Annotated in this window: 43 protein-coding genes (1 of these 43 only partly in view); 11 read left to right on the top strand and 32 right to left on the bottom strand. The window is 60.7% G+C overall.

What is annotated here, in order from left to right:
• From BT116_RS07065 to BT116_RS06950, 24 genes are all read right to left on the bottom strand, one after another.
• Positions 1–1,051: the 5' portion of a glycosyltransferase gene (locus BT116_RS07065; RefSeq protein ID WP_072341580.1), read on the bottom strand. Its footprint begins 2,438 nt before the window's first position; 1,051 of the gene's 3,489 nt are visible here — the first part of the coding sequence; its start codon is at positions 1,049–1,051; its stop codon lies beyond the left edge, outside the window.
• A gap of 43 nt (positions 1,052–1,094) precedes the next feature.
• Complete coding sequence (locus BT116_RS07060) at positions 1,095–2,132, bottom strand: NAD-dependent epimerase/dehydratase family protein (RefSeq protein WP_256572579.1); 1,038 nt, start codon at positions 2,130–2,132, stop codon at positions 1,095–1,097.
• Positions 2,133–2,173: 41 nt separating this feature from the next.
• Positions 2,174–3,091, bottom strand: coding sequence for a LicD family protein (locus BT116_RS31220; RefSeq protein ID WP_072341577.1), 918 nt, complete (start codon positions 3,089–3,091; stop codon positions 2,174–2,176).
• Positions 3,092–3,093: 2 nt separating this feature from the next.
• Positions 3,094–3,735 (bottom strand): class I SAM-dependent methyltransferase, encoded by a 642-nt coding sequence (locus tag BT116_RS07050; protein ID WP_072341574.1) that lies wholly within the window; start codon positions 3,733–3,735, stop codon positions 3,094–3,096.
• A gap of 61 nt (positions 3,736–3,796) precedes the next feature.
• Positions 3,797–5,107, bottom strand: coding sequence for an FkbM family methyltransferase (locus BT116_RS07045; RefSeq protein ID WP_072341571.1), 1,311 nt, complete (start codon positions 5,105–5,107; stop codon positions 3,797–3,799).
• Entirely contained in the window at positions 5,100–6,188 is a 1,089-nt protein-coding gene (locus tag BT116_RS07040; protein WP_072341569.1) for an FkbM family methyltransferase, read from the bottom strand. Before BT116_RS07040 ends, BT116_RS07045 begins: the two co-directional genes overlap by 8 nt.
• Entirely contained in the window at positions 6,181–6,942 is a 762-nt protein-coding gene (locus BT116_RS07035) for a TylF/MycF/NovP-related O-methyltransferase (protein WP_072341567.1), read from the bottom strand. The genes BT116_RS07040 and BT116_RS07035 overlap by 8 nt, the downstream gene beginning before the upstream one ends.
• A 1-nt stretch (position 6,943) precedes the next feature.
• On the bottom strand, positions 6,944–8,743 hold the full coding sequence (locus BT116_RS07030; protein ID WP_256572580.1) for a thiamine pyrophosphate-binding protein: 1,800 nt from the start codon (positions 8,741–8,743) through the stop codon (positions 6,944–6,946).
• A 32-nt stretch (positions 8,744–8,775) separates the two neighbouring features.
• Positions 8,776–10,677, bottom strand: coding sequence for an N-acetylneuraminate synthase family protein (locus tag BT116_RS07025; protein WP_072341561.1), 1,902 nt, complete (start codon positions 10,675–10,677; stop codon positions 8,776–8,778).
• Positions 10,674–12,041: a GHMP family kinase ATP-binding protein gene (locus tag BT116_RS07020; protein ID WP_072341559.1), complete on the bottom strand. Its 1,368-nt coding sequence runs from the start codon at positions 12,039–12,041 to the stop codon at positions 10,674–10,676. The genes BT116_RS07025 and BT116_RS07020 overlap by 4 nt, the downstream gene beginning before the upstream one ends.
• Complete coding sequence (locus tag BT116_RS07015; RefSeq protein ID WP_072341556.1) at positions 12,038–12,733, bottom strand: sugar phosphate nucleotidyltransferase; 696 nt, start codon at positions 12,731–12,733, stop codon at positions 12,038–12,040. The genes BT116_RS07020 and BT116_RS07015 overlap by 4 nt, the downstream gene beginning before the upstream one ends.
• Entirely contained in the window at positions 12,733–14,052 is a 1,320-nt protein-coding gene (gene rfbH, locus BT116_RS07010) for a lipopolysaccharide biosynthesis protein RfbH (protein WP_072341553.1), read from the bottom strand. Before rfbH ends, BT116_RS07015 begins: the two co-directional genes overlap by 1 nt.
• Positions 14,045–15,118 carry a CDP-glucose 4,6-dehydratase gene (gene rfbG / locus BT116_RS07005; RefSeq protein WP_072341550.1) on the bottom strand — a complete coding sequence of 358 codons (1,074 nt, stop codon included), beginning with the start codon at positions 15,116–15,118 and terminating at the stop codon, positions 14,045–14,047. Before rfbG ends, rfbH begins: the two co-directional genes overlap by 8 nt.
• Positions 15,100–15,870 carry a glucose-1-phosphate cytidylyltransferase gene (gene rfbF, locus BT116_RS07000; protein WP_072341548.1) on the bottom strand — a complete coding sequence of 257 codons (771 nt, stop codon included), beginning with the start codon at positions 15,868–15,870 and terminating at the stop codon, positions 15,100–15,102. Before rfbF ends, rfbG begins: the two co-directional genes overlap by 19 nt.
• 410 nt (positions 15,871–16,280) lie before the next feature.
• Positions 16,281–19,202, bottom strand: a complete 2,922-nt coding sequence (locus tag BT116_RS06995; protein WP_072341545.1) for a glycosyltransferase family 2 protein — start codon at positions 19,200–19,202, stop codon at positions 16,281–16,283.
• Positions 19,203–19,318: 116 nt separating this feature from the next.
• Positions 19,319–22,897 carry a glycosyltransferase gene (locus BT116_RS06990; RefSeq protein WP_072341695.1) on the bottom strand — a complete coding sequence of 1,193 codons (3,579 nt, stop codon included), beginning with the start codon at positions 22,895–22,897 and terminating at the stop codon, positions 19,319–19,321.
• Positions 22,898–23,005: 108 nt separating this feature from the next.
• The gene (locus tag BT116_RS06985) at positions 23,006–24,571 is read right to left on the bottom strand and encodes a flagellar hook-associated protein 3 (protein WP_072341542.1); all 1,566 of its coding nucleotides are present in this window, start codon (positions 24,569–24,571) and stop codon (positions 23,006–23,008) included.
• 13 nt (positions 24,572–24,584) lie between these two features.
• Positions 24,585–26,651: a flagellar hook-associated protein FlgK gene (gene flgK, locus BT116_RS06980; protein ID WP_072341539.1), complete on the bottom strand. Its 2,067-nt coding sequence runs from the start codon at positions 26,649–26,651 to the stop codon at positions 24,585–24,587.
• Between the two features lie 10 nt (positions 26,652–26,661).
• Positions 26,662–27,966 (bottom strand): flagellar assembly peptidoglycan hydrolase FlgJ, encoded by a 1,305-nt coding sequence (gene flgJ / locus BT116_RS06975; RefSeq protein WP_072341536.1) that lies wholly within the window; start codon positions 27,964–27,966, stop codon positions 26,662–26,664.
• 10 nt (positions 27,967–27,976) lie between these two features.
• The gene (locus tag BT116_RS06970; RefSeq protein ID WP_170845953.1) at positions 27,977–29,047 is read right to left on the bottom strand and encodes a flagellar basal body P-ring protein FlgI; all 1,071 of its coding nucleotides are present in this window, start codon (positions 29,045–29,047) and stop codon (positions 27,977–27,979) included.
• A gap of 45 nt (positions 29,048–29,092) precedes the next feature.
• Positions 29,093–29,788, bottom strand: coding sequence for a flagellar basal body L-ring protein FlgH (flgH, locus tag BT116_RS06965; protein WP_072341533.1), 696 nt, complete (start codon positions 29,786–29,788; stop codon positions 29,093–29,095).
• A gap of 70 nt (positions 29,789–29,858) precedes the next feature.
• On the bottom strand, positions 29,859–30,644 hold the full coding sequence (gene flgG, locus BT116_RS06960; protein ID WP_003199045.1) for a flagellar basal-body rod protein FlgG: 786 nt from the start codon (positions 30,642–30,644) through the stop codon (positions 29,859–29,861).
• Between the two features lie 49 nt (positions 30,645–30,693).
• The gene (locus BT116_RS06955; protein WP_060738660.1) at positions 30,694–31,431 is read right to left on the bottom strand and encodes a flagellar basal body rod protein FlgF; all 738 of its coding nucleotides are present in this window, start codon (positions 31,429–31,431) and stop codon (positions 30,694–30,696) included.
• Between the two features lie 347 nt (positions 31,432–31,778).
• Positions 31,779–33,341: a sigma-54-dependent transcriptional regulator gene (locus BT116_RS06950; RefSeq protein WP_072341529.1), complete on the bottom strand. Its 1,563-nt coding sequence runs from the start codon at positions 33,339–33,341 to the stop codon at positions 31,779–31,781.
• A 324-nt stretch (positions 33,342–33,665) separates the two neighbouring features.
• Between BT116_RS06950 and phhA the strand changes: the two genes are divergently transcribed.
• From phhA to BT116_RS06935, 3 genes are all read left to right on the top strand, one after another.
• Positions 33,666–34,451 carry a phenylalanine 4-monooxygenase gene (gene phhA, locus BT116_RS06945; protein WP_072341526.1) on the top strand — a complete coding sequence of 262 codons (786 nt, stop codon included), beginning with the start codon at positions 33,666–33,668 and terminating at the stop codon, positions 34,449–34,451.
• A gap of 99 nt (positions 34,452–34,550) precedes the next feature.
• A complete protein-coding gene (locus BT116_RS06940) occupies positions 34,551–34,907 on the top strand; it encodes a 4a-hydroxytetrahydrobiopterin dehydratase (protein WP_003184087.1) in 357 nt (118 codons plus the stop codon).
• Positions 34,907–36,100 carry an amino acid aminotransferase gene (locus BT116_RS06935; RefSeq protein WP_072341525.1) on the top strand — a complete coding sequence of 398 codons (1,194 nt, stop codon included), beginning with the start codon at positions 34,907–34,909 and terminating at the stop codon, positions 36,098–36,100. Before BT116_RS06940 ends, BT116_RS06935 begins: the two co-directional genes overlap by 1 nt.
• A gap of 191 nt (positions 36,101–36,291) precedes the next feature.
• Here BT116_RS06935 and BT116_RS06930 read toward each other — a convergent pair whose 3' ends face one another.
• Positions 36,292–36,861 carry an NAD(P)H nitroreductase gene (locus BT116_RS06930; RefSeq protein ID WP_072341524.1) on the bottom strand — a complete coding sequence of 190 codons (570 nt, stop codon included), beginning with the start codon at positions 36,859–36,861 and terminating at the stop codon, positions 36,292–36,294.
• 161 nt (positions 36,862–37,022) lie between these two features.
• Between BT116_RS06930 and BT116_RS06925 the strand changes: the two genes are divergently transcribed.
• Complete coding sequence (locus BT116_RS06925; protein WP_072341517.1) at positions 37,023–38,477, top strand: TrkH family potassium uptake protein; 1,455 nt, start codon at positions 37,023–37,025, stop codon at positions 38,475–38,477.
• Here BT116_RS06925 and BT116_RS06920 read toward each other — a convergent pair.
• Positions 38,434–39,495, bottom strand: a complete 1,062-nt coding sequence (locus tag BT116_RS06920) for an AraC family transcriptional regulator (protein WP_072341513.1) — start codon at positions 39,493–39,495, stop codon at positions 38,434–38,436. The two genes, BT116_RS06925 and BT116_RS06920, sit on opposite strands and share 44 nt — an antisense overlap.
• Before the next feature lie 299 nt (positions 39,496–39,794).
• On the opposite strand from BT116_RS06920, the gene BT116_RS06915 reads away from it, so the two are divergent.
• Both BT116_RS06915 and BT116_RS06910 read left to right on the top strand, forming a co-directional pair.
• Positions 39,795–40,106 carry an Mpo1-like protein gene (locus tag BT116_RS06915; RefSeq protein ID WP_072341510.1) on the top strand — a complete coding sequence of 104 codons (312 nt, stop codon included), beginning with the start codon at positions 39,795–39,797 and terminating at the stop codon, positions 40,104–40,106.
• A gap of 12 nt (positions 40,107–40,118) precedes the next feature.
• A complete protein-coding gene (locus tag BT116_RS06910; protein WP_072341507.1) occupies positions 40,119–40,706 on the top strand; it encodes an HD domain-containing protein in 588 nt (195 codons plus the stop codon).
• 156 nt (positions 40,707–40,862) lie between these two features.
• Here the strand turns inward: BT116_RS06910 and BT116_RS06905 are convergent, their stop codons facing one another.
• A complete protein-coding gene (locus BT116_RS06905; protein ID WP_072341504.1) occupies positions 40,863–41,678 on the bottom strand; it encodes a UDP-2,3-diacylglucosamine diphosphatase in 816 nt (271 codons plus the stop codon).
• Between the two features lie 135 nt (positions 41,679–41,813).
• Between BT116_RS06905 and BT116_RS06900 the strand changes: the two genes are divergently transcribed.
• Together BT116_RS06900 and BT116_RS06895 are read left to right on the top strand one after the other, a co-directional pair.
• On the top strand, positions 41,814–42,563 hold the full coding sequence (locus BT116_RS06900) for a helix-turn-helix transcriptional regulator (RefSeq protein ID WP_072341501.1): 750 nt from the start codon (positions 41,814–41,816) through the stop codon (positions 42,561–42,563).
• 118 nt (positions 42,564–42,681) lie between these two features.
• Complete coding sequence (locus BT116_RS06895; RefSeq protein WP_072341498.1) at positions 42,682–43,572, top strand: DMT family transporter; 891 nt, start codon at positions 42,682–42,684, stop codon at positions 43,570–43,572.
• Here BT116_RS06895 and BT116_RS06890 read toward each other — a convergent pair.
• Entirely contained in the window at positions 43,566–43,853 is a 288-nt protein-coding gene (locus tag BT116_RS06890) for an Rdx family protein (RefSeq protein WP_060738678.1), read from the bottom strand. The genes BT116_RS06895 and BT116_RS06890 overlap by 7 nt on opposite strands.
• A 71-nt stretch (positions 43,854–43,924) precedes the next feature.
• Between BT116_RS06890 and BT116_RS06885 the strand changes: the two genes are divergently transcribed.
• On the top strand, positions 43,925–46,126 hold the full coding sequence (locus tag BT116_RS06885; protein ID WP_072341495.1) for a patatin-like phospholipase family protein: 2,202 nt from the start codon (positions 43,925–43,927) through the stop codon (positions 46,124–46,126).
• 138 nt (positions 46,127–46,264) lie between these two features.
• Here BT116_RS06885 and BT116_RS06880 read toward each other — a convergent pair whose 3' ends face one another.
• The 3 genes from BT116_RS06880 to recQ all read right to left on the bottom strand — a co-directional run bounded on the left by BT116_RS06880 (position 46,265) and on the right by recQ (position 51,028).
• Positions 46,265–48,235 carry a FimV/HubP family polar landmark protein gene (locus BT116_RS06880; protein ID WP_072341492.1) on the bottom strand — a complete coding sequence of 657 codons (1,971 nt, stop codon included), beginning with the start codon at positions 48,233–48,235 and terminating at the stop codon, positions 46,265–46,267.
• 113 nt (positions 48,236–48,348) lie between these two features.
• Positions 48,349–48,783 carry a MarR family transcriptional regulator gene (locus tag BT116_RS06875; protein WP_003199001.1) on the bottom strand — a complete coding sequence of 145 codons (435 nt, stop codon included), beginning with the start codon at positions 48,781–48,783 and terminating at the stop codon, positions 48,349–48,351.
• Between the two features lie 118 nt (positions 48,784–48,901).
• Entirely contained in the window at positions 48,902–51,028 is a 2,127-nt protein-coding gene (gene recQ, locus BT116_RS06870; RefSeq protein ID WP_063322442.1) for a DNA helicase RecQ, read from the bottom strand.
• Between the two features lie 487 nt (positions 51,029–51,515).
• On the opposite strand from recQ, the gene BT116_RS06865 reads away from it, so the two are divergent.
• Both BT116_RS06865 and BT116_RS06860 read left to right on the top strand, forming a co-directional pair.
• Positions 51,516–52,103: a UPF0149 family protein gene (locus BT116_RS06865; RefSeq protein WP_003198997.1), complete on the top strand. Its 588-nt coding sequence runs from the start codon at positions 51,516–51,518 to the stop codon at positions 52,101–52,103.
• 8 nt (positions 52,104–52,111) lie between these two features.
• Positions 52,112–52,507, top strand: coding sequence for a YbaN family protein (locus BT116_RS06860; protein ID WP_072341488.1), 396 nt, complete (start codon positions 52,112–52,114; stop codon positions 52,505–52,507).
• Positions 52,508–52,769: 262 nt separating this feature from the next.
• Here the strand turns inward: BT116_RS06860 and BT116_RS06855 are convergent.
• Positions 52,770–57,671 (bottom strand): beta strand repeat-containing protein (locus BT116_RS06855; protein WP_139209456.1); only part of this gene is annotated, 4,902 nt, incomplete at its 5' end.

Here is a 57,671-nt window from a genome sequence, read left to right as displayed (position 1 = left end):
TTATACTGTCGAGCGTGCGAGCCAAGGCATGCGGCTCTCCCTTGCCATCAAGCACCAACACTTCGAATGTTGGCACGGTTTTGTCGCTCAAATACGCCTCGAGTACGTTTTCTTGGACATCGCTCAGCACTCGCGAAGCCAGCCACCGGCCGCCTTCACCACCCTTGCTTTGCTCTCGCAAGGTACGCACCGCTTGCTGGGTCACATCGACAAAGTGATCCAGCGCAGACCAGAATTTCGCCTGATGCTCAAGTTGAGTCTGACGCAACAAGGGCAAGGTTTGCCGGGCGCGTTCGATGGCCTCGGGAGTATTTCCCCAGGCCGTTCCGTAGTTCTTATTCTCGAACTCGGAAAGCTGCCCTTGTGCATATTTGCCCGGCAACACAATACTGATACACCCACAAAGCGCCGCTTCAGCGGCCAACCCCGAGCGCTCGGCAAGATAAAAATACTCGCACTGCTGGAACAGATCGGCCAGCCCCTCCCAAGAATCTGGAAACTCAGGGGTTATCTCTATTGCATCCGGCGGCAATAGCCCAGGGTCGACTTTCGCCTGCGCGGCCCTCCCTTGGTAGTAACAGACTTTTCCCGGTATCCGTTTGGCAGGATTGGCCGGCGGGCAAAAGATACTCAGGTCAATCGCTGGCAGATGGAGGATATTGTCCTCCGGCATCCCAGGCTGCAGCAGTCCTCGCGAATAGGCGAACAGCAGGTCATCCGGCTCATAGATACCACTGCCCCCCAGATACCCTGGCTGGTTCAGGAGATAACGTACAACGATCCCCGCCCCGAGTGGATTACCGTCGACGATCTCCGGATAAACCGCAATAGGCTCCAGGCCCTGGGACCGGTGCAAGGCGATGACATCATTGCTCAAGTAGGGCGTAATCAGATTCGGATTAAGCACCCGAGAGACGACATAGGCTTCATGGCCGGAACGGTTGAGTGCGTCGCATAGCATGTGCAGTACGCGAATGCCGGCAGAACTGCGGCGATAGTTCGGCGCATAAATGTAGTAAGGCTGTGGTCGCTTGGAAAACAGTTTGCGCATCAACACTTATCTCTCGTCGAATAGGGTGAGGTGTCAAGCCCGGTCAGCGGGCATCAAATGTCGATCCGTAATCCATGTCACGGGCCCAATCCGCCATGCGGTCAATGGTGGCATCCAGGGAAGTCCAGACGTCCAGCCCCAATCCTCTGGCGCGATTGATATCAGGCACATAGAACGAGCGCCCCGCGTCGTCGGGACGTCCCAGTACTTTCACCGGCTTCTCTGGCGCTATCCGGGAAACGACTCGCCGGGCCAGGTCAGCGATGCTGATTGCCTGGTCGGAGCCCACGTTGTAGGCAACACCGGATTCGCCGCGCACAAGCAAGGTCAACAGCCAGGCCGCAAGGTCTGCGCCATACAGATAGCTGCGAATCGCCTGGCCACTGGAGTTGAGAACAATCTCATCGCCATAGAGGGCGTCACGAACGAAGTTACCAATGGCAAAGTGTCCATCCAGGGGCAGTCCTGGCCCCGCGAAAGCAAAGCAGCGAGTCATCACCACCTTGATTCCATGACGTTGCGCATACAACGCCCCCAGCGTTTCCTGCGCCCGCTTGCCTTCCGCGTAAGCGCTGGCCACTGCATTACTTGCACAGGCTCCGCTATATGACTCGCAGACGCCGGTAGAAAAAGGCAGGCTTCCATACTGGGCACCTGAGCCGGTTATCAGCACGCGAGAGGAAGCGCTACGTGCGGCAAGGTCAAATACCCGTCGCGTACCGTCCACGAGTGTATTGAACAGCTCCAATGGATGCGCATTCGCCTCTGCCGATGTATCCGCAGCGGCATGCAGGATCAAATCGGGTGCACGCCCCGGCAAGTCCACGAGATCACGGATGTCCCCGGTAAACCAGCTGATCCAGTCGCACTCGCGATATTCGGGATGAGCCGCCAGGAAGCGCGCGGGGTTACGCGAGGTGATTGTCACCGTGATGGCGGCCCCTCGATTGTTGAGCTCGCCTAGCAATGCCAGTAGCCAGCGACCAAAGAACCCCGTTCCGCCAGTCAACAGAAGATGAGCACCGGACAGTTCATCCTGCAGGCTTAGCCTGGCCAGAATCGGTTGCAGGTAGTCAGGCAACCTGAATGCGGAACCTGACTGGCAAACGTGCATGTTCTTCTTCAGAAAACTGACCTCAAGGTTTCTCGGTAATCAGACTCCTGCATCGGATAGTCAGCCAACGTGACATCCTGCTTGGGGGCCTGCCAATTACCATAAACGTACGTCAGGTAACCGGGTACATCGTGTGGAGTGAAAAACTGTCGCCCCAGGAAGTTCATTGTATCCGCCGAACGAAAATGCACTTCAGGGGCGATAAACTCCGGACCGGATGACTTGGTGACCGATTTCCCATCTTCAAAAATTCGCCGCATGAAACCCAGTTCAAACGGAACGATGACGTCGCAATTAACCAGGTTCTCGAATGTAACAGACACACCGGTGACGAAATCACCGGACTTGAGGATGATGATTTCGATGCAAACGCCCGTTCGATGCGGAAGGAGCGACTTGAGATCGGACAGATGATCCAACAGCAGGGGGAATTTGTCGTCATTGATAGAAAAATCGACATCATCATCCCACGGGATCAAGTCACCATCGCGTGTGGCCCCCAGAAGCGTGCCGAAATCCATCAGAATGGGTATGTTGAACATCTCCGCAAAATCACCGACCCGTTGAATGGCATCCACTGCCAGCGCTTTGGTGAAGTCATGTGAAAACGGTTTGGCGCCATTATTGACCGCCAGCATGCTTTTAGGAGGAAGGACGATTTTCTCTGCCGAAACACCCAATTCCTCCAGTTGAGCGGTAATACTTTCCCACCAACCAGTACTTATAACGACCAGATCGTATTCCAAAGAATGCAAGGTCGAGGGCAGAACGACCGGCACCCGGCCGACGAAGGTTCCCTCCTTGAGCGGATCGTTATCAGCAAACGCAACCACGTTCAACTCGGGAAACCGGGCGAACATCAGCCGTGCCACTCGCCCGGCACCAAACAGCACCAAGCGTTTTTCTTTAAGTTGTTCAGGTACCATGTTCACCCCTTTACAGCAACGCAACGCCCAACTAGAGCATCTTCATCGCGGTACTTTGCAAAACCTCGCCCCTGTATCTGGTAGGCAATTGAAAATCCCGTCCCCTGTAGCGTATCGATCAATGCCTCATGGTCGATATAGCGACGGTAATGCTGACCAAATCGTTTCGCCCCGCTTTCATCTTCCTTGGTCCTGTACTCCAGGAAAACCAGGCTGCCGGGTGCAAGCGTATTTTCCAGCATGTCAAAGAATGCCTTTTCCACCTCGGCGTCGATCGCATGCAAAAAGAAACGCGCATAGACCGCAACGCGACGTTTGCCTTGCAGGAAATCCTGGAGGTGTTCGGTACTGCCCTCGGCGTTACTCAGCAAATACTGGACCTTGGCACTTTTTGTGCGCTGTCGGCATAAAGCGATGGCTTCGCTGGAAGCATCGAATGCCAACACCTGAAAACCGTTGAGCGCAAAAAATTCACTGTCGCGCCCGTTGCCGCAACCAAACTCAACGACCGCGTCCACGCCAATGAACTCGCCAGCAGAGAACACTGAAAACTGAGAAGGCAATTGCGGCACCGATGTATCTTGACGACTATAAAAGCCGTTCCAGTATTCCAAGCGATCAGCCAGGGTGGGATTGAAACTCATTGACGTACATCCCTTAAAATTCTTTTTAATCAATCGTGAAGTTGTCTCACGAGCCGAGGCATTAATAAAAATAGAGCGTGGTGTCGTCGACAATATCCGAATAATGACGAACACCGACTTTGTAATCCGAACGAATGGAAAGAACCGTATCGATCAATTTCCATAAATCATCACTACGGTGATAGGCACACACGCACAACTTCGGTCGTTCACGCTGTATGACTTGGCGAGCGCCACGCAGCGCGCCTTGTTCGGCGCCTTCGATGTCGAGCTTGATCAGCGTCACGTCGCCGGACATGATCTCGTCCAGCGGGATGCCAGGTACATGCGCAAGCGCTGTCGCCGGCTGCTCGGAAGATAACGCACCGAGCACATCACAACTATTGGATTCGGGCGCCGATAATTGGCAAGCCACTTCGGTCATGGCTGCCTGAAGCACCCTCACTTCGGAGCGCCCGTCGAACTTACTCTGGCATTCCAGGAATGCCAGTTGCTCTGGTTCAAAAAGACAGGCACTTTCCACCGGACCGAAACGTGATTCGATTTTGCTCAATGTGTCGCCGTTATAGGCACCGGCATCTACATAATGACGAAGGTCTTCAGCCCGGATGAATTCGGGTTCGACATATTCATCCATGAAGTCGGAACGAATCTTCGAGTCAGCATGGCCGAGATCAAGGCGCATGCCCATCAAGCCATCGAATACTTGTCGCGAGCGCTCATCATCAAGGCATAGAAATGCGGAGATGAAAGCCAAGCGTTCATCGATGACCTTAGTCCTGTAATTGCGGAAACTGGCCTCAGTGATATAAGGCGCATCCATCGCAACAAGAAATTGCTGCATGGTCATGAAATTGCCCCAACCCTTGGCCTCCAGGTCATGTTGAATGACCGCACTGTAGCGGCCACTGCCCAAGACAATAAGTGCATTGTCGGGCAGGCTGGAAAGGTCGAACGCCTTCACCGGTATCCCATCGAGCGTTGTGTTGTGTTTGCTCGCATCGTTATCGAAGAATGCTTGGACACTCCCACCGCGGTTGGCGTAAAGACGCGCCAATAGCACCCCCACTTGATGGGCACCAAAGACATAGACCGGCGCATCAAGTTGCCTTTCCAATGGTTCATAGGAAAAGTCGGAGGCACTATCGCAAAGCAACCTGGCTATGGCGGGATAGGTGCCGAGTCGTTTCAGGACATCCAAATGATGGCGCGAGCGCAGCACCACTTCCTGTTCGGCAGCAATGCTCGCCTGTGGATCGAAACGAAACTTCAGGATCGAGGATTGTCCATCAAGGGAAATCGTGCACTGATAGGTATGGCCTTCCGTCAGCGCTTCACTTTGCAGCAGATCGGCATTTTCATAGTTACGCATGCGTTGCTACCCCATTGCAGCGTTCAAAGTCATTGGGCGCGACCGCATAAAGCACCGTATCGAACGAGCTATGGGCATGACAGCGCAGAAAAAAGCGATAACCCAGGCCGTATCCGTCTATCTGTTCAAAAATGCTCCACAGATGTTCGGCGCGGTGATAGATGCTGACGGCCAAGTTCGGACGGTACTGACGAAGAAGTTGCAAGGCCCCCTCCAGCGCAGCAGGCTCTTCGCCTTCAATGTCCATCTTGATCAGTGTCGGCGCAAAGCCCGGCAGTGCGTCATCCAGTCGAACGCAGGTCACGGTCTCGCCGCCCGATTCGACAAGATGGCCGCCAGCGCCCAACGCGCCATCGAAGCCGACCTGACGATTGCCATCGGACACACCGCAAGGAAAGTTGACTGCGTTGAGATTGCCCTGGCTCTTGACGAGCACCGCATAGTTTTCAAGGTTTGGTTCGAAAGTAGCGACGGCCTCGAAAAACAGGCCAGAGGCGCGCATCTCTTCCACGGTATCGCCGGTATAAGCGCCACAATCGATAAAACGCAACGGCTGCGGCCAAGTCGGCAAATCTTCAGGAAAATACTGTCGCGGCGAAGGCGCAGGTAAGCGTAGATAGTCACCGGTAATTCTGAAATCAACGATGCGATCCAGCAGCTCCCGGCTGGTTTCATCGGCCAGGTTCTCGCGCAGATGGGCGATCCGATCAGCATTGGCCTCGTAGTAACGCGGGTCCACCAACCAGTAACGAAACGGCTGCCCTTCGGGAAAATGACGAACGAACTCAACAAGGCTGACAACACGGCCATAACCCAACTGCTGCAATTGGGCCACGACTTCGCCGACATCCACGTAATTGTTGAACAAGCCGATGATTACGCAGGCACTGGCCGGATCATGACTGGCAGCCCAGTCCTGGGCACTGGCGACAGGGATGCCATCGACCTGATCCAGAGACGCATCGCGATCCAGGAAAGCGCTGATCCTGACATCTCGATCCGCCAAATAAGCCTGGACCCGCTGGCCAGCCAAGCGCGCGCCATAAACCAGCACATGTTTGAAGTTCTGCTCATCAAGCATGTCGGTCTCCTGACGCGATCCGCACCAACACGGCATGCCCGTTGAGGTTGTGCAAGAAGCGGAAATCCTGGTTCGCGGCAGTGAACTCGTTCACCAATCGGGTCACACCTTCGCAACCAAAGAAACCATAATCGTCAAACACCACGACAGCACCGGCCACCAGGCGTGGCAACGCCCATTCCAGCACGCTGCGCGCGGACTCATACACGTCCACATCAATGTGCAGAAAGGCCAGCCGTGGACCGACATGTTCGGCGTTATGCTCCGGGAACATCCCTTCCAGCAGGTGGACACGATCGATCACGCCGCAACGGGCGGCAAGGGCCTCCACCAGTTGAATATCCGTGTCGCTGTGTTCCCCACCCTCGTAGCGGGTATCAAGACTGCCCGCCTTGACCACACCGGTGAACGTATCAGCCAGGAACACCTTGCGGCCAGGCCGCTGGCTAGCCAGCGCCAACAAGCAACCCGAACCACCGCGCCATACACCCACTTCAAGAAAGTCGCCATCGACGCCATCCAACTGCCGGGCCAGCGACCACAGCTCATACAGCCGGTATTTATCCACGAGAGTATTGCGTTCGACCAGCGCGAGCGCTTGCTCAAAGGACTTATCGCCGCACCACGGCGCATAGCTCGAATATGGCAACAACCGCTCATGACGAATTTCAGGTGACTTGGCATGCGCCCAGGAAACCGTACCGCGCAAATAGCGGTAGCTAAGACCGGTCAATTTTCTCTTCAGCCAGGCCATTTCAGTTGCGCTCCGAAATCGCCATCTGCGCATTGAATTCGTCGCGCGGCAGAAATGGGTAAAGGTCTTCCAGCGCACCGGTCTCCGGCTTGCCCTGCTCGTTGATACGGGTCATCACACGCGGCACCCGCGCCTCTTCGACCTGGACCAGCACTTCGCAGATCACCGGACCACTGCGCGCGAGCACTTCACTCAATGCGGCGTCCAGCCCCTCGTGGGCGTCGATGCGTGCATAGCCCACGCCATAGGCGGCGGACAATTGCTGCAGGTCGGGCAGTTTCAGGCCGCTGGTGTCATCGGCACCGACCAGCAGTTTGAAGTGCATGTTCTGCGACGTACGGATGGAGGCGTAGCCCTGGTTGTTGATCACGAAGCACTTGATCGGCAGGTTCTGCGCGGCCAGCGTGGCCAGTTCCTGGATATTGAGCTGCACACCGCCATCGCCCTCCACACAGATCGTCTGTTTACGACCCGAGGCAAGGCAGGCGCCGATAGCCGACGGCACGCCGAAGCCCATCGAGCCGGTGCCGCGGTTGTGGAAGCAGCGCTGATCTTTCTTCAGGCGCAGATTGAGCAGGAACAGTTCCGAGGCGAAACCGGAACTGCCCGGGGCGATCACATCACCTTCGCTCAGCAGGTCCGACAGACGATCGGTGAAGTGATACATGCTCACGCCTTCGCTGTCGTCGGCGTGCTCAGGTTGCAGCAATGGATACCGCTCGCGCCAGGCCGCGATCTGCGAACGCCACGCGGAATAATCCGGCAGCGCGGCGGCCTTGATACCCGCCACGAGCCCTTCAATGAACGGCTTGACGTCAGCCACGACTTTGACTTCAACCGGCATTTGCAGCTTGGCGATTTCAGCCGGGTCGATATCGACCACGACCTTCTTGGCATAGGGTGCGAAATGCGCGTGGTTGTAGGCCGTGAGCGCCATGTCCAGGCGCGAGCCCAAGACAATCAACAGGTCGCAATTCTGCAGAGTAAAGTTCGCCCAGCGCGGCGCGATCGAACCAGGACGACCGCCGAAGAGCGGATGATCATCCTCGATCAGGTCCATGGACAGCCATGTCGGCATGACGGGGACGCCCGCGCTCTCGATCAATGCATTGAAAGCCTCGACCGCACCGGCCATGCGAATACCGCTGCCGGCAATGATGCCCGGACGTTTGGCGGTCTTGAGCAACTCAAGCGTGCGGCTCACCGACTCGCTGACATCGACCGCTGCGGCAACCGGCGGCAATTTGGCACGGCGCAATTGAGCGGGATCGATCTGGACCGCTTGTACATCCAGCGGTACGTCGAGCCAGACCGGACCACGACGGCCAGTCAGCGCAGCATGTTCGAGTTCATCGAACACTTCAGCGACCGCCAGTGGGTCGGTCAGGGTCACCGCGCCCTTGGTAATCGAGGAAACGATGGAGACGATGTCGGCCTCCTGCACGCCCAACATGCGCAAACCGGTGCCGGCCTTCAAGTCGGCGGTCTTGACTTGGCCGGAGATGAAAAATACCGGTGTGGAGTCGAGCCAGGCACCCAGGGTCGCCGTGACCGCGTTAGTGGCGCCCGGACCGCACGTGGTCATGCAGGCACTCGGCCCCCCGGTCAGCTTGCCCGCCGCTTCGGCTGCGATGCCGGCGGCCTGTTCATGCAGGCAGAGGATCGGCTCCAGGTCTGGATGACGTCCCAGGGCATCGTTCAAATGCATGGCGCCGCCACCTGGCAGGAAGTACACCTGTTTGATGCCCAGTTCCGCCAGTCGATTCATGATGTAGTCAGCTACACGCATTTTGGTACTCATCGTTCAAAACCTCAGTTCGCCGAGCGCTCGGCTCAATTCAATTTGTTCAGGAATTCAAGCGCCGACCAGAATCCAGCACCGTGATCCTTGTGGCCTTGCCACACTTCGGGAATGAAACTCACCTGTGGATAATCCTTGAGCTGCGCCCAAGTGGCCGGCCAGTCCACGTCCCCGGTGCCCATCAGGACACCTTCGCCGTTACTGCCCTTGGCATCCGCCACATGCAGGTGCGCCGAATGCGGCAGCAACAGGGCCAGCGCCGCCTGGAAGTCCAGACCGAAATGGAAGCAGGCCATTTGCAGATGCGAGAGATCCAGGCACAGGCGCATGTTCATGGCCTTGGCCTGCTCGGCCAGTTCCTGCGGCATCATGAAAATGTTCTGGTGGCGCTGCCCGCCGAAGTGCCACGGGAACGGCGCCATGTTCTGCGGGATCAGTTCGGTACGGCCAAAATCGATCTGGGCGCAGGACTCGCGAAAGCGTCGATACAGCTCGGCCCGATGACTGATCGGGAACGGTTCGTCAGCCGAAAAGCCGCCGACGTTCGCCACGATCAGCAGCGAATCGGCGTTAGGGAAAAACTCGGCAATCTGCAAGGTCGCATCCACCACCCGTTGCAGGTTGGCAATGGAGCGTTGGCGGTATTCCAGGTTATCGGCCACCAGGTCCAACAGTTCGCTGTTTTCGAACAGCTCGGGCGCATGGACCACCAGGCGCGAGCATTCCACGGTCCGCAGGTACGCGTGCGGCGCCACACTGAGGTCGCGGTAGGACAGATGGAATTCGAACAGGTCGGGCTTGATCCACTGGTCGTATTGCAAAAAGTCGTGATAACGAACCGGCACGCCCCAGAGAATCGGCATGGCGTATTCGCGACGGATCACTTGCTGGGCGACCAGATCGCTGTCGAACAGGAAATCGCCCTGGGCAACGGCCCGACCGGCCTGCTTGCCCAGCAGGTCGGCCAGTCGATACGGCGGCAGGCCCTGGCCCGGACTGGCGACACGCAACATGTCCTGGGTGAACGTTTCGCCGGCCTCGATGGCGCGGGCGGCGATCACGCTTTTGCCGAGATTTTCGCGGTTGAGCAATTCGCCCTGGCTGGCGTGGCGTCCCGGCCCGGTCCACGGCAACGCTTTCTCGACCTGGCGGATACCGTCGACCAGTTGGCGGAATTCTTCCGGTTCCAGGCTGGCGAGGTGGTCCGGGCCTTCCATGCCGCGATCGAGGGTGATGTGGCGCTCGATCAGCTTGGCGCCCAGGGCCACGGCGGCGATGCTGATGGCAGTGCCACGTTCGTGACCGGAGTAACCGATCAGGCCGTGCAGCTCGCGCAGGCGTGCCAGATAACCGAGTTGGATATCGGTTTCCGGTGCCGGGTAGGTGCTGTTGCAATGCAGCAATGCGAACGGTACGCCCAAGCCGTTCAACTGCTCGATGGCGCGCTCGATCTCATGCTCCAGGGACATGCCGGTCGACAGGATCAACGGCTTGCCCAGGGACGCGGCCTTGGCGATCAGGTAAGGGTTGCAGAGGTCGGCGGAGGCGATTTTCAGCGCTGGCACGTCGAAACCGGCCAGCACGTCCACACTCGGCTCGTCCCAAGGGGTGCAGATATAACTGATGCCCTTTTGCGCGCAGTAGTCGCGAATCAGCCGATGTTCATCCACGCTCAGTTCGACTTTATCCAACAGGTCTTGAATGTATTCCACACCCAAGTCTTCAGCGCGCGAGCCATCGGCCTTGCGCCGGTACAGGGCTTCGCGGTTGCGCAGCTGGAACTTCACGCAGTCGGCGCCCGCCTCGATGGAGGCGTCCACCAGTTGCCGGGCCAGCTCCACCGAGCCGTTATGGTTATTGCCCACTTCCGCGATGACAAAAGTGTGGTCCTCACCAATGGTGATCCCATCGATGCTGAATATCTGCTTACTCATTGAATTTTGGTCCGCCAGGAAGTGACACCGCTGGATTCAAAACGGAAATCGGTGGTTCGGCAGCCAAGCGCTCTGACCTTTTCGGTCACGGCTTGACGGTGCTGGGGTTGTACGAAAAACAGGAAGAAACCACCGCCACCGGCGCCCAGCAGCTTGCCACCCAGCGCACCCGCGTTAAGGGCGCACTCGTAGATCTGGTCGAGCACACCGTCGCTCACGGCTTGGGAAAACTGTTTCTTGAGCATCCAACCGTCGTGCAAGCAGCGCCCGAAATCATGCAGTTCGCCGCGGATCAAGTGATGGTGCATTCGGCGGCACAGCGACACGCTTTCTGTCAGCAGCAGGCTTTGCTCGCCCCTGCTGCTCATTTCTTCGCGCTGCTGGACGTGGAGCTTGCCGGAGTCATGGGAGATGCGGGTATCGCAGAGCACCAGGCACTCTTCCAGCTCGTTGCAAATCGAATCTTCAAGGCGGATCGGGTGCACCAGGTTGCGGCCCTCCTTGAACTCGATCAGGTTGAAACCACCGAACGCCGAAGCGTACTGGTCCTGCCAGCCACCGGCGATGCCAAAGCACAGGCGCTCGGCCTGGAACGCCAGCTCCGCGACCTCATAGGTGCTCCAGCGATCACGGCGCAGTTCATTGAACGCGGCAATGACCGCCGTGGCGACCGCCGACGAACCACCCAGCCCAGAGCCCACCGGAAAATCGGAACGCATGTACAGATCCAGCCCGTAGTTGGGCTGGATGACCGAAACGATGGTCGCCAGCAGCCCCTTGTCGGCATGGTCCATGAGGTCATCCAAGGACTCATAGGACTCGCGGGTGCCCAGGTCTTCGGAGAAAATCCGGATCACATTGTCGGTACGCGGGATCAACGTCGCGTGGGAATACAGCCCGACCGTGCAACTGAGTACAGCGGCCGGGTTTTCCACGAAGTAATAGGTCAGGTCCGAACCACCGCCACTGAAGCTCATGCGCACCGGCGCCCTTGCCCGGGCCAGCACCGGCACTTCCTGGTTGGCCGCCAGCCGCGCGGGCGTGACGACGTCCACCAGGCAACCGGATTCATCCACGACCGGAATGGCGTTGTAGCTCAGGTCGAAGATCTTGAGCATTTCCTCGCGCGACGCACCCACTTTTACCGAACGGTAAGCGGTGTTCATGCATTCGGTGACCGGCACGTTCGTCGCCCCGCCCTGAAGCAGGTAACGACGCAAGTCGCCGTTGGTCAACACGCCTTCCAGGCGCCACTGCTCGTTGACCACAAAGACGATTTGCAAATCGCCCGTCTCGATGCACTCGACGGCATCGAGAATGGTCTGGTTCAGGTAGACCGTTTGTGTTCTGGCCAATTGGTTCATGAGTTGACGGCCTCCTTGAACCCCGACTTGAATGCGCTCAAGGCGTCAGGCGTTCCAATATCGATAAACGGCCCGGTGTAGGCACAGACCTTGAGTGACTGACGGTGGATAAGCATCGGCAGGATGTCCTGCTCCATCGAGCAGGCCTGGACGGTGCATGCCTGCAGGGAGTCGGCGGCGAACGCATAGACGCCGGCATTAACCTTGCCTGGTCCGCTCAGCCCCTTTTCATTGAGCGCCAGCAATCGCAGATCCTCGGAGCAGTCCAGGCTGCCATAGCGGGAGCGATCCTCCACCTGCACCCCCACCAGCACATCGCCGATGGCGGCCATGGCCAACCGATAGGCCTGGCGGTCGAGCCAGGTATCGGCATTGAGTACCAGGAAGCGACCTTCGGGTGGCATTTGATGCAAGGCGTGCAGGATCGCGCCACCGGTGCCCATGGGTTGTTTTTCCACCACAATCTGCAGGTCCAGCCCGGTTTCGGCCATCAGCGACGGCAGCAGCTCGGCCAATTGATCGGCCCGATAATGTGCGCACAAAACCGCCTGCGTGATGCCCGCCTGCTTGAGCTCAGCCAGCACCAACGCCAGGAATGGCCGGCCGTGAATATCCACGACGGCTTTTTGCGAGCCCTGAAGCACGGTACTCAAGCGAGTACCGAAACCTCCACAGAGGACATAGGCGCGCATCAGCGATCCAGCCCGAAAAAGTGTTCCAGGCACCGTGCCGCGTGGGCCAGGTGCTCTTCACCCAGGCCCGGCCAGACGCCGATCCAGAAGGTGTCGTTCATGATCTTGTCGGTGACCGTCAACTCGCCACTGATGCGGAAGTTGCGGCCCAGCATGTAGGGTTGACGCACCAGGTTGCCGGCGAACAGCAAGCGCGTGCCAACGTTCTGGCTATCCAGGTAACGCAACAACTCGACACGCTGGATGCCGCAGCCGTCGCGCAGGGTCACGGGGAAACCGAACCACGACGGATCGCTGTCCGCAGTCGCCTCGGGCAGGATGAGGAAATCGGCGCAGTTGGCCAGGCGCTCGCTGAGCCAGCGGAAGTTGCGCTTGCGCGCTACCGTGAAGTCTTCAACACGGTCCATCTGCGCCAGGGCACAGGCAGCCTGCATGTCGGTAATCTTCAGGTTATAGCCCAGGTGCGAATAGGTGTACTTGTGGTCGTAACCCTCCGGCAGTTCGCCCATCTGCTTGCAAAAGCGCTGCTTGCAGGTGTTGTCCTGGCCAGGCTCGCAGTAGCAATCGCGGCCCCAGTCACGGAAGGACTCCATGATGCGCTTGAGCAACGGGCTGTCAGTGAACACCGCCCCGCCTTCGCCCATGGTGATGTGGTGCGCCGGGTAAAAGCTCAGCGTGCCGATGTCGCCGAACGTGCCGACCATCTGGCCCTTGTAGGTCGAGCCCAGGGCATCGCAGCAGTCTTCGATCAGCCACAGCTTGTATTTGTCGCACAGCGCCCGCACGACACCCAGGTCATAGGGGTTGCCCAGGGTGTGCGCCAACATGATGGCCTTGGTCTTCGGCCCGATCGCCGCTTCGATCTTGGCCGGGTCGATGTTGTAGGTGCCCATCTGGACGTCGACGAACACCGGGACGGCGCCGAACTGCAGGATCGGATTGACGGTGGTTGGGAAGCCGGCGGCAACACCAATCACTTCGTCGCCGGGTTTGATCGCGCGATCGCCCAAGCGCGAGGAAGTCAAGGCAGAAAATGCCAGCAGATTGGCCGACGACCCCGAGTTGGTGGTCAGCACACAGCGCCGCCCCAAGTACTTGCCCAGGCGTTTCTCAAAGGCCTCGTTGAACCGTCCAGTGGTCAACCAACCGTCCAGCACCGCCTCGGTCATCGATTGCAACTCAGCAGCACCGATTACCTTGCCAGCCGGCGGTACGCTGCTCTGGCCTGCAACGAATACCTGCGGCGCGAGCGCCGATTGCGCATAGCGCCCCACCAGCTCGACAATTTGTTGGCGCAACTGCGTAGTACTTTCACTCATGGGTATCGCCTTGGTAATCCGCGATCTGGTTGCGGGTAAAGTTGTGCATGTCCTGGCCGTTCTGCCAGGCCAGGTGCCAGGCCAACGTGCGTTCAAGGCTGGTCGCCAGCGACCAGCGCGGCCTCCAGCCAAGCTCTTCGCGTGCCTTGTTGGAGTCGAGTGCCAATAAACCAGCCTCGTGGGGTTGCGCTAGGGGATCCACCGACCAGCGCACCGGCACCGGCCATTGCTCGGCAAGCAGGCCGACAATGGTTTCGACCGAAGCGACGCTGCCGCTCTCAGGGCCGAAGTTCCAGGCGCCGACGTGACGCTCGCCCTCTTCCACCAGCGCCCGGGCCAGCATCAGGTAGCCCATCAACGGCTCGAGCGCGTGTTGCCACGGGCGAGTCGCCTGGGGATAACGCAGGACCACTTCTTCATTGTTCTTCCAGGCGCGGAAAATATCCGGCAACAGGCGTTCCGGCGACCAGTCACCACCGCCGATGACATTGCCCGCCCGAGCGGTCGCCAGTGCCACACCAGATTTGTTCAGGTACGAATTGCGGTAAGACGCACAGAGCAATTCCACACAGGCCTTGCTATTGCTGTACGGGTCAAAACCGCCCAAGGCGTCGCACTCGCGATAAGGCAAGACCCACTCACGGTTTTCGTAGCATTTATCGGTCGTCACCACGACCACTGCCCGCACGCTGGGGCAATGGCGAACGGCTTCAAGCAGATTGACCGTGCCCATGACGTTGGTGGCATAGGTCTGGACAGGGTTGCGATAGGCCTCGCGTACCAGCGCTTGCGCGGCCAGGTGCAGGACCACGTCCGGCTGGAATGCCTGGAGCGCCGACGACAGCGCCTCGCCTTCGCAAATGTCGGCCAGGTCCCCGGGGATCAAGCCGTCCAGGCCCGCGACAGACCACAAGGATGGCGTGGTGTCAGCCGGCAAGGCAAAACCACGGACCTCCGCCCCCAGCTGACGCAACCACAGCGCCAGCCAGCCGCCCTTGAAGCCTGTATGGCCGGTCAGGAAAACTTTTTTACCCGTCCAGAATGCGTTCAAGACCAGAGCTTCCATTCGGCCTGGCCGCTGCTCCAGCGCTCTTCGAGGAGTACACGGTCACGCAAGGTGTCCATCGGCTGCCAGAAGCCATGGTGCAAGTGACTCATCAACTGACCTTGCCGCGCCAGGTTGCGCATCGGCTCGTATTCCCAGGTCGTCGTGTCATCTTCAATACCATCGAGCGCAGCAGGCTCCAGCACGAAAAAACCGCCGTTGATCCAGCCGCCATCGCCTTGGGGTTTTTCCTGGAAGCCTCTGACACACGCACCTTCGAGTTCCATCGCGCCAAAGCGGCCCGGTGGCTGAACGCTCGTGACCGTCGCCAGCTTGCCGTGCTGTTGGTGAAACTCCACCAGCTCACGAATGTTGACGTTCGATACGCCATCGCCATAGGTGACGCAGAAGGTCTCATCGCCCAGATAATCGCGCACGCGCTTGAGACGCCCACCGGTACCGGTGACTTCACCGGTGTCCACCAGCGTGACACGCCACGGCTCGGCCTTGCCCTGGTGGATATGCATGCTGTTTTCAGCCAGGTCGAACGTGACATCCGACATGTGCAGGAAGTAGTTGGCGAAATACTCTTTTATGACGTAACCCTTGTAGCCCAGGCAGACCACAAAGTCGTTGATGCCGTAGTGAGAGTAGATCTTCATGATGTGCCAGATGATTGGCTTGCCACCAATTTCAATCATTGGCTTGGGCTTGAGATGCGACTCCTCACTGATGCGAGTACCCAGTCCTCCAGCCAGAATTACTGCCTTCATATGTCTCTCTCAAAATGTGAACCGCATCAGCGTCAAAGACGCTCGGACTACTCACAAGAGACGCCAATTATTCGGCGTCCCCGCCGGTAATACAGGCGTTGATACCTAGAAAGCAATTATGGTGCCACTGGCTGGAAGCCCGTGTTTACTGGGCCTTGAGGGGAAAACGGCGCTCGCCCCGGAGAGAGAAAGCGCCGTTTTTTTGGGCTTCGTTTCGCTAGGATTTCAGGATTGACTGATGGGTATAGGGAGGGAAATAAGCGCGGATGTTGCGTCCACAGGGGGAAATAAGTGTGGGAGCGAGCTTGCTCACGATAACGGCAACATAGTCACCCTCTCCATAAGCTGAACCACCGCCATCGCGAGCGGACTTGCTCGCGATGGCGGTGGTTCAGCGATAAGCCTGGGCCCTACATGCCTGCCCGGCCAATGAGCTTCGACCACGGCACCGGTACCACCGGCCCAAGGGTAAAGCCCGGACCGGTCGTCGCCAGGTTGGCGTTGTAATTCGGATCATGGGACAGCGCGTCCTGCCATTTCCCGACCAGGGCCTGGCGGGCTTCGTCCGAAGACGACAGGATGCCCGGATTCACGACCTGAACGTACGGCGTCCATACCGTGAGATAACCGGCCTGTGCGATTCGCAGGCACAGGTCCACGTCACCCAGCCCCTCGGCGAACAAGGCGTCATCCACGCCATCGACCGCCTGGAACAGCTGCGCGGAGACCATCAGACAAGCAAAGGACACCGCAGAGCAATCCTGCTCGGCCACCAGGCGGTTCATGTAGCCCCGCGCATCCGCCGCCTCACCGACGAACGCCGAGCCCACCACACCGTCGAACCCAAGCATCAGGCCCGCCTGGGTCGTACGTCCCTGACGGTCGATCAATCGGGCACCGACCACGCCGACTTCCGGACGTTGGGCCTGGTTGAGCAGGAGTTCGATCCAGTTGACGTTCACCACTTCGCTGTCCACCGCCAAGGTGAGCAGATACTCCCCCTTGGCCTGCTGGCTGGCCTGGTTGATCAGGACCGCCGTGGCAAGCCCCGGCTCGACATCGATGAACCGCACACGACTGGCCTGATGGCCCTGGCTGCGTAGCCAGTCCTTCACTGCTGCGCCGTGGACCGGATGTTCGGCCACCAGCAGTTCGAAGCGCTGGTAGCGGGTACGTTGCAGCACGTTGATGATGCATCGCTGCAGGTTTACCAGGTCGCCGTAGCCATGCAGGATGATCGACACCAGCGGACGTTCGATAAAGCGGTAGTCAATCTTGTAGACACCTGGCACCGCGGAACTGACGTCGGCCTTGTAGCCTCGTGCCCCGAGGTGGCGAAGCAGGGCCTTGCGCTCGTCGGCGTTGTCGCTGTCCGGCTGCGCCCGGCAAATCAGCAGCGGCTCGTCCAAATGCGCCAGGCCACCCATGCCGCCCTGTTCGATCAACCGCAGGAGCAATTCGAACTCCAAGGCGTCCTTGAAATCGCGCGAATAACCACCGGCCTGCACCAGCACCTCACGACGCACCAACCAGTGCCGCGCCATCAACGACGGTACGCTCAACAACAGATCGAGATTGAAGCCGGGACGGAACACATCGCTCAGGGTTTCATCGGGTTGGCGCTGGAATTCATCCATGGCCACCGCTCGGCATTGCGGTGCGTCAAGCAGCTCCAAGCTGGCATGCAACAGACCGGATGGCGTCAGCTCATCTCCCGCCTCGGCCAGGACCATCCAGTCGCAATCGCTCTGGCTGATGACCTGGTTGATCCGATCCACATAGTTGCTTTCGTTGACCTTGACGAAATGCAGGGTGTTCTGGAGGGTGGTTTCGGCCGGCAGGTCACCGGTCGTGAATACAATGATCTTGAATGCCCTGCAAGCCCCGTTGATCACACTGTCGAAGGTTGTCTGCAGGCGGGTGAAATCCGCCTCCAGGTCCAGCAACAGGATGCCGAATATCGGTCCGCCCTGATGGCGAGCCAAGTATCGGGTGATGTCCTTGACCTGGTCCGCGCTCGGCTCACGCCCATCCAGCCAGCGTAGCAACTGGCCGGACCGCATGGTTTCGAAAAGACTGGCATGGTCCTGCACCATGACGTCCTGGAGACGCTGCGCCCATGCCTTCAACTTCAGGCTCACGGCTTCGGCACCGCCTTCTTCGAGGATCGCGGCCAATTGTTGCACCACATCAAGATTGAAAGCGTTGAGCTCGAAAGCCTTGAGCAAGCGCTCGTTAAGCGGTTCGGCGCCGGTGTTGCGCTGTGGTCGCGCCAGTTCTTTTTGCTTGAGCAGCACCGCTTCCAGCCCTTGCAGTTGCACGCGTCCGGCAGGCATCGCATGCATCAGGAACTCGAGCCTGGACAGACATTCGAAAAACGGCTGGTTGTAGAACGGCAATTCGACAAACTGCATCGGCTCGAAACGGCAGACAGGCCCTTCCAATTGCGAAAGCCAGCCCGACTCGAACAGCTTGGCCCGAGCGAAAGCTGCGCGCTGACTCAAATAATCACCAATCCCCACCAGGCTCTCGATGGCCTGCGATGACTCGTCCTGGCCCATCTCGAAAATCGAACCCAGCGTCGCCACAAGGCGCTCACGGATCGCCGCAGTGTTCGCATCACGATAGCTCAGCACGGCCGCCAGTTGGCGTGCTTCAAGAGTCGAAGGGGTTTGCAGCGCGTGCACCGCGTAAGGAATCGGCAGGATACGCACCTTCGCTGCCACCATCAGCGCACAACCATGACCAAGCTCTTGCCAGGCCAGATCGAGATCCACAGGCAATACGGCGTACCAGCGCTGTACGATCTCGGTCCGAGCGACAGCATTGATCAACGATGGGCAGTGACTGGCATACGTCGCCAAGCGCTCCGGGGCACAAGACTTGTCAAAATCCTCAACCCCCTTGCGGTCACGCCGGTAATAATCGACACGGGCAGCGTGGGCCTCAAAGGTCAGAGCGTAACCTTGGCAGGCCGAATAATCGCTATGGGCAGCCAGGAATTCCAGTGACTGATCAAGCGCTTCCGGCAGCAGGAAGGCATCGACATCGACCATGGCCAGGTAAGGCGTCGTAACGAACTCCAGCCCTTGACGAAGCTTGCTGGCGAAGTGACCTGTTTCGGGCCGATGCACATAACGCACGCCGGCCAATGTCGCCACACTGTCGGCATCCGATTCGACAGACGAGTCGAGGACGAGCAGAGCGCATGGGTAAGCGGCGTAGTAACGCAATGCCCTGCGCAAGGCTTCAGGTTGCTCATGGGCCAAAAGCACCAAGGTGAAACGCTCGTTCAACGGAGCGGATGAATCATTGGCAGTACTGCGTTGCATATGAATTCCTATAACGAGCGAGTCGCCTGGTCGGCGGCATCATGTTCATGGCGTCCCGGTTCGAAATCCGGTCCTCGTTCTGTCGGTCAGACTAGGCCGCGCACGGATACTGTCAATCAATCCGGCAGCCAGCCATCGGCCCAGTAGCGCAGGTTATCGCCGCGCAGCATGAAATCGCGCAGCACCATCTCACGTAGCTGATCACCCATTCGATAACTGGCCTGCGGGTCTGACAGATGCATGCGAATCGCCTCCAGCCACTCCTGCGTGCTGTTGGTCTTCACCTGGGTACAGGGTAGATGACCGCGATAGGCTTCGGTTTCGGTACAAATGACCGGATAGCCGCAAGCACCGTATTCCAACAACCTGAGGTTGCTTTTGCAGTCATTGAAAATATGCTGCTCCAGCGGTGCCAAGGCCAGGTCCAGGTTCAGACTCGCCAGCTTGGCCGGGTACGAAGAGAGCGCGACGCCGGCATGGTATTCGTGCACATAGGGCCTGAGCGAATCCGGACACATACCGAAAAAAACCCATTCGACTTCGTCGGCCAGCTCGCGTACCACCTCGGCGATGACTTCCAGATCGCCCCGGTGGCTGGTGCCGCCGCCCCAACCGACCCGAGGCTTGATCGAGGTGCGACGCCGGCTGGAGATGCCGTTCCACAGGTGCGGCGCCAGCATGTTCGGCACCACGCGAATATCGTGATGCAGGTTCGACAACGCGTCAGCCAGCGGAAACGTCGAAACCACCACCCGATCGCACAAGGCGATACCGCGTTCCAACAGATCCTGGATATTGTCCGGCATGTTGCGAGTGTGATCGTTCTTTACGGGGATCCGCGCCACATAGTCATCGAGTTCGTAGATGCGCATGGCGTTCGAATAGGTTTTCACCTGGACGAGGTCATTGAACTTACTGTTGTTGTAGCGCCCCTGGAACACAACCACATCCGGCGCTTCGCGCTCGATTTCGATGATCGACGGCATTTCATAGGACACCCGTCCGACGATCCGTCCAGCGTTATGCAATTCAATTAGCGGCTGGCTGATGCGATAGTGGCCGATGGCTGAACTGTTGAGGGCCAGGCCCAGGATGGACGGCAGCGGCTGGCTGCAGAGGGGGTTCCATCCAGTGCGCTGGCCCGGTGCCAGGATGAAGCTGTTACCGGTCAGGCTAAGGTTGCGGTTGTAGGCCGGGTCATTGGCGATCTTGGGTAACCAGCGCTGATAAAACGACTCTTGCTCCTGCTCCACGCGCTGCTTCCAGGACGCCTCGCGGGCAACCCCGGCGGAAGGCTTCAGGATCACGTTCGCATAGGGGGTCGTCACCACCAGATAACCTTGCTTGCCAATTTCCAGGCACAGTTCAAGGACATTGATGCCTGGCGTGTCGATGGCAGGCGACAAGCCTCCCACGCTATCGAACACGGCCCTGCGCACCAACAGGCAATGACCACTCACCGCGCTCCAGTTCTGCACGACCTGCAAACGCTGCATGTAGCCACCGGCAGTCGGTTGTTCATTGGCAAACGGCCGACCGGCCAGGCCGTCGAGCCCGAGCACCAGACCGGTGTCGATCACCTGGCCCTGCAAGTTCAGGGTTCGCGGGCCAACGATGGCCACTTCAGGGCGCTGGGCATGATTCAATAATTCGTCCAGCCAGGCCGCGTCGTGAATCACGCAAAATGGACTGAGCAACAGCAGGTAATCACCGCGAGCCTGCCGGGCCGCAGAATTCCTCACCTGCGCTTCGTTGCCCTGCTCGTCAGCGGTCACTATCCGCAACTTGTCGCTGCCCAACTCGGCCATGGCCGCCAGCCAGTTGCGCATGTCATCGCTTTCGCTGCCATTGTCGACGATGATGACTTCGTAATGCCCATAGTCGGTGGTGGTCAACAAACTGTTGATGCAGCTTTCCAGCGCCGCCAGTTGATCCTTGACGCTGATGATGATCGAGACCAGCGGACGCTCGGGGTGCAGGTACTCGATCCGCGGGATCAACGGCAAGGGTCCAGGATGCAGCCGATGCTCCACACCAATGCGCTGCAAGTGGGTCGTCAGCAGACGAGGGCCCTGCTCGATCACCTGCGGTAGCGAAAGCCATTGGGCGAAAGCCTGGGTCGACTCCACCTGGATCTCCGCCAAGTGCTCGATGGTCTGCGGGCCATCGGTTTCCACCAGGCGCCAGATCAGATCATGGGGCGCCAGTTCGCCCAGGTCCGCGTCAAAGCCACCCAGTTCCAGCACGCGCTGGCGCGAGAAGGCCAGGGCCCGGCCCACATAAGGGTAGGCGCGCATCAGGTCGAGATTGAAATCAGGCTTGAAGACCGGTTCCAGCGATTTGCCGTCTTTCAGCGCACCTTCGTCGCTGTAGACACAGGCAATGCCAGGCATCGCATTGATTCGTTCGGCCAACACCAACAGCGCCGAGGTTCTCAAGCGATCACCGGCACGCAGCAGATAGAACCAATGGGCGCCGTCCAGGCGTGGCAACAACTCATTAAGCGCACGAACCCAGTCGGGTTGCAGCGCCAAACGCATCACATTGCCTTCGATCGTACCCCGGCCATTGGAAAACAGCACCACCGGTTCGCTGGTGTAGATCTGCGAGGCAATGCTGTCCAGCGTCAATGCCACCGCCTCGGCGTCCCCATCGAAGTCGAACACCACCGGCACAATGCCCGGGCGTTGTGCCCAGAGTTCGATTTGCCGCAGGACCACCCGTTGGCGCGCCTTTTCGAACTGTCGATACTCCAGCCACTGCCGGTAGACTTCGTCGTAACTCTCGGCGTCGGTGCCGACCTGATAGGCGACAATGGCTTGCCGACTGGCCATCAACGAATACAGGTTCAACTCTTCCCACTCGTGGGGCTGGTTCGGCTTGACCTGATCCAGGTTCAGATAACGCACCCAACCCGACGCGGGTGCCGGCTCGCCACTGCGCTGGGCCAACATCTGGGCCAACCAGGTCCACTCGACAATCGAGGCATCGACGATGTCGGGACGGTGAGACAACCTTTGCGGGTACAACCGTTCAAGGCTGCCAAGGCTGCACAGCTCCACCAGGTTGCCGCGCCTTAACAGGCAAATGAACAATGCAAGATCAAGCAGCGCGACAAATCCTTGGCCGACCTGGGCCAAGGCGGGCAGCAACGACACAATGTCCGCCCGACGCATCAGGGCACCGCTGAAACCACCAAAGATATTTCTCGGCGTATCCTCGACGGACGCCAACAGGTCTTCACCCTTGTATAACCCTTCGAACAAGGCGATGCCGACGTTTTCCAGGCGAATCGGCAGCACGTAACCGTCAGCATCGATAAAGTGACGCTTGCTGATGACCAACTGAACGTCGTCATGCGCTGCGAGGACCTGTGCCTGTTGCCGCACGCAAGGCTGGAGCAACTTATCGTCATCGCACAGGAACTTGATGAACTCACCGTCGGCCTCTTCCAGGCAGCGCAACATGTTCTGCTGGAAACCCAGCCGCTGCGGGTTACGCAGGTAGCGCACGGTCACATTCGAGTGATCACGCAATGAGTCGACGATCTGGCGAATGTCGTCACCGGGGCAGTCATCGCACACGATGACTTCCAGGTTTTCGTAATCCTGGTCCAGGGCACTCTTGAGCGCCTCACGGAAAAAGCGAGGGTTGAACGCGGGGATGACGATGCTGACAAGAGGAGTTGGTTTCACGCGAAAGACTCTCGGCTGGCCGGTGCCGCCTCCCACGAGAGCCGACCTCCTGAGCCGTAAAAAACGGAGGAATGGGGGTTATCTCATTCCGACATACCCCCAAGCCCATCAGATCTTGTTGAACAGCCCCAACTGGGTGATCTTGCTGAACGCCAGTTGCGAAGCTTGCAGCATGGTCTGCTGCAGCGTCAGACGAGTCATCACCTCAGCCGCGTCCGAGTCACGAATCGCCGATTGGGTCTGTGTATTGGCCAGGACAAAGCTCTGGTTGGTATCGCTCTGGGTGTCTAGCGACTGGCCGCGACCGCCGACCGAGCTCAACGCGCTGGTCAATTGGTCAGTGCCACTGGCCAGGTTACCGATACCCGAAGCCACTGCCGCATTCAGCTTCTGACCGGCGATGGCATCGCCATCGACTGGGGTGTTCAAAGCGGTCCGCAACTGGTTCACCGTGTCCAGAATGTTCTGCGTCTCGTGAGTATTGACCGAAATACTGAACTGATCATTGGCGGCCGGAGCACCATTGAGCGTGAAACTCACACCGGATGCGGTCGCGACATTGCCCGCCAGGGTGCCGCTGGACACCGGCTTGCTGTCAGCGTTCAAGGGCGCTGCGTACAAGTCGAAATCCGTGGCACTGGTGAACTTCAGCACCGCCGCTCCTGTCGGGAAACTGGCGTGGTAGGCCACCGGATCGGTGATTGCGCTACCGGTGATCTGAGTCGCGGTGGCATTGCCCGGGCTGCGCGCCGGGGTGAACGTATCGGGCTTGGCAGCCAAGGTAAAGGTATGGCCAGGCAACACCGTGCCCGCAGCGTCGCCGGTTTTCAGATTGACGTTCAAGGTCAAGTCGACGCCGCGAAAATTCACACTCTGCCCGGCCTGGCTGCTGGGGTCGATGACACCACCCTTGCTGGCTTCGGCGGTCACATCGTTGCCACCCGAATCGGTGATTTTCAACTGGGTGCCGCTGGTGAATTCCACGGTGTACGGCTCGCCGCTGCGGAACTGGCTGTTGTAGGTCACGCTGGACGACACTTGGCCGTTGCTCAACACCACGCGACCGTCATCCACCGCCGGTGCAGTCATGGTGACCTGGCTGCGACTGGTGTTGACGGCTTGCTGGAACACTTCCCAGCCCGTGCTGTTGGTGGCCATCGACATGGTATCGCCGATGGGCAGGTCGAGAGTGACCTGATCGCCATTGTAGCTATAGGTGCCATCGTCGTTGCGGGTAAACGGAACGACGTCACCTTTGGATCCGGCAAAGATGTACTTGCCGTTCTCATCCTTGGTGTTCATCAAGCTCAGCAGCTGTTCTTCGATCGAACCCAATTCCGAAGCCACCGCCTTGCGGTCTGCGTCGGTGTAGGCAGCGTTGCCGGCACTCACGGCCAATTCCTTGGCGCGCTGCAGCACGTTGCCGATGCTGGTCATGACCGCTTCGGTCGTACCCAGGGTGGCCTTGATGGTGGTGACGTTGGCTTCGTACTGGGACAGCATCGAAGCCTGGTTGCCCAGTTGCAGCAAGCGCGAAGCGCCCACCGGATCATCAGCGGCGGTGTTCACACGTACCAGGCTGCTGGCTTCTTCGCTGGTCTTGACCACCTTGGCGAAATTTTTCTGGTAGTTCGCAGCCGTGCTTTCGTAAAACTGAGAAGTAGAAATGCGCATGGGCTACGGCTCCTTAAAGACTGTTGATCAATGTGCTGAAGATTTGCTGCGCAGCCTTGATGATCTGCGAAGACGCGGTGTAGTACTGCTGGAATTTGACCAGGTTGCCGGTTTCTTCATCCAGGTCCACACCCGACAACGAATCGCGGGCGGTCTTGGCGTTGTCCAGGATCGCGCCAGTGGCCGCGCTGTCGAGCTTGCCCTGGGCAGCCTTGGCGCCGACACCTTCCACCAGCTTGCCGTAGGCATCGTTCAGGGAAATACCCTTGCTGGCCGAACCGGTGTCTACGGTCTTGGCGGTCTGCAAGCCGGCCAGGACAGTACCGTTACGGTTGTCCAGGCTGCCGGGCTGGCTGAGGCTGACATTGATCGAGGCGCCGTTGGACGGAGCACCGGCAATGGACATGTCGAACGTAACAGTGCGTTGTACCGGCGGCACGGACGAATCCATGATCGGGTTACCACTGGCGTCCTTGAGCGGAACACTCAGGCTCAGGGTGTTGCTTTCGCCGGGCTTGATCGTTCCGCTACTGATCGGGGAACCCTTGGCATCGAGCAACTGATAAGCCTGGCTGGTGCCATCGGCCGAGGTCGCGCCGAACACCACCTTGACCGGCATGGAGTTCTTGATGCCGTTCTGGATGATGGTCGTGGTGGCGGCGTCGTAGATGTCCAGCTTGGTGGTCATGCTCGGCTGGCCGCTGGCCGGGATGGTCAGCGTACCGCTGCCCCCTGGCACGATGGCAGCGCCCAACGGCGCGGCAATCGCCAGCCGCTTGGAATCGGTCATCTCGGTCTTGATGTTGGCCGCCTCGTTGCGGGTCGGCGTGAGCTTGAACGTGTCGCCGGCAGCCGCGGTGCCGTTGGCAAAGGTCATCGAGAAACCGTCGATCACCGGCGGCGGCGTGGTCGCGGTGTTGAACGCACCCATCGAAGTACCGTCGGGCAGGCGCTGGACGGTGTAGTCCGTGCCGCTGGTGAACGTTACCTTGTAATCGTTGGTGGTCAGCTTGCCGGAGTCTTTGATGGCAATGTTGAAGTTGCCGGAGCCGGCGCTGTTGTTCAACGACGCAACGCTGCGCTGGCTGATCTGCGCGGCACTGTTGATGTTAGTGAACAGGTTGGAGCCGAAGGCCCCGTTCATGTCGATGCCCGAAGCCTGGATGCTGTTCATCTGATCAGCAACCACCAGGGCCACGCGCCCCAGCTCGTTCATGGCTGGGTCAAGCACCGTACTGCGGTAGCGCATCAGGCCGCCAATCTCGCCACCGGTGAGCACCTGGGTCAGGTCCATGGAGCTGGAACCGCTGTTGAGCTGGATGCCTATGCGCCCCGGATCGTTCTTGTCCGGCACCGCTTCCAGGGTATTGACGGTATTGCCCATCACCAACGGTTGGCCGGAGCCCAGGTAAATGTCCAGGCTGCTGCCGTTCTCGACGACCTGCGTGCCGGTGAACGTCGAAAGCTGGCGAATGGTTTCGCTGCGGGCATCAAGCAGGTCATTGGGCGCGCCGCCGGCGTTGGAGACTTCGGCGATTTTCTTGTTCAACTGCGCAACGGTGGCCGCCAGGTTATTGACCTGGTCGACCATGTTCGACAGGTTGCCATTGATGTTCTGGCTCTGCTCCGTCAACTGGTTGGCAACCGAATTGAAACGGTTGCTCAAGGCCTGGGCATCGCTGAGCAGCAACTGGCGGGAAGCATCGTCACCCGGCTTGGCGTTGACGTTCTGCACCGAAGCAAAGAACTTGGTCAATGCGCCATTCAGGCCGGTGCCACTGTCCGACAGCAGGGAATCCAGCGGAGTGATCTGCCCTTGGTAGGCCGCCGCATCGCTGTTGAGCGAGGTGGTGGTTTTCAGTTGTGCTTCAAGGAACGCGTTATACACCCGACGCACATCGGCCAGGGTCGTGCCGGAACCAATGAACACGTTGCCGTACTGGTTCGAGGCCTTGGTGGTCTGCACGGTCTGCTGGCGCGAATAACCGGCGGTATCGACGTTGGCGATGTTGTTACCCGTGGTCACCAACGCGGTCTGGCTTGCAGACAGACCCGACATCCCTATGTTGAGCAAACTCATGGTTCAGACCTTATAAAGTCGTGGTGGCGCCTGCAGAAGCGTAGTTTTGGTAACTCGTCATCTGCCGGGCTATGTTCGAAATCTTGCTGGCGTAGTGCGGATCGGTGGCGTAACCGGCTTTCTGCAACTCGCGTACAAACTGTTCCGGGTTATCGGCCGACTTCAGCACATCTTGATAGCGACTGTTGCTTTGCAGCAGGTTGACCAGGTCATGGAAACTGTCGCGGTACGAGGCGTAGGAACGGAACTCGGCCGTCTCCTTGACCATCGCACCATTGCGGAATTCGCTGGTGATCGCCCGGGCCGAATCGCCCTTCCAATTGGCGCTGGCCTTGATACCGAACAGGTTGTGGCTGCTGCTGCCGTCGGGCTGGCGCATGACCGATTTGCCCCAACCGGTTTCCAGGGCGGCCTGGGCCACCAGGTAACGCGGGTCGACACCGATGCGGTCGGCCGCTTCCTTGGCCATTGGCAGCATGGCGTTGACGAATTCGTCGGCATCGCGGAAGGCCTTGCGTGCCGGTGCAAGCGGCGGCTGGGCCACGGCGCGGCCATAGACCTGCATGTCGCCTTTCGGCTCCGCGGCCTTGAGTGCGGCCAACCAGTCGCCATTGGCCAGTTCGCCAGTCGCCGGTTTGACGGCGGCGATGGCGCGATCCGTCAGGACGTTCTGTGCAGGCGCATCAGCGTTGACCGCGGCCGAAGGCACCAGCCCGGCAAGCAGGCGGTCAGCCAGTTTCGGCGGCAAGGCCAGGCGGCGCTGGTTGATCAGCTCCATGTCATTGCGGTGAGTACCCTCGCCCGCCCCTTGCGGCACGTTCACCGCCCGGGAAGCCCACAGCGGACGCTGGCCGTTGGAACGCGAAAGCGGGCCATCAGGCAGCGTGCCGGCGGCCACAGGCGTTGGCACCGCTGCCTTGGCAACCTTGTCCAGCGCCTCTTGCTGCTTGGCGGCCGACAAGCTTGCCGCCTCGCCTGGCGCCAGCGGTTTGTTCTTGGACATCTGGCGCAGCAACACATCGGCCAGGCCGATACCACCGCCTTCGCGGGACATGGAAACGGCCAACTGCTGGTCGTACATCTCCTGGTACTGCTTGGCTTGCGGCGTGTTCATCGGATTGTCCTTGCCCAAGGCCTCAGTGGCCGAACGCATGGACTTGAGCATTTCGCCAAGGAACAGCGACTCGAATTCCTGAGCCACTTTACGCAGGTTGCCGTCGCTGTTCTTGTCGCCGACCTTGAGCTGGTTCAGACGGTTCAGGTCCGAGTAGGAACCCGAATCCCCGCTGATCAAAGTGCCCTTGCGCATGTCCATGGACCGGTCCTCAGATCACGATCAGGTCGGCTTGCAACGCGCCGGCCTGCTTCAAGGCTTCGAGAATCGCCATCAAGTCGCCCGGCGCCGCGCCGACCTGGTTCACCGCCCGGACGATTTCATCCAGGGTAGTGCCCGGGCCGAACTTGAACATCGGCTTGGCTTCTTGCTCGGCATTGACCCGCGAACGAGGCACTACGGCCGTCTGGCCGTTGGACAACGGGCCAGGCTGGCTGACGATCGGGTCTTCGGTGATGGTCACGGTCAGGCTGCCGTGGGTCACGGCAGCCGGAGACACCTTGACGTTCTGACCGATCACGATGGTGCCGGTACGCGAGTTGATGATGACTTTCGCCACCGCCTGGCCCGGATCGACCTCAAGGTTTTCCAGGATCGACAGGTAGTCGACCCGCTGGCTCGGATCCAGCGGCGCGGTGACGCGGATCGAACCGCCGTCGATAGCTTGGGCCACGCCTGGGCCAAGCATGTCGTTGATCTTGTCGACGATGCGCTTGGCGGTGGTGAAATCCGAACGGTTGAGGTTCAGCGTCAGGCTGTTGCCCTGGTTGAAACCGCTCGGCACCGCACGTTCCACCGACGCACCGCCAGGGATGCGACCGGCCGACGGAACGTTGACGGTGATCTTCGAACCGTCGCGCCCCTCGGCATCGAAACCACCCACCACCAGGTTGCCCTGGGCGACGGCGTAGACGTTGCCGTCGATACCCTTGAGTGGCGTCAGCAGCAAGGTGCCACCGCGCAGGCTCTTGGAGTTACCGATGGACGAGACGGTGATATCCACCTGCTGACCGGGCTTGGCGAATGCCGGCAGATCGGCACTGATGGACACCGCCGCAACGTTCTTCAATTGCACGTTGCCGGAACCGGCCGGCACCTTGATGCCGAACTGCGACAACATGTTGTTGAAGGTCTGCAGGGTGAACGGGGTCTGGGTGGTCTGGTCACCGGTGCCGTTCAACCCCACGACCAAGCCATAGCCGATCAACTGGTTGGAACGCACGCCGGAAATGCTGGCGATGTCCTTCAAACGCTCGGCTTGAGCGCCAAAGGCTGCCGACATCACCAGGGCACCGATCAACAGCTGCTTAAGATTCAACTGGGCCACCTAGAAAGGGAACTTCGGGCTGAGGAAGAAACGGTCGAACCAACCTGGCTGGCTCGCATCGGCAAAGGCACCGGTGCCCGAGTAGGTGATGCGCGCATCGGCCACACGGGTCGAGGAAACGGTGTTGTCGGTGGCGATGTCGTCGGCGCGAACCATGCCGGCGATGCGCACCAGCTCGTCACCGGTATTGAGCGTCAGCCACTTCTCGCCGCGCACGACGATGATGCCATTGGGCAGCACATCGGCGACGGTCACGGTAATCGAGCCGGTCAGGCTGTTGCTCTGGCCGGACTTGCTGTCGCCCTTGGTGGCCCGATCAGAGTTGTAACCGGCGTTGAGGCTCAGGTCGCCGCCACCGATCGGGTTGTTGGTGGTCAGGCTGGAACCGAACAGCGAGGTCAGACCGACGCTGGTCGCGCTGGTCTTGTCCATTTGCGAGTTGGCGTTCTTGCTGGCCTGGGTCCGCTCGTTCAGGGTGATGGTGATGATGTCACCGACCCGGAAGGCCTTGCGGTCGCTGTACAGGTTCTGCTCGAAGCCAGCCTGGTAGATCGAACCATTGTTGGCCGCAGCCGGCAACGGCGTGCGCGGCAACACCGGGGCGTAATAGGGGTCATTGGGCCTGGGTGTCGGCGCGACACAGCCCGCGAGCGCGGTGATCCCACTCAGTGCCAGAACAGATACGAAGCGTTTCATGACCCTACCTCTTGGTGTTGCAGGCGACCCAGGGGCCGCCTTGTCTACGTAATGACGGGCGTTATGACGATTACAGATTCTGCGTAACGAACGAGAGCATCTGGTCGGCGGTGGAGATCACCTTGGAGTTCATCTCGTAGGCGCGCTGGGTGGTGATCATGTTGACCATCTCCTCCACGGTGCTCACGTTGGAGGTTTCCAGGGTGTTCTGCAGCGTGGTGCCGAAACCGTTCAGGCCCGGGGTGCCGACTTGCGGCGCGCCACTGGCGGCGGTTTCCAGGAACAGGTTGTTACCCACCGCTTGCAGGCCGGCCGGGTTGATGAAATCGGCGGTCTGCAGGTTGCCGATCACTTGGGAGGCCGGGTTGCCCGCCACCGTGATGGACACGGTGCCGTCACGGCCCACGGTAAAGGTCTGAGCATCGTTCGGGATGATGATGGCCGGCTCCAGGGCGAAACCGCTGGCATTGACGATCTGGCCGTTGGAATCGAGGTGGAACGTACCGTCACGGGTATAGGACGTGGTGCCGTCCGGCTGCAGGATCTGGAAGAAACCGCGACCGTCGATGGCCATGTCCAGCGGCTGCTCGGTGGTTTGCAGGCTGCCGGCGGTGAAGTTTTTCTGGGTGCCGACAATGCGCACACCGGTACCCACTTGCAGGCCCGACGGCAGTTCGCTGTCCTGGGTCGACTGGGCGCCAGGCTGGCGTTTCACCTGATACAGCAGGTCCTGGAACTCGGCGCGATCACGTTTGAAACCCGTGGTCGAAACGTTCGCCAGGTTGTTGGAAATGGTCGTCAGGTTGGTGTCCTGGGCGGACAGACCTGTTTTGGCAACCCATAGAGCCGGAAGCATTCGATTCTCCTCGTACGCCTGTTTTTCGGCGCAGCGCTGTAATTAATGATTAGATCTGCAAGACCCGAGCCATGGCTTCATCGCCTTCTTTGGCGGTGTTCATCATCTTGACGTGGAGCTCGAACTGCTTGGCCAAAGCCAGCACCGAAGTCATTTCATCCACGGCGTTGACGTTGCTCGCCTCCTGGAAACCCGACACCAACTGCACGTTGGCATCGATGGGCGCCGGCTGGCCGTCCTTGGTCCGGATCGAGCCGTCCAGGCCCTTGGTCATGTTCTTGAGGTCCGGGTTGACCAGCTTGATGCGGTCCACTTCAGCCATTACCCGCGGGCCTTCGCCCATGGCGCGGATGCTGATGGTGCCGTCCTGGCCGATTTCGATTTTCTGCTCTGGCGGCACGGCGATCGGACCGCCGTTGCCCATCACCGGCATGCCGTTGCCGGCCCGCAGTACGCCCAGGGCGTCAACATTGAGGCTGCCGGTGCGCACGTAGCTTTCACCGCCGTCGGGGTTCTGCACGGCCATCCAGCCCGGCCCACTCACCGCGACATCGAGGTCACGACCGGTTTCCACCAGCGCACCCGGGGTGAAGTCAGTGGCAGGCCGTTCGGACAGGGCAAAGGCCCGCGCCGGAAAGCTGTCGCCAAACACCGGCATCGAGCGCGCCTGCTCCAGGTCTTTCTGAAAACCATTGGTGGAGATGTTCGCCAGGTTGTTGGCATGGGCCCGCTGCGCCAGTGCGTTCTGGCTGGCGCCGGTCATTGCCACATAAAGGTACTTGTCCACTGTCGTTCCTCTGCATGCCGGACGTTTGCCGCCCACTGCTGTGTTGCACAGCCTTAAGCAATTTGCAGACCAACTTTTTTCTGGCGCCACGAGGCCCGGTAAACAAAGGGCTTGTGGGTTCTGGAAGGGATTTCTGGAATGGATCGAAGACGAAAAACCGGCGGTGTCGTGCCGCTGCAAGGCAAAGGTATACCCCTGCGGCAACTGCTCCACATTCTTGTGGCGAGGGGATTTATCCCCGCTGGGGTGCGAAGCGCCCCTAAAAACAGACAACTAAAGTGTGTCAGGTTGACTGCTTTGGGGCTGCTACGCAGCCCGGCGGGGATAAATCCCCTCGCCACAATTGATTACGCACTGGGTTCTTTGCCGACTTCATACTCACGCAACTTATTGGCGATGGTCGTATGGGAAACCCCCAGCCGCTTGCCCAGTTGCCGGCTGCTGGGGTGCTCCGAATACAAGCGCTCCAGCACCGCTTTCTCGAAACGCCCAACGATCTCGTCCAGCCCCCCCTCCAGGGAAAAATCGCCAAGGGGCTGACGCACGCCGTAGTCCGGCAAGCGGATATGCTCGGCCTTCACCGTCCCGCCATCGCACAGGGAAACCGCCTGGAACAACACGTTTTCCAACTGCCGGACGTTGCCCGGCCAGTGGTAGTGACTCAGACGCTCCATCGCCGCCGGGGCCAGCTTGGGCAGCGGACAACCGATCTGGCGACTGGCTTGGTCAAGAAAATGCTCCACCAGCGGCGCCAGGCCATCGAGGCATTCGCGCAGCGGTGGGATGTGCAAGGACAGCACGTTCAAGCGGTGGTACAGATCCTGACGGAATTCGCCCCGGGCGCAGAGTTCGGACAAATCGACCTGGGTGGCGCAGATCACCCTGACGTCCAGGTACACCTCTTCATCGCTGCCGACACGCCGGAAGCAACCGTCCTGCAGAAAGCGCAGCAGTTTCACTTGCAGGCGCGGGCTCATTTCCCCGACCCCGTCGAGGAACAGCGTCCCCCCGGCGGTCAGTTCCAGCAGGCCGAGCTTGCCTTCGGCCCGGGCACCTTCGAAGGCCCCCGGGCCATAGCCGAACAGTTCGGTCTCGGCCATGGACTCCGGCAGCCCGGCACAGTTGAGCGCCATCAATGGCGATTGCCCGCGCGGGCTCGCCAGGTGACAGGCGCGGGCCAGCAGTTCCTTGCCAGTGCCGGTTTCGCCTTCTATCAATAGCGGCGCGTCCAGCGGGGCCATGCGCCGGGCCTCGCGGACCACCGCCGCCATCACTTTCGAACTCTGGAAAATACTGTCGAAGCCGCGCAACTCCTGCTTGCGCACGTTATAGATCCGCTCGCCCACGCGGTCGGCCCGATGCAGCGTCAGCACCGCACCGGCCATGGCTTCGCTGTCGTCGTGCTCCGATTGCAGTGGCGCGATGTCGGCCAGGAACACATCTCCCTTGACCTTGACCCGCAGGCCGTTGATGCGCGACTGGTTGGCGCGCACCAGTTCCGGCAAGTCGAAATCCTCGGCATAGCGGGACAGCGGGATGCCCGGCACCTCATCCACTCGCACCCCGAGCAACTGCGCCGCCGCCCGGTTGGCCGCAACGATGGAGCCACCCATGTCGATAGACAGCACCGGGAATTCCAAGGCGCCGAGCAAGGCGTTGAGCTCCATGTGCCGGCGCTCGCTGGGCATCAATCCTACGCGCTTGACGCCAAACACCCCGGCGATGCCCTCGAATTTCGGACGCAGCGCCTGGAACTGGATGTTGATCAGGTTTGGGCAGTGCAGGTAGATCGCGTTGCCATGCTCGCCACCGACCTCGCCTCGGGCGACGTTGATGCCGTACTCCACCAACAGGTTGAGGATGTCCCGCAGGATGCCGATGCGATTCTGGCAATGGACTTTGATGCGCATGAAAAGGCCCGGATGTGGATGAGAGAGAGGCGCCCCATTCAAGCCCGACACACACCTGTGGGGTTTTGCGTAGGGCTTTTTGTCTAGGCACACAAATAGTTGTCAAGATTATGTGACAGCCGCAGGCCGTTTCCCACTCAAAAATCCTGATACCACCGAAGCATAGGCGATTGTGTAACGATAAGTTTACGAAATGAGCTATTCTTGGCCCCGCTAGCTGGCTCCCCCCTACTGCACGTATCCCTGCTTCGGGTTATCTCTAATGCATCGCTGGACATAAAAACAAACAGCCTTCCCCACGAGGGAAATCAGCAGGAGAGCAGCATGAAGCAGACGCAGTACGTGGCCCGCGAGCCCGATGCGCAAGGTTTTATCCACTACACCGCTGAAGAACACGCGGTGTGGAATACGCTGATCACCCGCCAGTTGAAAGTCATCGAAGGCCGTGCGTGCCAGGAGTACCTGGATGGCATCGACAAGCTGGGCCTGCCCCACGACCGTATCCCGCAACTGGACGAAATCAACAAGGTGCTGGGCGAGACCACGGGCTGGCAAGTCGCCCGGGTGCCAGCGTTGATCCCCTTCCAGACCTTTTTCGAATTGCTCGCCAGCAAGCAGTTTCCAGTGGCGACCTTCATTCGTACCCGCGAAGAGCTGGATTACCTGCAAGAGCCGGACATTTTCCACGAGATCTTCGGCCACTGCCCGCTGCTGACCAACCCTTGGTTCGCGGAATTTACCCACACCTACGGCAAACTCGGCCTACAGGCCTCCAAGGAAGAACGCGTCTACCTGGCGCGCCTGTACTGGATGACCATCGAATTCGGCCTGGTGCAGACCCCGCAGGGTCGACGCATCTATGGTGGCGGCATCCTGTCTTCACCCAAGGAAACCGTGTACTGCCTGTCGGACGAACCGGAAAACCAGGCCTTCGATCCGCTGGAAGCCATGCGCACGCCGTATCGCATCGACATCCTGCAACCGGTGTATTTCGTACTGCCCGAACTCAAGCGCCTGTTCGACCTGGCCCACGAAGACATCATGGGCATGGTCAAGCGCGGTCGGGAGCTGGGCTTGCATGCCCCGAAATTCCCACCAAAAGCGGCGTGAACCGCCTCTTTTAATCCCAATTGAGTCTGTTGCACGACGCCGCTTTGCTTTAGCGTGGATGCATCGACGTTTTCCAAATATTCGATCCAGGAACACACCATGAACACTCTGAACCAAGCCCATTGCGAAGCCTGCCGCGCCGATGCCCCGCAAGTCAGCGACGAAGAACTGCCGGTGCTGATCAAGCAGATCCCCGACTGGAACATCGAAGTGCGCGACGGCGTGATGCAACTGGAAAAAGTTTTCCTGTTCAAGAACTTCAAGCACGCCCTGGCGTTCACCAACGCCGTCGGCGAGATCTCCGAGGCCGAAGGCCACCACCCAGGCCTGCTCACCGAATGGGGCAAAGTCACCGTGACCTGGTGGAGCCACTCCATCAAGGGCCTGCACCGCAACGACTTCATCATGGCCGCCCGCACCGATGACGTGGCCAAGACCGCCGAGGGCCGCAAGTAATGCATTTCGACGCCATCGGCCGGGTCCCCGGCGACCCGATCCTGGGCCTGATGGAGGCCTATGGGGCGGACGCCAACCCGAGCAAGTTCGATCTGGGCGTGGGCGTCTACAAGGATGCCCAGGGCCTGACGCCGATTCTTCAGTCAGTGAAACAGGCTGAACAACGGCTAGTGGATCGCCAGACCACCAAGACCTACATCGGCGGCCATGGCGACGCTGCATTCGGCCAATTGATCAACGAGCTCGTACTGGGCGCCGACTCTCCACTGATCAGCGAAAAACGTGCCGGCGCCACCCAGACACCGGGCGGTACCGGTGCGCTGCGCCTGAGTGCCGACTTCATCGCTCAATGCCTGCCGGACCGTGGCGTGTGGCTGAGCAACCCGACCTGGCCGATCCACGAGACCATCTTCGCCGCGGCCGGGGTCAAGGTCAGTCACTACCCTTACGTGGGCGCCGATAACCGCCTGGATTTCGAGGCGATGCTGGCGGCCCTGAACCAGGCACCCAAAGGCGATGTGGTGCTGCTGCACGCCTGCTGCCACAACCCCACCGGCTTCGACCTGTCCCATGAGCAATGGCGTCAGGTGTTGGAGGTGGTGCGCGACCGCGACCTGCTGCCGCTGATCGATTTCGCCTACCAGGGCTTCGGCGATGGATTGGAACAGGACGCCTGGGCGGTCCGGCTGTTTGCCCAAGCCCTGCCGGAAGTGCTGGTCACCAGTTCCTGCTCGAAGAACTTCGGCCTGTACCGCGATCGTACCGGTGCGTTGATCGTCTGTGCCCGGGATGCCGAGAAGCTGGTGGATATCCGCAGCCAACTGGCAAACATCGCCCGCAACCTGTGGTCGACACCGCCGGATCATGGTGCGGCCGTGGTGGCGACCATTCTCGGCAACCCGGAACTCAAAAGCCTGTGGGCCGATGAAGTCCAGGCCATGCGCCTGCGCATCGCGCAATTGCGCAGCGGCTTGCTGGAGGCCCTCGAACCCCATGGCTTGCGCGAACGCTTCGCCCATATCGGCGTGCAACGCGGGATGTTTTCCTACACCGGCCTGACGCCGGAACAGGTCAAGCATCTGCGCGAGCGCCACAGCGTCTACATGGTCGGCACCGGCCGGGCCAACGTGGCCGGCATCGACGCCACGCGCCTGGACCTGCTGGCCGAAGCGATTGCTGACGCTTGCAGATAACCAGCCTCTAAATCGCTGAACACATCCCCTTGTGGCGAGGGGATTTATCCCCGTTGGGCTGCACAGCAGCCCTAGATCAGACACCTTGGGATGTCAGGCCTTTCCAGGCTGGGGGGCTGCTACGCAGCCCAGCGGGGATAAATCCCCTCGCCACAGATAAACCCTCTTTACCAAAAAAGCTGCGTCAAACGTTATACCTGCGGGCCCGTCCACTCCCGGACAAACTGCCCGAGATCTTCCTGCGGTGCCGTGCGCGCTTCTTTCTGCGGCGTGCCCAGGTAGAGGAAACCGATCACCTCTTCCCCGTCCTCGAGGCCAAGCCCCCTGGCCACATGCGGCGAGTACGCCAGTTCACCAGTGCGCCACACGCCACCAACCCCCTGGGCATACGCCGCCAACAAGATGCCATGGGCCGCGCAGCCGGCCGCCAACAGTTGCTCGGATTTGGGGATTTTGAAATGGTCCTGCAGACGGGCGATCACCACCACGACCAGGGGCGCGCGCAATGGGCCGTTGAGGGCCTTTTCCACGACGCTTTCCGGTACCAGCGGGTCATTGAACCGCGCAGCTTCGGCCAGCAGTTCGCCCATGCGCTGCCGCGCCTGCCCTTCGACCGTCAGAAAACGCCATGGCCGCAACTGGCCGTGATCCGGCGCCCGCATGGCCGCGGCGAACATGAGCTCGCGCTGCTCCGCAGTGGGGGCCGGGTCCACCAGGCGCGGGACGGAAACACGGTTGAGCAAAGCGTCGAGAGCCTGCATCGGCCACCTCCTGAAAAAATGTCCGACTATTCTAGTGGCTGTGCGGCGAGTTCGTTAGCGCAAATTCCACAGCCAGCTTCCAAATGGCGCCGGGTGCCGGTTTACAGGGCGCTTGTCGCGGGTAGAATGGCGCCCTTCCTTTTCCAGCCTGAGCGGACTTCATGGCGTTGCCGACCCTGCGGATCATTGGTTTCATCATCGGCATCTTCCTGATCACCCTGGCGATCTTCATGGTCGTGCCCATGGCCACCCTGATGGTCTTCGAGCGCACCGGCGACCTGCCGTCGTTCCTCTGGTCGAGCATGATCACCTTCCTCGCCGGCCTGGCCCTGGTGCTTCCCGGGCGCCCGGAACACATCCACCTGCGCCCGCGCGACATGTACTTGCTGACTGTCAGCAGTTGGCTGGTGGTGTGTATCTTCGCCGCCCTGCCCTTCCTGCTGACCCAGCACATCAGCTATACGGATTCGTTCTTCGAAAGCATGTCGGGCATCACCGCCACCGGCGCCACCGTCCTGAGCGGCCTGGACACCATGTCCCCGGGCATCCTGATGTGGCGCTCGCTGCTGCACTGGCTCGGCGGTATCGGCTTCATCGGCATGGCAGTGGCGATCCTGCCGCTGCTGCGCATCGGGGGCATGCGGCTGTTCCAGACCGAGTCGTCGGACCGCTCGGAAAAAGTCATGCCCCGGTCCCATATGGTGGCGCGGCTGATCGTGGCGTCCTACGTGGGCATCACCATCCTCGGCACCCTGGCGCTCTGGTGGGCCGGGATGAGCCTATTCGATGCCATCAACCATTCGATGTCGGCGATCTCCACCGGCGGTTTCTCCACCTCGGACCTGTCCCTGGCCAAATGGACCCAGCCGGCGGTGCACTGGGTCGCCATCGTTATCATGATCCTCGGCAGCCTGCCGTTTGCCCTGTACGTCTCGATGTTGCGGGGCAATCGCCGGGCGCTGATCAAGGACCAGCAGGTCCAAGGGCTCATCGGCGTGCTACTGGTGACCTGGCTGGTGCTCGGCACCTGGTATTGGGCGACCACCGACCTGCATTGGCTGGAGGCGCTGCGGCACGTGGCGCTGAACGTGACGTCCATCGTCACCACCACCGGTTTCGCCCTGGGCGACTACAGCCTGTGGGGCAATTTTTCGCTGATGCTGTTTTTCTACCTGGGGTTCGTCGGCGGCTGTTCGGGCTCGACGGCTGGCGGGATCAAGATTTTCCGCTTCCAGGTCGCCTACATCCTGCTGCGGGCCAACCTGAATCAACTGATCCACCCCCGCGCGGTGATCAAACAGAAATACAACGGTCATCGCCTCGACGAAGAAATCGTCCGCTCGATCCTTACGTTCTCGTTCTTCTTCGCCATCACCATCTGCGTGATCGCCCTGTTGCTGTCGCTGCTGGGCGTGGAATGGATGACGGCGCTGACCGGTGCGGCCAGCACCGTGTCCGGCGTCGGCCCGGGGCTGGGAGAGACCATCGGGCCGGCCGGCAACTTCGCACCGCTGCCGGACGCGGCCAAGTGGATTCTGTCAGGAGGCATGCTGCTGGGCCGACTGGAGATCATCACGGTGTTCGTGCTGTGTATCCCGGCGTTCTGGCGTCACTGACCGCTTCAGGCTGGCCCGCCAACCGTGCCCGGTATTCGCCAGGCGTGGCGTCGAACCAACGGCGGAAGGCCCGGAAAAAATTGCTCGGGTCGGCAAACCCCAACAGATAGGCGATCTCCAGCAGCGTCATGCCCGGCTGCGCCAGGTACTGCTCGGCCAGTTCACGACGGGTGTCCTCAAGCAAACTCTGGAAACTGGTGCCCTCTTCCTGCAAGCGCCGCTGCAAGGTGCGCTGCGACAGGTGCAGCGTCTGCGCCACCACGTCACGCTTGGGCTCGCCCTGGGGCAACAGCCGACACAACACTTGTCGTGCCTTGTGAGTCACGCGGCTTTCCGAAAAACGCGCGAGGTATTCACCGGCAAACCGGTCATGCAACTGCGCCATGGCTTCGTTGGCCGTAGGCAACGGCGCCTCCATGTCGGCCCGTTCAAAAATCAGCGCATCATAAGACGCGCCGAACACCAGCGGCGCGCAGAAGGTTCGCTGATAAGGCACCAGGTCCAGGGGTTCGGTGCCTTGGAACAACACTTTTACCGGGTGCAAGGTACGCCCGGTCAGCCAATTGCACAGGGCCAACGCACAGGCCAGGGATGCTTCGGCACTTTGGCGGGTGGGGGGCAAATGGTCGCCGTGTACCGTCAAAATCAGCCCGTAGCCTTCTTCCAACCGACGAAAACTCAAGTCGGCGCTTTCGGCAATGATCCGCTGGTATCGCACCAGTCGCTGGAACCCCTCCGCCAGCGTGCGACTGGACATCAAGGCGTAGCCCGCCACATGGAACGAGGCCGGGCGCGCCACTTTACCCATGTTCAAGCCAATGGCCGGGTTACCTGACAATTCCACCGCCCGTTGCCAGAGCCGCGTCATCGAGTCCTGGGGGAAGCGTGCATCCGGATCGTCCAGCGCATCGAAGTCCAGCCCCAGTTGCTTGAACAGCACCCGACAATCCAGGCCGTCGATTTCCAACGCCTTGACAATCCCCATCGCCCAGCTTGAAGAAGTCGTTCGTTCGTTCATGACGTTTTACTTGCATGACGAGCCGCAGGGTACGGCTGGATTTGCGAAGGATAGCAGTGTCCGGTCTTACCAATAACGCCCCTTTTGGACGAGCGGCTGTTGTTGTCAGGCAAGACGCCACGACGAGTCATAGCCCGCTATGGCGAGGAGTGGCAACGCAGCATGACGGCAACAGAAGCCGTCCAAAAGGGGCGTTATTGGTAAGACTGGACACTAGAGTGGCGCTGATTGTCACTGGCCGTAGCGATTGATGGCTCTAGACTCCAAGTATCAGAACAATAACCACAGAGCCAGCCGTCGTGGAAAACGCTAAACGATTCAATAGCTTCGCCGAGTTCTACCCGTACTACCTCAGCGAACACAGCAACAGCACCTGCCGACGACTGCATTTCATCGGCACCTCCCTGGTCATCCTGGTGCTCGTCCTCGCTCTGGTCGTGGGTAGCGGGTGGCTGTGGCTCGCCCTGCCCGTGGCCGGCTACGGCTTCGCCTGGGTCGGGCATTTCTTCTTCGAAAAGAACCGTCCCGCCACCTTCCAGCATCCGCTCTACAGCCTGCTCGGCGATTTCGTCATGTACCGCGACATGCTGCTGGGCAAGGTGGCGTTCTAATAAGGACTGCCGATGAGCAACCACGCGCGCTTTACCCACATGAAAGAAGGCACCCAACAAGACTGGGCGATCATCGCGGCCGATTTCAGCGCCTACGCGCGGCAATTGCCGGGCCGGATCCTGGCCCACTTGAAACTGCTGGACGGCGATTTCGGCGGGTTCCCGGTGGATCGCCTGACCCATTCCCTGCAAACCGCCACCCGCGCCTACCGTGACGGGCGGGACGAGGAATACGTGGTCTGCGCCCTGCTCCACGACATCGGTGACACCCTGGGCTCATACAACCACCCAGACATCGCCGCGGCGATCCTCAAGCCTTTCGTCAGCGCCGAAAACCTGTGGATGGTGGAGAAGCACGGGATTTTCCAGGGCTATTACTTCTTCCATCACCTGGGCATGGACCGACACCTGCGCGAGCAATTCAGTGCTCATCCGCAATACCAGGCGACCATTGAGTTCTGTGCGAAGTACGACGCGGCGGCATTCGATGCCGAATACGACACCCTGCCCTTGAGTTTCTTCGAGCCGATGCTGGAAAGGGTCTTTGCCACGCCGAAGCAATCGATCTACAAGGCGGCGATGGCGGACATACCGGCCTGACAGACACAGTGCCCCCTGTGGCGAGGGGATTTATCCCCGCTGGGCTGCGCAGCAGCCCCAAAATAACTACCTGAGTTTGCAATCTACCTGATAAACCGAGGGGGCTGCTGCGCAGCCCAACGGGGATAAATCCCCTCGCCACAAAGGGTGTAAGACTCACGCAGGTTCGGCGACCTTTTCGGCCTTGAGCAACGCCTCCCGCGCCTGGGCCTCCGCCAGCCGATACAACTCGATCGTCCCATCCCAATGCTCGATCAGCGCCGTGCAGGATTCGACCCAATCGCCACAATTGAGGTATTCCACCTCGCCCACCCTGCGCATCTCCGCGTGGTGGATATGCCCACAGACCACGCCATGCAGTTCGCGCTTCACGCACTCGTGGGCGATGGCTTCCTCGAAATCGCTGATGAAGCTGACGGCGGTCTTGACCTTATGCTTGAGGTACGCCGACAACGACCAGTAGCCGTAGCCGTAACGGGCTCGCCAATGGTTGAGCCAGCGGTTCAGCGTGAGGGTGAACTCGTAGGCCGAATCTCCGAGGAACGCCAGCCAACGGTGGTACCGGGTGATGACATCGAACTGGTCACCATGGATCACCAACAGATGCCGGCCATCGGCCGTGACGTGCACCGCTTCGTCCACCAACTGGATATTGCCCAGGATCAGCTTCGAATAGCGCCGCAGGAATTCGTCATGGTTGCCGGTGACGTAGATCACTTCGGTGCCGCGCTTGCTCATGGTCAGCAAGCGACGAATGACGTTGGTGTGGGCCTGGGGCCAATACATGCCACCGCGCAGTTTCCAACCATCGATGATGTCACCCACCAGGTAGATCTTGTCGGCGTGGTAGCCCTTGAGAAACTGCGACAAGTGCTCGGCCTGGCAATCCCGGGTACCCAGGTGCACATCGGAAATCCATAAGGTGCGTACACGCTGTTTGCGGCTGGGTCTGGCGAGCTCGGCGCTGGTCATTGGGCAACCCTCTGATCGTTTTCGCCACTGTGCACGCCAGCGGTTAATGGCCCATGACAAACACAAGTCCATTACATGACAGCGCGGGGCGGTGAGCCCTCGGTGTATGCTGGCGGCCTGACACGGGAGACCGCGATGAGACCGATCCTCACGCTACGCCACTACAGCCACGATCTGATTGTCCACAGCCACGACCACGCGCAACTGGTGTTCGGGTTGTCCGGCGCGCTGGATTTCGAGGTCGAAGGGCGTGGCAGCCAGGTGGTGCAACAGAGTTTCGTGGTAGTACCCGCCGGTGCCCATCACGCCTGCGGCAGTCCCCGGGGCAGTCGCTGCCTGGTGCTGGATGTGCCCAGTGACGATTGGGTCGGGCAATGCCTGGGGGATCACGCCGACGCCAGCCGCCGCTTGCTCGACGACACCGCTCGCCTGCCCCTGGACGCGGGACAAAGCCAGTTGGTCAGTTGGCTGGCGGGTAGCCCGGTGGACGATCCGGTGATCGCCCAGCAAGGCGCGGTGCTGCTGCTGGCGAGTCTCAATAACGCTCGCCAGGCAACCCTAGGCGGCCGGCGCCTGCCCTACGCCGCGCTCAACGCCCACATCGACCAGAACGCCGCCTATGCGCTGCAAGTGGCGGACCTGGCGCGAATCGCCGGCCTCTCCAACGCCCGCCTGCACGCACGCTTCGTCGCCGAGTGCGGACAAACCCCAATGGATTACATCCGCAGCCGTCGCTTGCACCAGGCCGTAGCGTTGTTGCGTGATTCGCAGTTGCCCATCGGTGAGATCGCCCACCGCGTCGGCTACAGCTCCCAAAGTGCCTTCGCCGCGGCGGTGCTGCGCGAATTCGGCGTCTCGCCGGGCAAGCTGCGGCGTCAGCGCTAGCTTCGCGCTAAAAATCGCTAGGATCGCGACAGACGCCAGCACCTCCCCAACGCTTAAATACCCCCCATGGGATTGATGTTTGTCCGTCGGTTTTGGCTTATCTGTTGAAAGGATTGAAATGACACCTCGTACTGCCCTCGGCGCCCTGCACATCGGCGCACTCATGTTTGGCCTGACCGGTGTCTTTGGCAAACTCGCCGCGGCTTCGCCGGCGGTCATCGTGTTCGGGCGCGCCGTCTTCGCCGTGCTGGCCCTGGCGATGTTCGCCCGGTTCGCCAGCAACAGCCGCTGGCAGAAACTGCGGGCCCGGGATGGCCGGCGATTGCTGCTCGGGGGGTTGTTGCTGGCCGGGCATTGGGTGAGTTTCTTCATCGCCGTGAAGGTGGCCGGCGTGGCGATCGCCACGTTGGGGTTTGCCAGTTTCCCGGCCTTCACGGTATTGCTCGAGGGGCTGATCTTCCGCGAACGGATTCGCGCCAATGAAATCTGGTTGGTGGTGCTGGTGAGCGTCGGCCTGGTGTTGGTCACGCCGAACTTCGACCTGGCCAGCGGTGCCACCACTGGCCTGCTGTGGGCCGTGGCCTCGGGGTTGCTTTTCTCCCTATTGTCCTTGACCAACCGTGCCGGTTCGGCGCACGTCCCGCCGGTGCAGGCCGCGCTGTGCCAGAACGTGGTGGTCGGGTTGTGCCTGTTGCCGATGGCCGCACCACAATTGAGCGCCGTTCGCCCCCTCGACTGGTTGTGGATCGGCTTGCTCGGCGTGTTCTGCACCGGCCTGGCCCACAGCCTGTTCGTGGCCAGCCTGGCGGTGATCAAGGCCCGCACGGCGGCGGTGGTGTTCGCCATGGAGCCGGTCTACGGCATCGCCATGGCCTGGTGGCTGTTCGATGAGAACCCGACCCTGCGCATGCTGCTGGGCGGCGTGGTAATCATCACGGCCATCGTGATCTCAAGCCAACTGGGCGGTTCGAAGAAACCGGGGGTTGGCGCCCAAGCCGCGTCTCACTGAACCCGATCGTTGTGGCCCAGGTCCCGCTCCGGATCAATCCGGTCGCGGACCCGCTGCTTGAGAACCTTGGCTTCGGGAAAACCACCATCGGCCTTGCGCTCCCAGATCTGTGCACCGTCGCAACTGATGTGGAACACGCCACCGGTGCCCGGTACCAGGGACACTTTGCCCAAGTCGTCGCCGAAGGTGCTGAGCAGTTCCTGGGCCAGCCAGGCTGCGCGCAACAGCCATTGGCACTGGGTGCAATACGTGATGACGACTTCCGGTTTATGTTCGGTCATAGCGGGTGGACTCCTGGATTCGAAGGCGTCGTTATAATAACCGCCTTTGATCGCTCGCCCCGAGATTGACGATGCGCCGCCTCCTGCCCCTCCTGCTTCTGTTGCTGTTGCCCCTGTTCGGTCATGCCAACGTGTCCGCCGTCGAAGCGCCACGCCCGAAAATCGGCCTGGTGCTGTCCGGCGGTGCCGCACGGGGGCTGGCTCACATCGGCGTGCTCAAGGCCCTGGAAGAGCAAGGCATCAAGATCGATGCCATCGCCGGCACCAGCATGGGCGCGGTCATCGGCGGGCTGTATGCCTCAGGCTACAAGATCGACGAACTGGAAAAACTCGCCCTGGGCATCGACTGGCAACAGGCTCTGTCCGATGCGCCGCCACGCAAGGACGTACCCTTCCGGCGCAAGCAGGATGACCGGGACTTCCTGGTCAAACAGAAACTGAGTTTTCGTGACGACGGCAGCCTCGGCCTGCCCTTGGGGGTCATCCAGGGCCAGAACCTGGCCCTGCTGCTCGAAAGCCTGCTGGCCCACGCCAGCGATACACGGGACTTTGACAAACTGCCGATCCCGTTTCGCGCAGTCGCCACTGACATCGCCACGGGCGAAAAAGTCGTGTTCCGCAAAGGCCACCTGCCCAAGGTCATCCGCGCCAGTATGTCGATCCCGGCGGTATTCGCCCCGGTGGAACTGGACAACCGACTGCTGGTGGACGGCGGCATGTCCGACAACATCCCGCTGGATGTGGCCCGGGAAATGGGCGTGGACGTGGCCATCGTGGTCGACATCGGTACGCCGCTGCGCAACCGCAAGCAGCTGGTCACGGTGGTCGACGTGCTGAACCAGTCGACCACCCTGATGACCCGGCGCAACTCTGAAGAGCAACTGGCAACGCTGAAGAAAGACGACGTGCTGATCCAGCCGGCGCTGGCGAGCTTCGGCTCCACCGATTTCGGCCGGGCCCAGGACATGATCGACGCCGGTTACCGTGCCACGCGGATACTCGAGACACGCCTGGCGCCTCTACGCCCGTCCGAGGCGCCCGACGCCGAGCTCATGGCCGCGCGCACCCCAAGCGAGCGCACGCCGGTCATCACCGCCATTCGTGTGGAGAACGACTCGAAAGTCGGCGATGACGTGATCCGCTATTACGTTCGCCAGAAAATCGGCGAGCCGCTGGACCTGGGTCGCCTGCAGATCGACATGGGCACACTGTACGGCCTGGATTACTTCGAACAGGTGCAATACCGCGTGGTCCGCAAGGGCCCGGATCACACGCTGGTGATCAGCGCCCGGGGCAGACGCACCGGCACCGACTACCTTCGGCTGGGGCTGAGCCTGTCGGACGACATGCGCGGCGACAGCGCTTTCAACCTGGGAGCCAGCTATCGGGTCAACGGCATCAATCGCCTCGGTGCCGAATGGCTGACCCGGGCGCAGATCGGCGACAAGCAGGAGCTGTACAGCGAGTTCTACCAACCATTGGATGTCGGTTCACGTTACTTCATCGCCCCCTACGGGCAATTTGAATCCCGCAACGTGGAGTCCATCCTGGACAACGACCCGGTGGCCCAGTATCGCGTCGAGCGCTATGGCTTCGGGCTGAACGTGGGCCGCCAGATCAGCAACAACGGCGAAATCCGCTTCGGTGTCGGCCAGGCCTGGGGCAAGGCGGATGTGCGCATTGGCGATCACGACCAGCCCAGCGAAAACTTCAATGAAGGTTTCTATGAGCTGAAGTACTCCTTCGATTCCTTCGACAACGTGTATTTCCCCCACGAAGGGGAAGATATCGGCCTGAGCTGGCGCCAATATGAACCGGGGCTGGGTTCCGACCAGCGTTACCGCCAGTGGGAGTTCAAGCTGGACAAAGCCCTGAGCAGCGGCCCGGACACCTTCATCTTGGGCGGGCGCTACGGTCGAACACTGGACACTGCTGAAGTCGTGACGTCCAGCTTTGTGCTCGGTGGCGCGCGGCAACTGTCAGGCTTTCGCGAAGACGGGGTATCCGGACAGAACATCAGCCTGATGCGTGCCGTGTATTACCGCCGCCTCACACCGCGGGCCTATCTGCCACTGGACTTCCCGCTGTACATCGGCGGCTCGTTGGAACGCGGCAGGGCCTGGAACAACGACAACGAATTCGACAGCGGCTACATCAACGCCGCCAGCATTTTCCTGGGCTTCGATACACCGCTGGGGCCACTGAATTTCAGCTATGGCGTTAACGACGATGATGAACAGGCGGTGTACCTGAACCTCGGGCAGACGTTTTGAGGGGTAGGCGTTTACCTGGGATGGGTTGATAGCCTGACAGACCGTCATCGCGAGCAAGCTCGCTCCCACATGGGGGCGCAGATGGCTGTGGGAGCGAGCTTGCTCGCGAAGAGGCCAGCCGCTACAGCCTCGAGGGATCTAGCGAATCCCCGCCAGCAGCACCCGGGCGGTCTGCTTGAGGGGTTCGTCACCCTCCTCGAGCAGTTCTTCAAGCAGGGAGACGGCGGTTTTCAGGTCTCCATCGTCGATGCAATTCTGTGCCTGTTCCAGCTTGACCGAGTGTTCCGGGGCCTGAGGCTCGAGGGGCAGGGTGTCCAGGGAAACAGGTTCAAGGGCCAGTGGCTCAAGCTCCAGCGACTGTTCTTCGTCGGCAAAGCTGTCGAGGAAGGCATCGTCCAACGACTCGGTTTCCAGTGGCGCTTCCCATTGCAGGTCCGGTTCGTCAAAACCTGAAAGCGAAAAGCTCTCGGCGGCATAAGGTGAAACAGCCTCTTTATCGGCAGTGTTGTCCTGGGCATCGGCGAGGTCCCAGCTGGTTTCCATGGACAGCGCATCCAGGTCCAACTCGAACTCGTCACCGGGCACCGGCTCACGTTCAGGAGCAGGTGTCGGTGCCGGAGCAGATGAAAGAACCGGTACCTGAGGCGGTATCGACGCCACTGTCGGCGCGGCGATCATGGAAACCTTGGGGTAGCGCCCACGGACCTCCTCCAACGTCCCGGCATCGATACCCTGTGCCTGTAGATGATGCTCCTGGGCCTGGAAACCGATGACATCGCCCTGCTTGCCCAGTACATCGAGCAACTTGAGGCCCAGGTCGGTGCGTTCCGGCTCCGCCAGCAACGCGGCGCGCAACAACCCTGCGGCCTCGGTGAATCGACCGTAGGTCAGGTAGATCCCGACGCCCTCCAGCACATCACCCAGGGGCGTGTCACCGTTATTGAACGATGCCGCGGTCTCGGACGGCTCCGTATCGGGGATTGAAGCAAAGGTTTCGTCGCCCTCCTCCAGCATCGGCTCGGGACGCCCGGTCATCGGTTCCAACTCGGCCTGCTGCTGCCGACGCCGAACGAACAGTAACAGCGCCAGCAACCCCAGCAGGCCCACCAGCCCCGCCACCCATGTCCAATTGATGCCCTCTGGCTCTGCTACTGGTTCTGCTACCGGTTCTGCACCGGGTTGCGCGTTCGACGCCGGTTCCGATGCAGGAACCGCCGGTTGCGGTTGCGTCGATGCAACAGGGGCTGGCGCTACCTCGGCCAGCCGGGCCTGCAATTCGCTGATCTGCTTGCGCTGGCCAGCGACTTCCTCGTCCTGGGCCTGGAGCCGGGCCTGCAGTTGCTCGATAGTCTTCTGTTGCTGCTGGTTTTGCAGCACGCTGGCGGCCAATTGCTCATCGGACGCGGCTGGGGCCTGGCCGGCCGGGGTTGCAGCCGACGTCGGCAGCACGGCCGAATCGGGCAACAACAAGCGCTGGCCGATGGAAAGCCGGTCGCTGCCGGGGTTCAAGGCCTGGATGCCTTGCATCAACTCATTGATCGACGCGTTGCTGCCGGCGTCATGCAGGCGTTTGGCGATGAGCCAGGGATTGTCCCCCGGCACCACGGTGTAGCGCTTGCCCTGTACCGCCGGGGGCGGCTTGATGGACGGCGGGGCCTCGGAAGGTTCGTCACGGACAGGCACGATACCCGGTGTGCCCGGCGGGTCGATCAGCACGGTGTATTCGCGCAGCAGGCGCCCGTTGGGCTGATCGAGCTGCACCAGGAAGTTGAGAAAGGGTTCCTCCACCGGTTTGCTGGAGGTCACCCGAATGAAGCTGCGCTCCCCGCGCAAGACCGGCGTGAAGCGCAGGTTGTTGAGAAAAAACGCCCGTTCCACACCCGCACGACTGAAATCGTCCGGGCTCGCCAGGCTGGCCGACAGATCGCCCTCGCCGATCCCGGCCACATCGACCAGGGCGATATCGGCGCGCAACGGCTGGTTCAGGGCGGAGTGAAGCGTTATGTCCCCCAGCCCCAGCGCCGACGCCAAGGCCGAATATCCCAGGGCACCCACGACGACCGACACGTTGACCCAACCGCGCAACGTGGACTGCAAACTTTCAAGCATGGGTATCCCTTTCGACTACCAGACTGAGCGTAAACGCATCCAATACGATCACTTAGTACTGGTTATAGTTCGCTAATCGCCGAATCTCAAAAGTCTGGCGCCAGGGATATGCCTCAGGATTTTTCCAGGTTGGCCAGGATCGTACCGTGGACCCGCATGCACACGCGCATGTCCGCTTCATCGACCCCTTCGAACAGCTCACGACGCAATTGCGTGGCAATGGTTTCGATTTGTTCGATCAACGGTAGGGCCGGTGCGCAGAGCACGATTTTCTTGGCCCGGCGGTCCTCGGCCACGGCCTGTCGCTGCACCAGCCCCTGGGTTTCCAGGCTGTCGAGCAACCGGGCCAGGGTCGGTCCTTCGACGGCGACGCTCTGGGCCAATTCACGCTGGGTCGGCGCCTGTTCGAAACGGGCCAGATGCAACAGCACCAGCCAACGCGCCTGGGACAGGCCCAGCCCGGCCAGGCGACGATCCAGTTCGGCACGCCAGCCTCGAGACATTTGCGCCAACTGCATGCCAAAACGGTGTTGATCGGTTAACGGCATAAAAAAACTCATCAGATCTGAAATAGAGAAAAACTAATTATTAGTCAGCTAAGCATGAGCTTTGGATTCAAGCAAGGCTCGCCTTGTACTGAATCGTTAAAGGAACGCAACTTACTGATCAGACTTCAAATTCCGACTGCAATGCAGCCCTGACGCAATACAACACGCCTTCGGGAACCCGTCCGACAAACAGTGCGGCAACTTCAGACACTGGTGGTAACTCGCCTTCGCCGTCCAGGAAGGCATCCTGCACTTCACCCATCAGTTCCTCGGGCAGATCCAGTGCCTGTTCCAGGGATAACTGCTGTTTGCCAATGGCCTCGGCCAGCATCGTGTAGACGTTCTTTTCCGAGCACTGCAGTTGCCCGGCGATCTGCAACGGCGTCATGCCGGCCCGGGCCAGTGTGATGAGTTCGTGGCGTACATCGGCCACCGCTTTCGGTGCTTCGGCCTCGCCGCCCAGGACCTGGAGGAAGGCCTCGCCATACCGCTCCAGCTTGCGCGCACCCACACCACTGACCCGGGCCATTTCCGCCAGGGAGGTGGGCTGGCTGCGGAGCATTTCCAGCAGCGTCGAATCGGGGAAGATGACGTACGGCGGGACGCCGTGCTCCTCGGCCAGCTTGCGCCGCAAGGCCCGCAAGGCTTCCCATTGATCGCGCTCTTCGCCACGCACCAGTTGGCTGGCCTGGCTCTTGCTGCTCTTGACCGCCGTTGCCGGCTTGAGGTCGCGGCGCAGCTCGAGGGTGACTTCACCCTTGAGCAATGGCCGGCAAGTCGCACTCAGGCGCAGGCCGCCGTAGCCTTCCAGGTCGATATCGGCCAGACCGCGGGCCACCAGCTGTCGGAATAATGAACGCCACTCACTCTCTGTGCGCGCCTTGCCCACACCGAACACCGACAGGTGCTGGTGGCCAAAGCTGCGGACCTTTTCGTTGTCCTTGCCCAGTAACACGTCCACCAGATGCCCGACACCGTAGCGCTGGCCGGTGCGGAAAATCGCCGACAAGGCCTGGCGGGCCGGCTCGGTGGCGTCCCAGGTTTCCACGCCATCGACGCAGTTGTCGCAATGCCCACAGGGCTGGGGCATGTCTTCGTCGAAATAGGCCAGCAGGGTCTGGCGCCGGCAGCGGGTTTCTTCGCACAGCGAGAGCATCGCGTCGAGCTTGTGCTGCTCCAGGCGCTTGTGGCGCTCATCACCTTCGGAGCTCTGCAACATCTGCTTGAGCATCACCACGTCTTGCAGGCCGTAGGCCATCCAGGCGTCGGCCGGCAAGCCATCACGACCGGCACGCCCGGTTTCCTGGTAATACGCCTCGAGGGACTTGGGCAGGTCCAGGTGCGCGACAAAACGCACGTTGGGCTTGTCGATGCCCATGCCGAACGCAATGGTGGCCACCATGATCAGGCCTTCCTCGTTGAGGAAGCGCTTCTGGTGATAGGCCCGCAGGTCGTTGGGCAGGCCGGCGTGATACGGCAACGCCGGGAACCCCTGCTCACACAGAAACGCCGCCACTTCATCGACCTTCTTGCGCGAAAGGCAGTAGACGATGCCGGCATCACTGCGACGTTCGGCGAGAAACGCCAGCAACTGCTTGCGCGGCTGCTCCTTGGGTACGATGCGGTAGAAAATATTCGGACGGTCGAAGCTGGACAGGAAGCGCTCGGCATCCTGCAAGTGCAGGCGCTCGACGATTTCCTCGCGGGTGCGCTTGTCGGCGGTGGCGGTCAGGGCGATGCGCGGCACGTCGGGGAACAGTTCCGCCAGTTGCCCCAGTTGTAGGTATTCACGACGGAAATCATGGCCCCATTGGGACACGCAGTGGGCTTCGTCGATGGCGAACAGGGCGATTTCCAGGCTCTGCAGGAACGCCAGCATGCGCGGCTGCACCAGGCGTTCCGGGGCCAGGTACAACATCTTCACTTCGCCGCGCCTGATGCGTGTCGCCAGGTCCCGCTGTTGCTCGGCGCTGAGGGTGGAGTTCAGCGAAGCCGCGGCAACCCCCAGTTCCTCGAGGGTCGCAACCTGGTCGTCCATCAATGCGATCAGTGGCGAGACCACCACGGCCAGGCCGTTGCGCAACAACGCCGGTACCTGGAAGCACAAGGATTTGCCGCCGCCGGTGGGCATGAGCACCAGGGCATCGCCACCGCTGGCCACGCGCTCAATAATGGCACCCTGGCGGCCACGGAAACTGTCGTAGCCGAAGATGTCCTTGAGGACGCGTTGAGCCTGTTCGAGCATAGAAACTCCAAAAATCACCGAAACATCCCTGCAAGGCTGGTTCAGAATCACAAACGCTGCACCGGCAAATCGTAAGTGCGCGTTTCGAACCGGCGGGACGCCGCAGGGCATCACAAAACGCGGCAGTATACCCGAGGCCTTCGTTGCGAAGGGCGCTGCTGACAAGAGGTGCTTCGGACGTTGAAAGCAAGGAAGCCGAATACTGTATTTGTGGCGAGGGGATTTATCCCCGCTGGACTGCGCAGCAGACCCAAAATGGTCACTTGAGTGTGCGATCCAACTGAATAAACCGAGAGGGGCTGCTGCGCAGCCCAACGGGGATAAATCCCCTCGCCACAGGGACCGGTCCGGCCCACCTTCTTCGGTATGCCCCCCGGCTCTTGGGCAACCCAGCCCCCACCGGCAAGGCAAATACGCCACGCGGCTGGCCTGGGCGCTCAAGAAGGCCTAGAATTCCCGCATTGTTTATTCCCCAAGGTAGCCCGTAATGTCCTTCGCTGAGCAACTGACCCGCCTGCAAGTCTTCCTCGACGCCGATGAGCTGCACGAAGAGGCGCTGGACTACGTGGCCGCTCACGGCTATCTGACCGCCCTGTCCATCTGCGCAGAAACGGTGCCGGACCGTGAGTGGATCGATGCCCTGTTCGCCGAAGAGCCGCATTACAGCGACGAAGCCCAGCGTGCCGAAATCGAAGCCACGCTGGTCGGCCTCAAGGCCCACATCGCCCGCCAACTGGCTTCCGACGAAGAGTTCGAACTGCCGTGCGACCTGGACCTGGGCGATGACCCGGACGATTCGGAACTGCGTGGCTGGTGCATCGGCTTCATGGAGGGCGTGTTCCTGCGCGAAGCCGCCTGGTTCGAAACCGCCGAAGAGGAAGTCAGCGAAATGCTGCTGCCGATCATGGTCGGTTCCGGTCTGTTCGACGAGCAACCGGAGTTTTCCGACATCGCCGCCGACGCCAACCTGATGGACGACATGATCGTCCAGATCCCCGAAGCCCTCACGGCCCTGTACCTGCTGTGCAACGCACCGGACGAGAAACCGGCGATCCTCAAGCCTCGCCACCACTGAGTGACCGGGTGCCCTCGCCCATTGGCAATCGCCCGCTGATTCTGCGTTACGTTCTGTTGGCCATTGGCTGGCTGAGCGTAGCGCTGGGGGTCATCGGCATCTTCGTTCCCGTATTGCCCACCACCCCTTTCCTGCTCTTGGCGGCGGCCTGTTTCGCCCGCAGTTCGCCGCGCTTCTACCAATGGCTGGTAGAACATCCCCGCCTCGGCCCGTGGATTCGCGACTACCTCAGTGGCAACGGCATCCCGCTCAAGGGTAAGGTCTATGCCATCGGGCTGATGTGGGCGAGCATCCTCTTCTCCTGCTACCTGGTGCCCCTGCCGTGGGCCCGGGGGTTCATGCTCACCAGTGCGGTGCTGGTAACGGTTTATATCCTCAGGCAAAAGACGCTGCGCAAGCCTTGAAACCGAACCTGCCCGGGATGCCAGCCCCCCTGTGGCGAGGGGATTTATCCCCGTTGGGGTGCGAAGCAGCCCCCAAAACCAGCCCACGCGGTACACCAGGTACACCTCGCCCGCCGGTTTGCGACTGCTGCGCAGTCGAACGGGGATAAATCCCCTCGCCACAGGGGTTTGTGTGTCCAGCAGCCCTTTCTTCAAACCGCAAGAATGACAAAACCCGCCATTTCCAGACCGGAAATCGCGGGTTTTGTTATTTCAGCTCACCTCACACCGTGTCCACCTTCAACGAGTGGTCATTCAACATCCCGTTGATGATGGTCGCCGTATCTGCACCCGCGATCATTCCATCTGCGCCGGGTGTGACGCCGTAATGGCTGGCGAGGTTGACGCCGGCCAGGTCGATGGTCTGGTTCGGCGTGGCACCGGCAATGGCGCTGACGTCGATGCTGGTAATGACCGACGCCCCGCTGCCGCTCACGCTGAAATGCAGGTAATCGTCCAGTGACGCCGCGCTGCCATTCTCCCCCTGCAACAACTGGGACAGGTCGAGCTTGTCGATGCCGGGCGCGAAGTCCGTGATCACGTCGTGGCCGCTGTTGCCTGCCTGCCATTGGAAGGTATCGGCACCGCTGCCGCCAGTGAGGGTGTTGTTGCCCAGGCCGCCGATCAGCAGGTCATTGCCGCCACCGCCATTGAGCACGTCATGGCCCAGACCACCGTCGAGGCGGTTACTCGCATCGTCGCCGGTGAGGGTGTCGTTGAAGTTCGAGCCCACGAGGTTTTCGATGCGGCTCAATGTATCGGTGCCCGCGCCCAAGGTGTTCTGCGCCGCCAACAGGCCCAGGTTCACCGTGACTGCCGACGTGGCGTGGGCGTAGCTGACGGTATCGTTGCCCGTACCGCCATCGAGCAGGTCGTTGCCAGCGCCGCTGTAGAGCAGGTCATTGCCGGCCCCACCATTCAGGGTGTTGTTGCCCGAACCGGCGCTGAGTACGTCGTTGCCGTCGCCGGCGTTGAGGATGTTGTCGCCGTTGCCAGCCAACAGCACATCGTCACCACTGGTGCCCGTCAGGGTATGGCCCGCCTGGTAGCTGATGCCTACCGCTGCGCTGTCACTGCCGCCATGGTTGTCGCTGGCGGTGTAGCTGTCGTGGTAGTCCGGTGTTTTGTCTTGCGCCCCGGAATAGTCAACGGTGAGGGTCAGTTGATAGTTCTCCGCAGCGTTGGAATTACCGCCGCCGGGATTGGCGATATTGGTGACGTGGATCTGGTAATTGCCATCCGCTGCCGCGGTGAAAGATGCCCCATCGTTGATCGCAATGAATGGCCCGCCGTTGAGCGAATACACCATTGCAATGCGACCGGCCGACAGGTTGTGGTCCAGGGTGAGGGTTTCGCCCTGTTTGAGGCTGATATTGAGCCGATCTTCATCGTTGGTGTTGTTATTGGACACCATCCCCAGTGCACCGCTGACCACCAACATCGCCGTCATGCTCGCGGTATTGGCGACGAAAGCGCTGCGACTGAGGTTGATCGATTGCACGTTGTTACCGGTAAAACTGACCGTGCCGGTGCTGCCAGTGAAGTCCCCGCCTTTGGCGGTCCAACCGGTATTGAAACTGGTGGGTGACGCGGTGAGCGGATCGCCGTTGGCGTCGCTGTCGTTGCCCAGCAGCAATTCGCCCGGGACCACGATGTTGCCCGACAGCACGTTGGTGATGATGTTGTCGTCAGCCGCTATCGGTGGGCTGTTGGGTACGACGTTGATCACCAGGCTGGAGCTTGCCAGGTCGCCATCGTTGTCACTGACGGTGTAGCCGATGTTTTCGGTGATCAATGTGCTGGTGGCTGTCTGGGAGGTATAGCTGAATGCACCGGTGTCAAGGTTGACCACCAGGGTACCGTCATGGGCGGTGGCAATGCTCAGCGTGTTGGTGGCCGTATTGAAACTGCCATGGTTGACCCCACCACTGGCACTCAGTGCGCCCTGGCCGCCGTTGGCCGCCGGGTCATAGCTGTACGTGGTGCCATCGACCACCAGGCTTTTGACAAACCCGCCATCGGCGCCAAACGAACCGCCTTCGCCCAACAGGTTGCCGGTAACCGGCGCGCCCTGCACCGTGCCGGAGAGCACCGAATTGAGCTGGTTCAGGTCGGTGACCACCACTGCGTTGGTGTTGGTGTGAGCGCTGCCGTCGTAAGCCAGCGGGTCGAGGTAGTCGTTACTGACACCGTCGCCCAGGCCAATGGCGTAGTTCTTGATGCCATTGGCATCGAGGAAGGCTTTCCACGCCGCCTCATCTGCCGTGCCGGTTTCAAGGCCAGAATTGGGCTTGCCGTCCGAGAAGAAGTAGCCAATGTTCTGCGCGCCGGTCAGTTGCCCGGACGTGACAAACGCAGTCTTGGCCGTCGCCACTGCCGCGTCGTAATTGGTCCCACCACCCGCCGACAGGCTGGAGAGAAGCGACTTGGCAGTCGCCACGTCGACCCACACCGACGTCTGGTCGGTGGCACTGCTGCTGAACGTCACGAGCTGGACTTTCACATCCCCCAGGTCATCGTATTTATCGAGCAAGGCACTGATCGCCTGTTTCGCCAGGTCCAGCCGCGAAAGCCCCGGCACACCGGAGTCATCGGCCATGCTGCCGGACACGTCGAGCACGATCAGCAGGTTCGAATCGACCTCCACCGCCGTGACCGAACGCTCGGACGCGACAGCCTTTGGTACGTCATCGACGATGCTGACCACCAGGCTGCCGGTGGTGCTGTTGCCCAGGGAGTCCGTGGCCTGATAGGTGAAGCTTTCGCTCAGCGCATTCGTGCCATCGTTGGCATGGGGCGTGGTGTTGGCTGGCGAGGTCAGGGTGTAGGTGTAGGAACCGTCCGGGTGGAGCAGCAGTTGGCCGTAGGCGCCGGTAGCGTTGCCTACCAGGGTGAAGGTGACGGCGCCAGTGGCACCGCTGACTGAACCGACCAAGGTACCGCTGGCAGTTTCGCTGGTGGCGCTCGGATCGCTGCCGGTGACGGTGCCAGGGGCTAGATCCTGGCCGTCCTGGGTCAGGTCCAAGGCTTTTTCGTAGACGGTCACGTCATGGTCGGTTTCTGCGATGAGGCAGCTGTTGTGCACGTCGACGGTGATGGTTGTCGTGCTTTCATCACCATCGGCATCCCGCACGGTATAGGTGAAGACATCGGTCGCGCCTGGTGCGCCGACAGCATCGGGATTGCTGTGGTAGACGGCGTTGCCGTTGGCGTCCAGTGTCAGGTAGCCGTAGGTGCCATTGATCTGGCTATTGAGGCCGCCGATGGCTGGGTTCGAGGTGTCGTTGCCGGCACGCACGCCGATGATTGCGCCGCCGTCCGCACCGAGTACGTCGTTGTCCAGCACGTTGCCATTGACCGTGCCGCCCTCTACCACCGAGGCGAAATCGGCATGGGCCTTGGGCACGTCGTCGACGACGTCGATGATGATGGTGCTGGTGACCGTGTTGCCTAACGAGTCCGTGGCCTGGTAGGTGAAGCTTTCGCTCAACACGTTCGGACCATCGTTGGCGTGAGGCGTGGTGGTCGCTGGCGCCGTCAGGGTGTAGGTGTAGGTACCGTCGGGCTGAAGCGACAGTTGACCGTAGGCACCGTTGGCGCTGCCCACCAGCGCGAAGGTCACGGCGCCAACGGCACCACTGATAGAGCCGACAAGGCTGCCACTGGCGGTCTCGCTGGTGGCGCTCGGGTCGCTGCCGGTGACAGTGCCGGGGGCCAGGTCCTGGCCGTCCTGGTTCAGGTCGAGGGCTTTTTCGTAGACGCTGATTTCGTGGTCGGGCGTGGCGACGAGGCAGATATCGTGGACATCGATGGTGATGGTGGTAGTGCTTTCGTCACCGTCGGCATCACGCACGGTGTAGGTGAAGATATCGGTCGCGCCCGGGGCGCTGACGGTGTTCGGGTTGCTGTGATAGACGGCGTTGCCATTGGCATCCAGGGTCAGGTAGCCGTAGGTGCCGTTGATCTGGGTGTTCAAGCCACCAATCGCCGGCGTCGAGGTGTCGTTGCCTGCACGCACACCGATCACGGCACCACTCGCAGCCGGTCCGTCGGCACCACCTTCGTCGTTGTTCAGGACGTTGCCACTGACCGTCCCGCCCTCATCCACCGAGGCGGAGTCGGCATGGGCGGTCGGCAGGTCATCGACGATGTTCACGTCCAGATTGCCGTTGGCCGTGGTGCCGTTATCGTCGGTGACCACTACGGCGAATTGCTCGCTAACGCTATTGGCACCGTTGGCGTTGGGATGGGTTTCATTGTCCAGCAAGGTGTAGCTGTAGCTGACCACCCCGGTGCTGGCGTTGTAGCCAGTGATGGTCAGCGTGTTGCCGAGTGCGGTGGTAATCGACTGAGGGAAACCCGCCGCCACGCCGCCGGTGACGACGTTGATGCCGCCCACGCTCAGGGTCTGCACACCGTCCAGCGCGGTCACGGTAAAGGTGCCGTTTTGAGTCAAGGCCGATGCATCCGGGCTGCTGCCGTCGCTGAGGTTTTTTTCCTGAACCGTCAGCTCACCGCCGTCGGTGTCGAGGCCGGTGATGATCACCGGGTCGTCGTTGTTGTGCACTTGCAGCACCAGGTTCGCGGTGCTGGTGTCGCCATCGGCGTCGGTCAGGGTGTAGGTGAAGGTTTCGCTGCCATCACCACCACCGTGCAAGCCTTTGAAATCGGCGTCAGCGGTGTTGAGGGTGTAGGTATAGGAACCGTCGGCGTTGAGAACCAAGGTGCCGTAAGTACCGGTAAAAGTGCCGGGCGTAATTGGGCCAGACGCCACGTGATCCGCACCTTGGGTGTCGTTGGTCAGCACACTGCCGGTCAGGGTCAGGTGGGTTTCCGAAGCCGTGCTGGCGTTGCTGTCGTCCACGGCTTTAGGCAAGTCGTCGACGATGTTCACGTCCAGGTTACCGTTGGCCGTGGTGCCGTTGTCGTCGGTGGCGACGACCGCGAACTGCTCGCTCACGCTGTTGGTGCCGCTGGCGTTGGGATGGGCTTCGTTATCCAGCAAGGTGTAGCTGTAGCTGACCACGCCCGTGCTGGCGTTGTAGCCGGTGATGGTCAGCGTATTGCCGAGTGCGGTGATAATCGATTGTGGGAAACCGGCTGCTACACCACCCGTGACAACGTT

Origin of the sequence: Pseudomonas sp. NFACC16-2, assembly GCF_900119205.1 — a bacterium.
Classification (GTDB): domain Bacteria; phylum Pseudomonadota; class Gammaproteobacteria; order Pseudomonadales; family Pseudomonadaceae; genus Aquipseudomonas; species Aquipseudomonas fluorescens_Q.
The sequence above is the reverse complement of the archived record's forward strand: the minus strand, read 5'-3'. Positions and strand labels throughout refer to the sequence as shown.

Excerpts from the sequence above, each read along its gene's own strand:
- BT116_RS31220 (WP_072341577.1), bottom strand. The coding sequence starts at position 3,091 with ATGGTACCTGAACAACTTAAAGAAAAACGCTTGGTGCTGTTTGGTGCC.
- BT116_RS07050 (WP_072341574.1), bottom strand. The coding sequence starts at position 3,735 with ATGAGTTTCAATCCCACCCTGGCTGATCGCTTGGAATACTGGAACGGC.
- BT116_RS07045 (WP_072341571.1), bottom strand. The coding sequence starts at position 5,107 with ATGCGTAACTATGAAAATGCCGATCTGCTGCAAAGTGAAGCGCTGACG.
- BT116_RS07040 (WP_072341569.1), bottom strand. The coding sequence starts at position 6,188 with ATGCTTGATGAGCAGAACTTCAAACATGTGCTGGTTTATGGCGCGCGC.
- BT116_RS07035 (WP_072341567.1), bottom strand. The coding sequence starts at position 6,942 with ATGGCCTGGCTGAAGAGAAAATTGACCGGTCTTAGCTACCGCTATTTG.
- BT116_RS07030 (WP_256572580.1), bottom strand. The coding sequence starts at position 8,743 with ATGAGTACCAAAATGCGTGTAGCTGACTACATCATGAATCGACTGGCG.
- BT116_RS07025 (WP_072341561.1), bottom strand. The coding sequence starts at position 10,677 with ATGAGTAAGCAGATATTCAGCATCGATGGGATCACCATTGGTGAGGAC.
- BT116_RS07020 (WP_072341559.1), bottom strand. The coding sequence starts at position 12,041 with ATGAACCAATTGGCCAGAACACAAACGGTCTACCTGAACCAGACCATT.
- BT116_RS07015 (WP_072341556.1), bottom strand. The coding sequence starts at position 12,733 with ATGCGCGCCTATGTCCTCTGTGGAGGTTTCGGTACTCGCTTGAGTACC.
- rfbH (WP_072341553.1), bottom strand. The coding sequence starts at position 14,052 with ATGAGTGAAAGTACTACGCAGTTGCGCCAACAAATTGTCGAGCTGGTG.
- rfbG (WP_072341550.1), bottom strand. The coding sequence starts at position 15,118 with ATGGAAGCTCTGGTCTTGAACGCATTCTGGACGGGTAAAAAAGTTTTC.
- rfbF (WP_072341548.1), bottom strand. The coding sequence starts at position 15,870 with ATGAAGGCAGTAATTCTGGCTGGAGGACTGGGTACTCGCATCAGTGAG.
- BT116_RS06995 (WP_072341545.1), bottom strand. The coding sequence starts at position 19,202 with ATGCAACGCAGTACTGCCAATGATTCATCCGCTCCGTTGAACGAGCGT.
- BT116_RS06985 (WP_072341542.1), bottom strand. The coding sequence starts at position 24,571 with ATGCGCATTTCTACTTCTCAGTTTTACGAAAGCACGGCTGCGAACTAC.
- flgK (WP_072341539.1), bottom strand. The coding sequence starts at position 26,651 with ATGAGTTTGCTCAACATAGGGATGTCGGGTCTGTCTGCAAGCCAGACC.
- flgJ (WP_072341536.1), bottom strand. The coding sequence starts at position 27,966 with ATGGACATGCGCAAGGGCACTTTGATCAGCGGGGATTCGGGTTCCTAC.
- BT116_RS06970 (WP_170845953.1), bottom strand. The coding sequence starts at position 29,047 with ATGTCGGCAGCCTTTGGCGCTCAAGCCGAGCGTTTGAAGGACATCGCC.
- flgH (WP_072341533.1), bottom strand. The coding sequence starts at position 29,788 with ATGAAACGCTTCGTATCTGTTCTGGCACTGAGTGGGATCACCGCGCTC.
- flgG (WP_003199045.1), bottom strand. The coding sequence starts at position 30,644 with ATGCTTCCGGCTCTATGGGTTGCCAAAACAGGTCTGTCCGCCCAGGAC.
- BT116_RS06950 (WP_072341529.1), bottom strand. The coding sequence starts at position 33,341 with ATGCGCATCAAAGTCCATTGCCAGAATCGCATCGGCATCCTGCGGGAC.
- phhA (WP_072341526.1), top strand. The coding sequence starts at position 33,666 with ATGAAGCAGACGCAGTACGTGGCCCGCGAGCCCGATGCGCAAGGTTTT.
- BT116_RS06940 (WP_003184087.1), top strand. The coding sequence starts at position 34,551 with ATGAACACTCTGAACCAAGCCCATTGCGAAGCCTGCCGCGCCGATGCC.
- BT116_RS06935 (WP_072341525.1), top strand. The coding sequence starts at position 34,907 with ATGCATTTCGACGCCATCGGCCGGGTCCCCGGCGACCCGATCCTGGGC.
- BT116_RS06930 (WP_072341524.1), bottom strand. The coding sequence starts at position 36,861 with ATGCAGGCTCTCGACGCTTTGCTCAACCGTGTTTCCGTCCCGCGCCTG.
- BT116_RS06925 (WP_072341517.1), top strand. The coding sequence starts at position 37,023 with ATGGCGTTGCCGACCCTGCGGATCATTGGTTTCATCATCGGCATCTTC.
- BT116_RS06920 (WP_072341513.1), bottom strand. The coding sequence starts at position 39,495 with ATGAACGAACGAACGACTTCTTCAAGCTGGGCGATGGGGATTGTCAAG.
- BT116_RS06910 (WP_072341507.1), top strand. The coding sequence starts at position 40,119 with ATGAGCAACCACGCGCGCTTTACCCACATGAAAGAAGGCACCCAACAA.
- BT116_RS06905 (WP_072341504.1), bottom strand. The coding sequence starts at position 41,678 with ATGACCAGCGCCGAGCTCGCCAGACCCAGCCGCAAACAGCGTGTACGC.
- BT116_RS06900 (WP_072341501.1), top strand. The coding sequence starts at position 41,814 with ATGAGACCGATCCTCACGCTACGCCACTACAGCCACGATCTGATTGTC.
- BT116_RS06895 (WP_072341498.1), top strand. The coding sequence starts at position 42,682 with ATGACACCTCGTACTGCCCTCGGCGCCCTGCACATCGGCGCACTCATG.
- BT116_RS06890 (WP_060738678.1), bottom strand. The coding sequence starts at position 43,853 with ATGACCGAACATAAACCGGAAGTCGTCATCACGTATTGCACCCAGTGC.
- BT116_RS06885 (WP_072341495.1), top strand. The coding sequence starts at position 43,925 with ATGCGCCGCCTCCTGCCCCTCCTGCTTCTGTTGCTGTTGCCCCTGTTC.
- BT116_RS06880 (WP_072341492.1), bottom strand. The coding sequence starts at position 48,235 with ATGCTTGAAAGTTTGCAGTCCACGTTGCGCGGTTGGGTCAACGTGTCG.
- BT116_RS06875 (WP_003199001.1), bottom strand. The coding sequence starts at position 48,783 with ATGCCGTTAACCGATCAACACCGTTTTGGCATGCAGTTGGCGCAAATG.
- recQ (WP_063322442.1), bottom strand. The coding sequence starts at position 51,028 with ATGCTCGAACAGGCTCAACGCGTCCTCAAGGACATCTTCGGCTACGAC.
- BT116_RS06865 (WP_003198997.1), top strand. The coding sequence starts at position 51,516 with ATGTCCTTCGCTGAGCAACTGACCCGCCTGCAAGTCTTCCTCGACGCC.